This window comes from Ruegeria sp. C8 (assembly GCF_056537565.1).
In genome coordinates this window covers 57,672-115,342 of the sequence record NZ_JBQFRV010000006.1, presented here as the reverse complement: position 1 = coordinate 115,342, position 57,671 = coordinate 57,672, and the positions used below count along the sequence as shown (strand labels likewise).

52 protein-coding genes and 1 tRNA gene (2 of these 53 cut by a window edge) are annotated in these 57,671 nt (G+C 53.7%); 22 read left to right on the top strand and 31 right to left on the bottom strand.

Translation table 11 applies throughout. From position 1 onward, the window contains the following. On the top strand, positions 1-232 hold the 3' portion of the coding sequence (locus ACR0KL_RS10055) for a DUF2794 domain-containing protein (RefSeq protein ID WP_170380289.1). Its footprint begins 119 nt before the window's first position; 232 of the gene's 351 nt are visible here — the last part of the coding sequence; the start codon falls outside the window, past its left edge; it ends in the stop codon at positions 230-232. Positions 233-235: 3 nt separating this feature from the next. Here the strand turns inward: ACR0KL_RS10055 and ACR0KL_RS10050 are convergent, their stop codons facing one another. The 3 genes from ACR0KL_RS10050 to ACR0KL_RS10040 all read right to left on the bottom strand — a co-directional run bounded on the left by ACR0KL_RS10050 (position 236) and on the right by ACR0KL_RS10040 (position 2,950). Continuing rightward, positions 236-1,117 (bottom strand): C40 family peptidase, encoded by an 882-nt coding sequence (locus tag ACR0KL_RS10050; RefSeq protein ID WP_170680777.1) that lies wholly within the window; start codon positions 1,115-1,117, stop codon positions 236-238. Beyond that, on the bottom strand, positions 1,114-2,496 hold the full coding sequence (locus ACR0KL_RS10045) for a M17 family metallopeptidase (RefSeq protein WP_170680780.1): 1,383 nt from the start codon (positions 2,494-2,496) through the stop codon (positions 1,114-1,116). The genes ACR0KL_RS10050 and ACR0KL_RS10045 overlap by 4 nt, the downstream gene beginning before the upstream one ends. Positions 2,497-2,560: 64 nt before the next feature. After that, on the bottom strand, positions 2,561-2,950 hold the full coding sequence (locus tag ACR0KL_RS10040) for a hypothetical protein (RefSeq protein WP_170680847.1): 390 nt from the start codon (positions 2,948-2,950) through the stop codon (positions 2,561-2,563). A gap of 144 nt (positions 2,951-3,094) precedes the next feature. On the opposite strand from ACR0KL_RS10040, the gene ACR0KL_RS10035 reads away from it, so the two are divergent. After that, positions 3,095-3,745, top strand: a complete 651-nt coding sequence (locus ACR0KL_RS10035; RefSeq protein ID WP_170380271.1) for a carbonic anhydrase — start codon at positions 3,095-3,097, stop codon at positions 3,743-3,745. Positions 3,746-3,898: 153 nt separating this feature from the next. Further along, complete coding sequence (locus tag ACR0KL_RS10030; protein ID WP_480555375.1) at positions 3,899-4,366, top strand: SRPBCC family protein; 468 nt, start codon at positions 3,899-3,901, stop codon at positions 4,364-4,366. A gap of 21 nt (positions 4,367-4,387) precedes the next feature. Here ACR0KL_RS10030 and ACR0KL_RS10025 read toward each other — a convergent pair whose 3' ends face one another. The 4 genes from ACR0KL_RS10025 to ACR0KL_RS10010 form a co-directional block, all read right to left on the bottom strand. Beyond that, positions 4,388-6,220 (bottom strand): amidohydrolase, encoded by a 1,833-nt coding sequence (locus tag ACR0KL_RS10025; RefSeq protein ID WP_480776972.1) that lies wholly within the window; start codon positions 6,218-6,220, stop codon positions 4,388-4,390. A 160-nt stretch (positions 6,221-6,380) separates the two neighbouring features. Then, positions 6,381-7,403 (bottom strand): aspartate-semialdehyde dehydrogenase, encoded by a 1,023-nt coding sequence (locus ACR0KL_RS10020; protein ID WP_170380274.1) that lies wholly within the window; start codon positions 7,401-7,403, stop codon positions 6,381-6,383. Positions 7,404-7,506: 103 nt separating this feature from the next. Then, the gene (locus tag ACR0KL_RS10015) at positions 7,507-8,538 is read right to left on the bottom strand and encodes a glycosyltransferase family 4 protein (RefSeq protein ID WP_480542723.1); all 1,032 of its coding nucleotides are present in this window, start codon (positions 8,536-8,538) and stop codon (positions 7,507-7,509) included. A 21-nt stretch (positions 8,539-8,559) separates the two neighbouring features. Then, positions 8,560-9,732 carry an MFS transporter gene (locus ACR0KL_RS10010; RefSeq protein WP_480777007.1) on the bottom strand — a complete coding sequence of 391 codons (1,173 nt, stop codon included), beginning with the start codon at positions 9,730-9,732 and terminating at the stop codon, positions 8,560-8,562. Positions 9,733-9,873: 141 nt separating this feature from the next. Here ACR0KL_RS10010 and ACR0KL_RS10005 point away from each other — a divergent pair, with 141 nt between their 5' ends. The 3 genes from ACR0KL_RS10005 to ACR0KL_RS09995 all read left to right on the top strand — a co-directional run bounded on the left by ACR0KL_RS10005 (position 9,874) and on the right by ACR0KL_RS09995 (position 12,777). Further along, positions 9,874-11,016, top strand: coding sequence for a DUF3095 domain-containing protein (locus ACR0KL_RS10005; protein ID WP_480776971.1), 1,143 nt, complete (start codon positions 9,874-9,876; stop codon positions 11,014-11,016). A 99-nt stretch (positions 11,017-11,115) separates the two neighbouring features. Further along, a complete protein-coding gene (gene hpaR / locus ACR0KL_RS10000; protein WP_170380277.1) occupies positions 11,116-11,550 on the top strand; it encodes a homoprotocatechuate degradation operon regulator HpaR in 435 nt (144 codons plus the stop codon). Between the two features lie 531 nt (positions 11,551-12,081). Then, on the top strand, positions 12,082-12,777 hold the full coding sequence (locus ACR0KL_RS09995) for a fumarylacetoacetate hydrolase family protein (RefSeq protein ID WP_170680794.1): 696 nt from the start codon (positions 12,082-12,084) through the stop codon (positions 12,775-12,777). A gap of 3 nt (positions 12,778-12,780) precedes the next feature. On the opposite strand, the gene ACR0KL_RS09990 is transcribed toward ACR0KL_RS09995, so the two are convergent. Both ACR0KL_RS09990 and ACR0KL_RS09985 read right to left on the bottom strand, forming a co-directional pair. Beyond that, positions 12,781-13,995 (bottom strand): winged helix-turn-helix domain-containing protein, encoded by a 1,215-nt coding sequence (locus tag ACR0KL_RS09990; protein ID WP_480776970.1) that lies wholly within the window; start codon positions 13,993-13,995, stop codon positions 12,781-12,783. A gap of 4 nt (positions 13,996-13,999) precedes the next feature. Continuing rightward, positions 14,000-15,025, bottom strand: coding sequence for a LacI family DNA-binding transcriptional regulator (locus ACR0KL_RS09985; protein ID WP_170680800.1), 1,026 nt, complete (start codon positions 15,023-15,025; stop codon positions 14,000-14,002). A 137-nt stretch (positions 15,026-15,162) separates the two neighbouring features. Here ACR0KL_RS09985 and ACR0KL_RS09980 point away from each other — a divergent pair. The 5 genes from ACR0KL_RS09980 to nadC all read left to right on the top strand — a co-directional run bounded on the left by ACR0KL_RS09980 (position 15,163) and on the right by nadC (position 19,734). After that, positions 15,163-15,239: transfer RNA gene (locus ACR0KL_RS09980), tRNA-Arg, on the top strand. A 123-nt stretch (positions 15,240-15,362) separates the two neighbouring features. Next, on the top strand, positions 15,363-16,277 hold the full coding sequence (locus tag ACR0KL_RS09975) for an NUDIX hydrolase (protein ID WP_480555378.1): 915 nt from the start codon (positions 15,363-15,365) through the stop codon (positions 16,275-16,277). 77 nt (positions 16,278-16,354) lie between these two features. After that, positions 16,355-17,326 carry a quinolinate synthase NadA gene (gene nadA, locus ACR0KL_RS09970; protein WP_170680803.1) on the top strand — a complete coding sequence of 324 codons (972 nt, stop codon included), beginning with the start codon at positions 16,355-16,357 and terminating at the stop codon, positions 17,324-17,326. Next, positions 17,323-18,861 (top strand): L-aspartate oxidase, encoded by a 1,539-nt coding sequence (locus tag ACR0KL_RS09965; RefSeq protein WP_170680806.1) that lies wholly within the window; start codon positions 17,323-17,325, stop codon positions 18,859-18,861. The genes nadA and ACR0KL_RS09965 overlap by 4 nt, the downstream gene beginning before the upstream one ends. Before the next feature lie 3 nt (positions 18,862-18,864). Next, entirely contained in the window at positions 18,865-19,734 is an 870-nt protein-coding gene (gene nadC, locus ACR0KL_RS09960) for a carboxylating nicotinate-nucleotide diphosphorylase (RefSeq protein ID WP_480555380.1), read from the top strand. Here the strand turns inward: nadC and ACR0KL_RS09955 are convergent. Further along, a complete protein-coding gene (locus ACR0KL_RS09955) occupies positions 19,725-20,123 on the bottom strand; it encodes a DUF6538 domain-containing protein (protein WP_480555382.1) in 399 nt (132 codons plus the stop codon). The two genes, nadC and ACR0KL_RS09955, sit on opposite strands and share 10 nt — an antisense overlap. Before the next feature lie 611 nt (positions 20,124-20,734). Beyond that, positions 20,735-21,577, bottom strand: coding sequence for a GIY-YIG nuclease family protein (locus tag ACR0KL_RS09950; RefSeq protein WP_480776969.1), 843 nt, complete (start codon positions 21,575-21,577; stop codon positions 20,735-20,737). A gap of 319 nt (positions 21,578-21,896) precedes the next feature. On the opposite strand from ACR0KL_RS09950, the gene ACR0KL_RS09945 reads away from it, so the two are divergent. Then, the gene (locus ACR0KL_RS09945) at positions 21,897-22,418 is read left to right on the top strand and encodes a hypothetical protein (protein ID WP_480776968.1); all 522 of its coding nucleotides are present in this window, start codon (positions 21,897-21,899) and stop codon (positions 22,416-22,418) included. A 287-nt stretch (positions 22,419-22,705) separates the two neighbouring features. Then, complete coding sequence (locus tag ACR0KL_RS09940; RefSeq protein WP_480776967.1) at positions 22,706-24,277, top strand: hypothetical protein; 1,572 nt, start codon at positions 22,706-22,708, stop codon at positions 24,275-24,277. A 246-nt stretch (positions 24,278-24,523) separates the two neighbouring features. Here ACR0KL_RS09940 and ACR0KL_RS09935 read toward each other — a convergent pair whose 3' ends face one another. The 9 genes from ACR0KL_RS09935 to ACR0KL_RS09895 all read right to left on the bottom strand — a co-directional run bounded on the left by ACR0KL_RS09935 (position 24,524) and on the right by ACR0KL_RS09895 (position 36,491). Beyond that, positions 24,524-25,525 (bottom strand): helix-turn-helix domain-containing protein, encoded by a 1,002-nt coding sequence (locus tag ACR0KL_RS09935; RefSeq protein WP_480776966.1) that lies wholly within the window; start codon positions 25,523-25,525, stop codon positions 24,524-24,526. A gap of 364 nt (positions 25,526-25,889) precedes the next feature. Beyond that, positions 25,890-26,822, bottom strand: coding sequence for a hypothetical protein (locus ACR0KL_RS09930; RefSeq protein WP_480776965.1), 933 nt, complete (start codon positions 26,820-26,822; stop codon positions 25,890-25,892). Positions 26,823-27,134: 312 nt separating this feature from the next. Then, complete coding sequence (locus tag ACR0KL_RS09925; protein WP_480776964.1) at positions 27,135-27,395, bottom strand: hypothetical protein; 261 nt, start codon at positions 27,393-27,395, stop codon at positions 27,135-27,137. A gap of 136 nt (positions 27,396-27,531) precedes the next feature. Continuing rightward, positions 27,532-32,643 carry a RecQ family ATP-dependent DNA helicase gene (locus ACR0KL_RS09920; RefSeq protein ID WP_480776963.1) on the bottom strand — a complete coding sequence of 1,704 codons (5,112 nt, stop codon included), beginning with the start codon at positions 32,641-32,643 and terminating at the stop codon, positions 27,532-27,534. 119 nt (positions 32,644-32,762) lie between these two features. Then, on the bottom strand, positions 32,763-33,203 hold the full coding sequence (gene ssb, locus ACR0KL_RS09915; protein ID WP_480776962.1) for a single-stranded DNA-binding protein: 441 nt from the start codon (positions 33,201-33,203) through the stop codon (positions 32,763-32,765). Continuing rightward, a complete protein-coding gene (locus ACR0KL_RS09910; RefSeq protein WP_480776961.1) occupies positions 33,190-34,020 on the bottom strand; it encodes a hypothetical protein in 831 nt (276 codons plus the stop codon). Before ACR0KL_RS09910 ends, ssb (ACR0KL_RS09915) begins: the two co-directional genes overlap by 14 nt. 363 nt (positions 34,021-34,383) lie before the next feature. Further along, positions 34,384-35,142 carry a hypothetical protein gene (locus ACR0KL_RS09905; RefSeq protein ID WP_170568204.1) on the bottom strand — a complete coding sequence of 253 codons (759 nt, stop codon included), beginning with the start codon at positions 35,140-35,142 and terminating at the stop codon, positions 34,384-34,386. After that, positions 35,108-35,740, bottom strand: a complete 633-nt coding sequence (locus ACR0KL_RS09900; RefSeq protein WP_170568205.1) for a hypothetical protein — start codon at positions 35,738-35,740, stop codon at positions 35,108-35,110. The genes ACR0KL_RS09905 and ACR0KL_RS09900 overlap by 35 nt, the downstream gene beginning before the upstream one ends. After that, positions 35,733-36,491 carry a hypothetical protein gene (locus ACR0KL_RS09895; RefSeq protein WP_170568206.1) on the bottom strand — a complete coding sequence of 253 codons (759 nt, stop codon included), beginning with the start codon at positions 36,489-36,491 and terminating at the stop codon, positions 35,733-35,735. The genes ACR0KL_RS09900 and ACR0KL_RS09895 overlap by 8 nt, the downstream gene beginning before the upstream one ends. Positions 36,492-36,725: 234 nt before the next feature. On the opposite strand from ACR0KL_RS09895, the gene ACR0KL_RS09890 reads away from it, so the two are divergent. Together ACR0KL_RS09890 and ACR0KL_RS09885 are read left to right on the top strand one after the other, a co-directional pair. Continuing rightward, entirely contained in the window at positions 36,726-37,331 is a 606-nt protein-coding gene (locus tag ACR0KL_RS09890) for an RNA polymerase sigma factor (protein WP_480776960.1), read from the top strand. A gap of 126 nt (positions 37,332-37,457) precedes the next feature. After that, on the top strand, positions 37,458-38,378 hold the full coding sequence (locus ACR0KL_RS09885) for a hypothetical protein (protein WP_170568208.1): 921 nt from the start codon (positions 37,458-37,460) through the stop codon (positions 38,376-38,378). Positions 38,379-38,428: 50 nt separating this feature from the next. Here the strand turns inward: ACR0KL_RS09885 and ACR0KL_RS09880 are convergent, their stop codons facing one another. The 4 genes from ACR0KL_RS09880 to ACR0KL_RS09865 form a co-directional block, all read right to left on the bottom strand. Next, positions 38,429-41,455: a CHAT domain-containing tetratricopeptide repeat protein gene (locus ACR0KL_RS09880; protein WP_480776959.1), complete on the bottom strand. Its 3,027-nt coding sequence runs from the start codon at positions 41,453-41,455 to the stop codon at positions 38,429-38,431. 98 nt (positions 41,456-41,553) lie between these two features. Further along, positions 41,554-41,946: a thermonuclease family protein gene (locus tag ACR0KL_RS09875; protein ID WP_170568217.1), complete on the bottom strand. Its 393-nt coding sequence runs from the start codon at positions 41,944-41,946 to the stop codon at positions 41,554-41,556. A gap of 23 nt (positions 41,947-41,969) precedes the next feature. Continuing rightward, the gene (locus ACR0KL_RS09870; protein ID WP_480776958.1) at positions 41,970-42,749 is read right to left on the bottom strand and encodes a COG3904 family protein; all 780 of its coding nucleotides are present in this window, start codon (positions 42,747-42,749) and stop codon (positions 41,970-41,972) included. Continuing rightward, a complete protein-coding gene (locus ACR0KL_RS09865) occupies positions 42,749-44,029 on the bottom strand; it encodes a hypothetical protein (protein WP_152457318.1) in 1,281 nt (426 codons plus the stop codon). Before ACR0KL_RS09865 ends, ACR0KL_RS09870 begins: the two co-directional genes overlap by 1 nt. 391 nt (positions 44,030-44,420) lie before the next feature. Here ACR0KL_RS09865 and ACR0KL_RS09860 point away from each other — a divergent pair, with 391 nt between their 5' ends. The 4 genes from ACR0KL_RS09860 (at position 44,421) to ACR0KL_RS09845 (ending at position 47,226) form a co-directional block, all read left to right on the top strand. Beyond that, entirely contained in the window at positions 44,421-45,041 is a 621-nt protein-coding gene (locus tag ACR0KL_RS09860) for a thermonuclease family protein (protein WP_480776957.1), read from the top strand. A 253-nt stretch (positions 45,042-45,294) separates the two neighbouring features. Then, positions 45,295-46,173, top strand: a complete 879-nt coding sequence (locus tag ACR0KL_RS09855; RefSeq protein WP_093963830.1) for a helix-turn-helix domain-containing protein — start codon at positions 45,295-45,297, stop codon at positions 46,171-46,173. 358 nt (positions 46,174-46,531) lie between these two features. Further along, positions 46,532-47,026, top strand: a complete 495-nt coding sequence (gene ssb, locus ACR0KL_RS09850; RefSeq protein ID WP_480776956.1) for a single-stranded DNA-binding protein — start codon at positions 46,532-46,534, stop codon at positions 47,024-47,026. Between the two features lie 20 nt (positions 47,027-47,046). Further along, a complete protein-coding gene (locus ACR0KL_RS09845; RefSeq protein ID WP_141138502.1) occupies positions 47,047-47,226 on the top strand; it encodes a hypothetical protein in 180 nt (59 codons plus the stop codon). A 3-nt stretch (positions 47,227-47,229) separates the two neighbouring features. On the opposite strand, the gene ACR0KL_RS09840 is transcribed toward ACR0KL_RS09845, so the two are convergent. From ACR0KL_RS09840 to ACR0KL_RS09830, 3 genes are all read right to left on the bottom strand, one after another. Next, the gene (locus ACR0KL_RS09840) at positions 47,230-48,702 is read right to left on the bottom strand and encodes a DUF2779 domain-containing protein (RefSeq protein ID WP_480776955.1); all 1,473 of its coding nucleotides are present in this window, start codon (positions 48,700-48,702) and stop codon (positions 47,230-47,232) included. Between the two features lie 217 nt (positions 48,703-48,919). Continuing rightward, complete coding sequence (locus ACR0KL_RS09835) at positions 48,920-49,174, bottom strand: hypothetical protein (RefSeq protein WP_171123521.1); 255 nt, start codon at positions 49,172-49,174, stop codon at positions 48,920-48,922. Between the two features lie 39 nt (positions 49,175-49,213). Further along, the gene (locus tag ACR0KL_RS09830) at positions 49,214-51,013 is read right to left on the bottom strand and encodes an inositol monophosphatase family protein (protein WP_480776954.1); all 1,800 of its coding nucleotides are present in this window, start codon (positions 51,011-51,013) and stop codon (positions 49,214-49,216) included. Positions 51,014-51,121: 108 nt separating this feature from the next. Between ACR0KL_RS09830 and ACR0KL_RS09825 the strand changes: the two genes are divergently transcribed. Further along, complete coding sequence (locus tag ACR0KL_RS09825) at positions 51,122-51,742, top strand: hypothetical protein (protein WP_480776953.1); 621 nt, start codon at positions 51,122-51,124, stop codon at positions 51,740-51,742. A gap of 29 nt (positions 51,743-51,771) precedes the next feature. On the opposite strand, the gene ACR0KL_RS09820 is transcribed toward ACR0KL_RS09825, so the two are convergent. Continuing rightward, positions 51,772-55,074: a hypothetical protein gene (locus ACR0KL_RS09820; RefSeq protein ID WP_480776952.1), complete on the bottom strand. Its 3,303-nt coding sequence runs from the start codon at positions 55,072-55,074 to the stop codon at positions 51,772-51,774. 418 nt (positions 55,075-55,492) lie between these two features. On the opposite strand from ACR0KL_RS09820, the gene ACR0KL_RS09815 reads away from it, so the two are divergent. Together ACR0KL_RS09815 and ACR0KL_RS09810 are read left to right on the top strand one after the other, a co-directional pair. Beyond that, the gene (locus tag ACR0KL_RS09815; protein ID WP_321251725.1) at positions 55,493-56,176 is read left to right on the top strand and encodes a ParA family protein; all 684 of its coding nucleotides are present in this window, start codon (positions 55,493-55,495) and stop codon (positions 56,174-56,176) included. Between the two features lie 10 nt (positions 56,177-56,186). Beyond that, on the top strand, positions 56,187-56,480 hold the full coding sequence (locus ACR0KL_RS09810; RefSeq protein WP_480776951.1) for a hypothetical protein: 294 nt from the start codon (positions 56,187-56,189) through the stop codon (positions 56,478-56,480). Positions 56,481-56,942: 462 nt separating this feature from the next. Here the strand turns inward: ACR0KL_RS09810 and ACR0KL_RS09805 are convergent, their stop codons facing one another. From ACR0KL_RS09805 to ACR0KL_RS09795, 3 genes are all read right to left on the bottom strand, one after another. Continuing rightward, positions 56,943-57,215, bottom strand: coding sequence for a hypothetical protein (locus tag ACR0KL_RS09805; protein WP_480776950.1), 273 nt, complete (start codon positions 57,213-57,215; stop codon positions 56,943-56,945). Between the two features lie 28 nt (positions 57,216-57,243). Then, complete coding sequence (locus tag ACR0KL_RS09800) at positions 57,244-57,594, bottom strand: hypothetical protein (protein ID WP_480776949.1); 351 nt, start codon at positions 57,592-57,594, stop codon at positions 57,244-57,246. Between the two features lie 68 nt (positions 57,595-57,662). After that, on the bottom strand, positions 57,663-57,671 hold the 3' portion of the coding sequence (locus ACR0KL_RS09795) for a hypothetical protein (protein ID WP_480776948.1). Its footprint extends 273 nt past the window's final position; only the last 9 of its 282 coding nucleotides appear in the window; its start codon lies off the right edge, out of view; it ends in the stop codon at positions 57,663-57,665.

The following is a 57,671-nucleotide window of genomic DNA, read 5'->3' as shown; positions in this document are numbered from 1 at the left end:
ATGGCGCGACTACGGAATTTCCAACCTGCGCGACATGGCGATTTTTTCGATCTTCCGACGTACCGCCGAGCATCCCATCTACCGGATCGAGAAACACCCCCGCCTGCGCCAAAAGCAGGGGATGTATTCCGTTGTTGGGATGGACGGGCGTATCCTGAAACGCGGCCACGATCTGCGCACGGTTCTAAGGGTGCTCGAGCGCAAGCTGATCCGCTCAGTTTCTCCGGATTAGAGCCTAAAGCTCCGGATGCCGCCCGTAGCCAGTTACGGCGCCGAATTCCTTTTGACCGATACGCGCGATGGCCTCCTCCAGAGGCTCTTTCGCGACGGCCATGTGATATGCGTTTGAGTGCAAAAGCGTATCTTTATCCAGCATCATGCCCACATGACCTTTCCAAAACACCAGATCGCCTCGGCGCAAGCCAGGTTTTGAAATCGGCCTGAAAAACCTAGATTGCATGTCACTATCGCGCGGGCAGGCCATTCCGCAGGACTGATACGCAATCTGAACCAGGCCCGAACAATCAATGCCAAGCCCTGTGTCACCACCGTAGAGGTAAGGGGTGGCAAGAAACTGTTCCGCGACGGTCACAGGATCGGACGCCACCCAGTCCAATTCGGCCAGCTGAGTTTCGCGAATATACCGAGCCGTCGGGACATAACCCTCCTCCTTCACGCAAACCCAGCCGGTTGATCGAATGGCGTTTTCACGGTCCGGGTCACGACGCGGCCAGTATTCAACGAGTGTTCCGAAAGGTAGAATTCTTTCATTCGCGTTTTTGGTCACATCAGGGTGTTCCAACGAGACCGCTCTGGGCACGCAAACTCGATGCGTCGGCTCAATCGGGCGCTTTTGAATTCCGGGTCTGATCCATCCGACATAACCGTCTTTTTTGCGGTATCCGAACAGGGAATTGTCCGTTTTGTCGAGAATGATAAAGACTTCTCCGGACACCATTTGGCACTGACGAGTGCCATTGGGTTCGTCCAGAATGTCCTCTACGAACCTTTGAATCCGAAAGGGTTCGCCGTCTGTAAAAACCTCAGCCTCGACCTGACCTTTCAGGGAAGAATGCGCGAACCGTCCGTTGAAGGGTAAGAGCCTGCGATCTGTCATAGGCCCAAAATCTCGGGCAGTGCGGTCAGCAGGGCGCGTGGGCCTTGCCCCAATCCACCCTTACTGCGACCCGGTTGTTTGCTGGGCTGCCAGGAATAGATGTCGAAATGCATGTAATTGCTGTTTTCGACAAAGCGGCGCAGGAACAGGGCTGCGGTGATCGACCCCGCGAACCCGCCCGAGGGCGCGTTGTCCAGATCGGCAATGCCAGGTTCGATCATCGTCTCATAGGGTGTGTGGAAGGGCATGCGCCAGACTGGATCAGCGGCTTGGGCGGCAGCTTTGCTCAGCGCCCCGGCGGCGCGATCGTCATCTGTGTAGAACGGTGCCAGATCGGGCCCCACGGCCACGCGCGCCGCGCCGGTCAGGGTCGCCATCGAGATCACGAGGTCCGGTTTCCCCTCATCCGCCAGCTCCAGCGCGTCGGCCAGAACCAGCCGCCCCTCTGCATCGGTGTTGTTGATCTCGACCGTCAAACCCTTACGAGAGGTCAGGATATCTCCGGGACGGAAGGCGTTGCTCGCGACCGCATTCTCGACCGCCGGGATCAGCACCCGCAGTTGTAGCGGCAGGTTCAGCGCCATGATCATCCGGGCAAGGCCCAGAACATTGGCGGCACCCCCCATGTCCTTTTTCATCAGACCCATCGACGCGCCCGGTTTCAGGTTCAGCCCGCCGGTATCGAAACACACACCCTTGCCGACGAGCGTCAGCGTCGGCCCGCGCGCGCCCCAATTCATCTCGATCAGTCGCGGGGCCTGATCTGCGGCGCGCCCAACCGTATGAATCATAGGGAAATTCTGCTCCAGTAGCGCGTCTCCGGTGATCGTTTTGCACGTGGCTCCGAATTCGTCCGCCAACGCCTCGGCTGCCGCTTGCAGTTGATCCGGCCCCATATCGGAGGCTGGCGTGTTGACCAGATCGCGGGTCAGCGCCTCGGCATTTGCCAGTACCTCTAACCGCGCGGCATCAACGCCTTCAGGGGCAACCAGTCTCGCCTTGGCGGCGGATTGAGGCGCATAGCGATCAAAGGCGTAGCCGGTCAGCAACCAGCCCAGACACTCCATCTCCAGATGTTCCGCCGGGACGCCGGCCGCGATGTGGTAGCTGCCTTCGGGCAGCGCATCCGCGGCAGCGGCCAGAGGGAACCGCTTGCGGGCGCGCTTGCCCTCGGTCCCGTATCCGGCCAGCGCGAACCCCGCACCGCCTTCCGTGCTTGGAACCGTCAGGACCTGACCCAAAGCGCCCTTGAACCCGTTTGCCGTTACCCAATTTCGGATGTGATCGGACTGACCGGCCAGCCAATCGTCCAGATCAGGTTGCGCCACCACATGCAGCGGCACAGAGGTGTCAGAGGGTTGGGCAAAGCTGAGGGTCATAGTCGTCTCGGGCTGAATGAATTTGCGACCAGACTATCCGCCTGCGGCCTGCCCGCAACCCCCGTCACACCGAAAGGTCCTGCTGATCCCAGATCGCGGTCAGAGAGCGCTCTCCAACCCGGATCAACCGCCCCAGCGTTGCACCTGCTGCAACGGCATCGCCCGCATCTACGGCGCCGGTGACATCGCTCGCAACCCGCGCCAGCGCCGTCATTCCAATCTGATCGGCGATTGCCACCAGCGACTTGGCGCATTTGCGCAAGGCCTCCCAATCGCGCTGCCGCCAGTGCCGTTCGCAATTCGATAAGCGCACGGCCAGTTCCTCGACCGTGCGGCACAGCACGTCCAGCGCGTTCTTGTCGCCCAATTGCCGGTACAGCCCGCTGAGGCGATCCGGATCCAGTCGCACGGTTTCCTTGTGTTCAAGCCTGATTATGTTTTCCACCACATTCACCCTAGTTTCATCGCCCCCACGGCGTGGCATTGATCCTTGCTGTCAATTCCTTTGCAAAACCTTGCGATGAATTTGGATAATGGCTCGAATTTTTCTTGAATTCGGTTTACAGCAGCCTACGCAACGAAAGACGGGAATGCCGAAATGGATTTAGCCAAACCTTTGCCGACCTATCTGGTGAAACGGTATCACGGCTGGAAAGCGACGACCTATTCCGAAAATCAGGTCTGGTATCGGCGTTTGGCGGATGAGGGGCAGCGCCCCCGTGCGATGGTGATTTGCTGTTGCGACAGCCGCGTTCATGTGACCGCGATCTTCGGTGCCGATCAGGGCGAGTTCTTCATTCACCGCAACATTGCCAACCTGGTGCCCCCTTACGCTCCGGATGGGGATCACCACGGGACCAGTGCAGCCATCGAATATGCGGTGACCGCGTTGAAAGTGGCGCATCTGATCGTGCTTGGTCATTCGCAATGCGGTGGGGTGCAGGGCTGTATCGACATGTGCAAGGGTGAAGCTCCGCAGCTGGAAGCAAAAGAAAGCTTTGTTGGCCGTTGGATGGATATCCTCAAGCCCAAGTATGAACAGGTTGCGGATATCGAAGATGGCGTCGAGCAGGCCCGCCAGTTTGAACGTCAGGCCGTCGTTGCGTCGTTGGAAAACCTGATGACGTTCCCTTTTGTTTCCGACGCGGTCAAGAACGACACGCTCAGCCTGCACGGGCTTTGGACAGATATCGGCGCGGGCGGGTTGGAGTGTTTCGACCCCTATCAGAAAAAGTTCGTTCCGGTCTGACGCCCTAGCATCGCGTTAAACGGCAGTTCCATCCAATTTTCTATGATATGCTCCGGACAAAGGAATTACCCTTTGGAGCATATTATGAAATTGATTAAACGCGTTTTTCTTGGCCTGATCGTTCTTGTACTAGCACTGGTCGGCGTCGCGTAGTTGCTGCCCTCAAAAGCTGATGTATCCCGCAGTATCACCATCAACGCCGCGCCTGAGGTGATCTTTCCCTATCTGAACTCGATGCAGCAGACCGAGCATTGGTCACCCTGGTTGCACCGGGACCCAGAGACCAAGCTGACCTATTCCGGGCCAGAGTCGGGGGTTGGGAATATTTTGAACTGGAGCTCTGACGATCCGCAGGTCGGCACCGGATCGCAAGAGATTGTCGCGAGCGTCGAAAACCAAAGCATCCAGACCGCGCTTGATTTCGGCCCGATGGGGACCGCCACAGCCGCATTCCTGCTGCAGCCCGATGAAGATCAGACGCAGGTGACATGGGGCTTCGAGTCTGAGTTGGGCATGAATCCGATGTCTCGTTGGATGGGGGTAATGATGGACCGCTGGCTTGGCCCGAACTATGAGCGCGGTCTGATGAACCTCAAGGTTTTGGTGGAAGGGCAGGGATAGCCCTTCCCTCGGAAACGCCCTTTAATTGCGTTTTGGTTCCGTCGCCAGCCAAGGCTGTTCGACTTTCATCCCCTGATAAATCGCGTGCAGGAAGGTATGTGCAACAACCGGATCGTTAGAAAAGGGTGAGACGTCCAGCTTTCCTTCTCGGATGCCTTCTTTAGCTTCGTAGACAACTGTATTGTTCTTCACGGTCACCAGAACCTGTAGCTCGGCCAGGGTTTCGGGGTCCACCGCCGTCGGATCGTCCGAAAGGATTACGAAGTCAGCTACCTTCCCAACCTCGATCGAGCCCTTCTGATCCTCTTCGAAATGCTGCCATGCGGGCCAAATTGTCATGGCCTTGAGCGCGGTCATGACATCGACACGTTGATGAGGGCCAAGGATGTCGCCTGACCGGGTACGTCGCGTCACTGTCGCGGCCAGAACACGCATGCTGTCGGGCAAAGCGACCGGCGCGTCGTGATGCGTCCCGAACATCATTTCACGCTCTCGTATCCATCCGGTCGGCGAGATATTCTCACCGTTGATCGGGCCGACGGTATGGTCGCGATGCCAGTCTCCCCAATAAAAGGTGTGCATTGGAAAGACAGATGGGAAAACGCCCAAGCGCTTGAAACTGACGACCTGATCCTCGCGCAGAAACTGGCCATGGATCAAAACCGGACGATTTCCGGGGTCGCCGTATTTCATTTGGGCTTCTTCCAGAGCGGCGATCAGCATGTCCGATGCGCCTTCGCCATTGGAATGCACCAGGATCTGAATGCCGTTCTCATAGCACCAGTTCACCGCGTCCTGAAGCTGCTCCATCGTGATCGCGGAATAGCCCGCGTAGCCTGCGGGGTAAGAGCCAACCGGATCGTAGTAGGGACGGTCGCGCAGCGCCGTGAACCCCTGGGGTGAGCCATCAATGGTCAGCTTGCAGCCGCCCACGCGGACCCTATCCGTGTAATCCTCTGAGACATTGCCGCCAATGTAGTCCTGCGCCTCCAGAACGTCAGGAAAGGCAACCACGTCAATGGGCAGTTCGCCAGCGGCTCCAACCTTTTTCAGCACCTCAACGATCTCGCCGGATGACCGGCCCTCTTGCCCGGTGGTGTATCCGAACCGCGCCCAAAGGGCGCTGCCAGCACGGGCAAATTCAGCCAGACCGTCTTCGCCCAGATCGCCAAGAAGAGGCACTAACAAGGCGAAAAACGCGTATTCTTCTAGTACACCGTTGGGTTCTCCGTTTTCATCCCGCTGGATAACGCCGCCCGGCGGTGCCTCGGATTCGGCAGTGATGCCCGCCAGCTCCAGTGCCTTTGAGTTGCCAACACCCAAATGTCCGGATTGGTGGATGATCACGACGGGTATGGTGGTGGAAACGGCGTCCAGATCCTGACGCGTGGGATGCCGCAGCTCGGCGAGTTGCGCATTGTCATACCCAAAGCCAATGATCATGTTCGCGTTTTCTACGGCTTCGGAATTTGCCTCGGCCCAAGCTGTCAGAGTGGCCTGAAGGCTGGCGATATCTGTCACCTCTCCGTCCGGAGGTGCTAGCATGTTGGCCGACAAGGCTTGCAGCCCGCCCATCACAACGTGCCCGTGGCTGTCGACAAATCCAGGCAACATTGCGCGCCCTGCCAGATCAAACGCTGTGGTCCCATCGCCTTGATGCGCGGCCATATCGGCAAGCGATCCAACCGCCAGAATGCGGCCATCCCGGACCGCCACGGCCTCGGCCGAGGGCTGCTCATCATTGATCGTCAGAATGGGACCGCCGGAATAGATCGTATCGGCTATCTCTTGTGATGTCGCGGACAGCGGAGAAAGAGCGGCGAGTATTATGAAAGGAACAGAAAAAATGCGCATCGTGAAACCCTTTGGATGGTTTTCTTAAGGCTATGAATGCAACTTAGCACGGATTGTTGTGTCTGTCCTTTGTATTGAACTGGATCATGGCTGAGCAAACGCAAAGAAAAAGGGCCGCTTCTGACGAAACGGCCCCTTGCGAAGAATATTAACTCAGGCGTCAGCCCTTTTTCAGAACCTCACGACCCAGAAGCTCGGCAATCTGGACTGCGTTCAGGGCGGCACCCTTGCGCAGGTTGTCCGAGACGCACCACAGGTTGATGCCGTTTTCAACGGTCGAGTCCTGACGGATGCGGCTGATGAAGGTTGCGAAATCGCCTACGCATTCGGTAGGCGAGACGTAGCCGCCGGCCTCACGCTTGTCGATCACCATGATGCCCGGCGCTTCGCGCAAGATATCGCGGGCTTCGTCTTCGTCGAGGAATTCTTCGAACTCGATGTTCACGGCCTCGGAGTGGCCAACGAACACGGGCACGCGAACGCAGGTGGCTGTGACCTTGATCGACGGATCGACGATCTTCTTTGTCTCGACAACCATCTTCCATTCTTCCTTGGTCGAGCCGTCTTCCATGAAGACGTCGATCTGAGGGATGACGTTGAAGGCGATCTGCTTCTGGAACTTCTTCGGCTCAACCTCGTTGATCGGGTTGTAGACGGCTTTGGTCTGTTCCCACAGCTCGTCCATGCCCTCTTTGCCCGCACCGGACACCGACTGATAGGTCGAGACAACAACGCGTTTGATCTTGGCGCGGTCATGCAGCGGCTTCAGCGCGACGACCATCTGCGCGGTCGAGCAGTTGGGGTTGGCGATAATGTTCTTGTTCTTGTAGTCGTGGATCGCTTGCGGGTTGCATTCCGGCACGATCAGAGGGATTTCGGGGTCGTAGCGATAGAGCGACGAGTTGTCGATCACCACGCAGCCCGCCGCAGCGGCTTTGGGTGCATAGTCCTTGGTCGCGGCAGAGCCTACAGCGAACAGGGCCATATCCCAGCCGGTGAAATCAAAGGTGTCCAGGTCTTTGGTCGTGAGTGTCTTGTCGCCAAATGTCACCTCAGTACCCAGCGAACGACGGCTTGCCAGCACGGCAATTTCGTCCACGGGGAACTGGCGTTCCGCCAGGATGTTCAGCATTTCGCGGCCCACATTACCAGTGGCGCCGACGACGACGACGCGATAGCCCATTTCATGTCTCCAAAGTTAAGGACGCGCGTTCATAGCCGCGTTGCCGTCGGGACAAAAGGGCTTTTGCGCCGTATTTCGACGAATGACGCCGATTTGAGGCGCTTCACTCGCTCAGCAGGCGCTTGTAGAGGGTCACAAGGGTCTGTGCTTCGCCTTGGATATCGAAATTCTGCTCCACATGGGCGCGGGCGGCCTGTCCGGCCTGAGACAGGGAATCACGGTTTTCCAGCATTTCTGCCGCCGCATTGGCCAGTGCCGGGATATCACCCGGGGTCACCACGCGGCCCAGAGACGGGTCGGTCACAATCTCGGAAAACGCGCCGACATCTGTTGCCACGACCGGAACACCGCAGGCCATCGCCTCAAGCGGGGTGAGGCCGAAACCCTCCCACCGTTGGGGGGCAATGAATAGGTCCAGAACCTGATACCATTCGGCAATCTGGTCGACCGTCACCTCGGGCATAAAGAGGATACGGTCCGACAGGCCCGCCTTGGCGACCTTGTCTTTCTGCTCTGCTAGAAAAACCGTGTGTTTTTCCGTCGCGCGGCCCATGACGATGCCCGAGACGTCCTTGAATCGCGCGCACAGATCAATCATGGCGTCGACGAACGCGTCCGTGCCTTTTTGATGGCGGATACGGCCGTAGCAGCCAAGCAGCAGGCCCTCCGGCAGGCCCAGCCGCGCGCGAAGGGCGGCTTTGTCCTCAGGCGGAGTAAAGTCGTCTAGGTTGATGCCATGCATGATCACCTGCGCGTCCCGTTCCAGATAGCCTGCGGTCTTGCGCGAGGTCGCGACAATCGCGTCCATCTTGTCGATCAGCCATTTGGTGTAGCCTGTGTGCGCCCGTTGCGAAGCGCTAGTAAAGAGCAGCTTCAACTTCAACCGGAACACATTGCGCAGGATCAGGCCCAGAAGCATCTCGGTATTGCGGCGCGCGTGCCAGACCCGCAGCGTGCGACGGGACAGGAAAGGCAGGTGGCCCAGTGGGATATGCGGGATGTCAGCGGGTAGGCCCGGCCCGGTAGCGGCGATGTCGATCTGTTGCACCTGCAAAGGGACCAACCGCGCAATCGTTGCCGTCACGCCCGAAAGCCTGCGTTTGAGATTGGGGGCAATGACGACGGGGTCTTTCACCGGGCTCTCCTGATCGTTGCGTCAGTCGACGCTATCCCGGCTGAATAGATAGATCACGCATCCAATGGCAAGGGTCACGGCGAAAAAGCCGAATATCGCCGTGTAGGGGGCCGTAGGGCTGACGTCGGAAAAGGCGGCGTGAATCTGCCCTGTGGCAAATTGCGCAAGCCCCACCCCGCCGATGCCAAATAGGTTCAGCAAGGTCACGCCGCGCCCGGTCAGATGCGGCGGGATGAAGGCTCGGCCATGGGCCATGATGACAGGAAAGCTCGCGCCCAGAAACCCGATCAGCGACAACATCACGACCGACACCCAGACGGCGTTGTCGACCCACAGGCACAAAAGCCCAAGCGCGACCGCACAGAGGACATTGCCGCCAACAATCACCCATTTGCGGGTGCCCAGAAGACGATCTAGCGGGCCATAAACAAATGTCCCCGCGATCATCGCGGTTCCCATCACCAACGTGGCCGTTCCGATTTGCGTGGTGGTCAGGCTGAACACATCGTTCAGGTATGGCCCCGCCCAAAGCCCGCGCAGTGCAGCCGCCGGAGCGTAAGCGACCAGCATCAAGGGCAGGATGAGCCACAAGGCAGGCTCTTTCAGCAGATCCAGCAAAGATCCTTTGTGGTCGGTCTCGACCTTTTTCGGATCGCGCACGCTGAACCAGATGCCCAAGCCGATTGCGGCGGACAGAACCGCCAACCCAACCATCGTGGCGCGCCAGCCCATCAGCTCGACAGCTAGCGCCGTTGGATAGGACGCAACAAGATTGCCAACCGACCCCACGCCCAGCATCAGCGCCGCCAGCGTAGCAAACCGAGCCGGAGGATACTCGCGTGCAAAGATGAAGTACGAGGCCATCAGAACCGGTGAACAGCCAACACCGATCAGGGCCATCGCGATGCTGACATGCAGAGGGCTGCTGGCGGCGGCAAAAACAAGCGCCCCTCCGGCCCCGCCGATCATCAACAGGACGGATGCGCTGAGCCGTGGTCCAATACGGTCCAGCGCCCAGCCCACCGGCAGCTGCATCGCGGCAAAGACCAGGAACCAAAGTCCCGAAGCAAAGGCCAAATCCTCGGGCGAAGCCCCGATATCACGCGCCAGATCAAGGCTGAGAACGGCAAGGAACGCGCGAAAAAACTGGCTCAGGACATAAGCCAGACATAGTACAACCAAACCTGCCTGCATGAACGGCCCTTTCCTGCGCATTTCCACCGCCCTGATTGGCACGCCGTGGCAAAACGCACAAGCACGTGTACTATGTTGCAAGGGGAGGACAGCGATCACATTCGGGCTAGCTTAACCTCCAATTGGAACAAAGGGGGGACGATGAAAGACCTCCATTCAGATTTTTACGAGTCCCTGCCGCTTTGGCGCGATTTTACCCTTCTGTCGGACCCGGCGCAGTTTGCCTCGGTTCCGGACGATTGGGTTGTGGGTGTTGCCGACATCGTGGATTCGACCGCGCAGATCGCCCAGGGACGGTACAAAACCGTCAACATGGTCGGTGCTGCGGTGATCTCGGCCATGATCAACGCTCTGGAAAACAAGCCTTTCCCATATGTCTTTGGTGGCGATGGGGCAGGCTTCGCCGTGCCACCCAGTGCGGCGGATATCGCGGCTGGAGCGTTGGCAACCCTGCGGCGCTGGGCCGAAGAGGAGTTTGAGATGCCGTTGCGCGCGGCCCTGGTCCCGGTGGCGGAACTGCGCAAAGCCGGGAAAGACCTGAGGGTGGCGCGCTATGCCCCGTCTACCGGTGTGGACTATGCCATGTTCGCGGGAGGAGGTCTGGCTTGGGCCGAGGCGCAGATGAAATCCGGGCACTATTCGGTCGACCCCGCCGCGCCCAACGCGCAGCCAAATCTGGACGGCCTGTCCTGCCGCTGGTCTAACAGCCCTGCGCAGCATGGCCAGATCGTCTCGGTCGTGGTGCAGCCGACGGCTCAGGCGACCGAGCGGGATTTTGCGGATCTGGCGCAATCTGTTGTCACCATGGCCGCCGAACTGGATCGTTCTGGGCATCCGGTTCCGGAAAACGGACCTCCGATGACATGGCCGCCGCCGGACGTAGGTTTGGATGCCCATGTCTCGCGCGCGGGGGGCAATCTGTTTGCGCAAAAACTGAAGCTGCTCGGGCAGAACCTGTTGATCGCCCTTTTGTTTATGACGGGCAAGCGGCTTGGGCAGTTCGAACCCGGTCACTATCGGCGTATGGTCAGCCAAAACGCGGATTACCGCAAATTCGACGATGGCTTGAAAATGACGCTGGACTGTGACCCTGCCACGTTGGACCGCCTCCAGCGGATGCTGGATGAAGCCCGCGGTCGCGGCAAAATCCGCTACGGCCTGCACGCACAGGATGAGGCGATGATGACCTGCTTTGTCCCTTCAGCCATGCGGGACGATCATGTGCATTTCGTGGATGGGGCTTCGGGTGGATATGCAAAAGCCGCCGAGGCGATGCGGCGGTAGCTTACCGGATTCGGCTTTAAACTTTTACTTATTAGTAGCTTACAAACCTTCCCTCTCGGGGCGACTTGAGACTTCCCGCTTTTTCGGCGATGATTCAGCATGTCCGATCAACTCCCCTTGGTGTCGCGATCCCTTCCCATCGCGTTGTTGCGCGCCCGTGAACGGGTGATGGGTCCTATTCGCAAATTGCTGATTGATGCCGGGGTAACCGAGCAGCAATGGCGCGTGCTGCGCTTGTTGAAAGAAGAAGGTGCAAGCGAACCGACTGATATCTCGGAACGGGCATGCCTGTTGTTGCCCAGCCTGACGCGCATCCTGCAAAAACTGGAAGACAAGGGCCTGATCAAGCGCCGCTGTCACCCCAAGGATCGACGACGTCAGATTGTCGAGATCACCGCGAAGGGGGAACAGATCATTCAGGACAACCTAACGGGCATTGTTCAACAGGCCGATCGCATGCGCGCGCATCTTGGTCCCGAAAAGCACGAAACGCTTCTGGATATCCTCAACGAGCTGAAAAACTTCAAAGAGTGAGCCGCTGAGCTAAAACCCCGCCGGAGAAGGTAGGGGGAATTCTCCGGCGGGGTGGCCAGACCCGGGTTGGATTCTGTGCCTGGTCCAAGGCCGTTGCGTGTCGTCTTACCCGACGGCCCGGCCCACGTGTCGGAAGGCGCGTCAGCCCTGAAACAGGGTCTAACACGGGCAAAACTCCTAGGGGGATGGGTGTCTTCGCCTGCCGTCTCCGATACGTTCACGTCCCAATGCCGACATGTTGAGGCGTCCGCAAGAGGTATCTTCAGGTCATTTCAGTCGTATTGATCTTTCCGGCAGAACTTCTGTGCCGGGCAGGTGGTGGGGGTGCCATCAATTCTCAAATCTACTAGGCGATCTAGCGCGATTTTACCTGTTTCCAAGGGATTCATACGCCCAGATGCGCCGCTGCAGGAATTGGGCGGCTTTGCGCCAGATCACGCCGCAGATGTCGGCGTGAACCGGCGCAAAGCTACGGCTTGCCAGTTGCGTGCCAGACGATAAGCTGCGCGGCGCAACACTCAGGGGATCGCCATGCCGTACCTGTTTTCTCTACCCGCACCAATCTCGATCCCCGTGATCGGCGAGCAGGCGACCTATCCCATTGGTCGGATTTTCTGCGTTGGGCGCAACTATGCGGCGCATGCCGCTGAAATGGGTCACGAGGTAGACCGCGAGGCGCCGTTCTATTTCACCAAGTCGTCCGCAAACGCCGTTCTGACCGGAGCGACCGTGCCATACCCGCCAGGCACTGAAAATTACCATCATGAAATGGAGCTGGCCGTCGCCATCGGTCGCCCCGTGTTCCGCGCCACCCCTGCAGAGGCGTGGGAAGCGGTATATGGCTATGGATGCGCACTGGATATGACCCGCCGCGATCTTCAGATTCGCGAGCGCAACAAACAGCGCCCGTGGGATCTTGGCAAGGATGTTGAGAACGGCGCTGTCTTTGCACCTTTGACCCGTGCCGCCGAGTGGTCGCCGGAGGACCGCAAGCGCATTCATCTGAGCGTCAACGCCAAGGTTCGGCAGGACGCGACTTTGAATGAGTTGATCTGGAAAATTGATGAGATCATCTGCCACCTGTCCGGTTTCTATCACTTGCGTCCCGGCGATGTGATCCTGACAGGCACCCCCGCCGGGGTAGGGCCGGTTACAGCAGGGGATGAAATTGAAGGTGGGATAGATGGGTTGGAGCCCATTCACCTGACCCTGACGGACGCAGAATAGAGTCTATTTAGGCTCTTTCAGCCAGTCATTGGCAAATTCGACCGTATCAAGACCGGCAAACCGGCGCAGTCTGTCCAATTCGGAATCCAGTCGTCGCTTGCGCGCATCCGACCAGCGTATCGCGCGCTCCGGCCATAGGGCTTTGACGCGCAGAACGCCGTCGTCCCGATGGGCTTTCATGTCGATCCGGCCAATCAGCTTGTCGCCTTCCAGAAGCGGGAAAACATAGTAGCCATAGGTCCGCTTGGGTTCGGGCACGAAGACCTCGATCCGGTAGTGAAAATCAAACAGCCGCTCGGCTCGGTTCCGGTCACGCAGCATCGGGTCAAACGGGCTGAGAACCCGGATGCGGCCTGTTGGTGCGGGCAGATCGCTCAGACCATCGGTCAGATCGGGGCGGGCAAACAGTTTGCGCAGGCGCCCGTTGACGCAAGCAACCTCGACTTCTTCCAGTGCACCTGATTGCAACCCTTGGGCGCACCATGCCTTGGCCTCAGCCGCGCTGACGGTATCCCAGAACGCGGCCAGCTCACCCGAAGTGGCAAAGCCAAGCCTGTCCAGCGCCGCATTGCACAGCCAATCAACCGTCGCGTCGGCGTCACAGATTAGCTGACCGGGGCAGAGATGCGTTTCGATCACCCGCTCGGTCAGATCATAGCGTTTCTGAAACCCCTCACGCCCGACAACGGTCAGCGTGCCAGAACGCCACAGATATTCGAGCGCGGTCTTGGAAGGGTGCCAATCCCACCACCCGCCAGAGCCCTTCTTTTCGTCCTTCCCCACATCGGACGAAGACACAGGTCCATGATCGCGGATATGACTCAGAACCGTTTCGAACTGCTGTTCGAACCCATCCCGACGCCAGTTCTTCCACCGCGATTTCAGCAGATCCGCATCGCGCTGGAACCGCAGATGCCAATGCGCGTAATACTCCATCGGAATGACGGCTGCATCGTGTGTCCAGTGTTCGAATAGCGCGCGGTCCCGCTCATACAAGCGTTTGAGGTTACCGCTGCGATAGCTGGGCCTGCGCGAGAACAGGATCATGTCATGCGCGCGCGCCACCGTATTGATGCTGTCGAGTTGAACGAAGCCCAGCCTCTGGATCAGATCCAGCAGATCACTGCCCTTGGACCCGCCCGAAGGTGCCTCGGCCAGCGCGTGGCGATCCATGAAGATCGCCCGCGCCGTGCGGTTGTCCAGCCGTTTCAGCGCCACGATATCAGCGCCGTTTCAGCGTATCCCCAAAGTTGACCTTGGGGGTCAGAGTCACGCGGGTCTCGATCTCGGCATTCGGATCGTCAAGCTGCGTGGCGATGATCTTGGCCGCTTGCTGTCCGATCTCAAGCCGGCAGGCATCCATTGTCGCCAGTTTGCGGGGCAGGCCCTGCAGCAGTTCGACGTTGTTGAAACCTGCCAAGCCGATCTGGCCGGGAACGTCGATGCCTTGCTCTAGCAGATACAACAGACCACCCGCGCCGATCATATCGTTGGAATAATACAGGAAATCCAAATCGGGCGAGCGTTCCAGCATAGCTTGCGTCATCTCACGCCCCTTGGCCAGAGCCGAGCCGCCGGAATAGAACTCCCGATCCTCGATCTCGATCCCGTGCTTGCCCATAACCTCGGTGAAACCTTCGAACCGTTTCCGCGCCCGGTGGTCCAACGGCATCTTGGTGCCCATGAAGCCGATATGCTCATAGCCCGCTTTCAGGATTGCCTGCGCCATTTCGCGCCCGGCGCGACGATGAGAGATCCCGACCATCGCATCAACCGGCTTGCCATCGGTATCCATGATCTCAACCACAGGAATTCCGGCCGAATCCAGCATCGCCCGCGCCGCGTCGGTATGCTCCAGCCCGGCAATGATCACCCCCGAGGGCCGCCAAGAGAGCATCTCATACAGCACTTTTTCCTCTTTCTCAGGCAGGTAATCGGTCACGCCGACCACAGGCTGAAGATCGGTGTCCTCAAGCACCTGATTGATGCCGGTCAGAACCTCGGGAAAGACCATGTTGGACAGGGATGGAATGATAACCGCCACCAGATTGACCCGGCTTGAGGCCAGCGCGCCCGCGATCTTGTTGGGCACATAGCCCAGTTCTTTCGCGGCGGCCAAAACGCGGGTGCGCGTCGCATCCGATACATCGCCCCGATTGCGCAGGACCCGGCTGACCGTCATCTCGGATACCCCAGAAGCCTCAGAGACATCGCGAAGGGTAAGCGGGCGTTTTGTTTCTGTGTTCACGGAGGGCACCTGCGTTGTTGTTTTATCTGATGCTAGCGTAAACACCGTGCAGTTTACAACTGTTCAGCACGCCTACAGCAAACCCACAGTAAACCCCATGACAAGCCGAAAAAACAAAGGTAGAGAGGGCTTTGCACGGCCCCGTGGCTCAACTGGATAGAGCAGCCCCCTCCTAAGGGGCAGGTTGCAGGTTCGAATCCTGCCGGGGTCGCCACTGCAGATTCCGGAAATGCCTTCATTCAACGGTGAAAACCTGATCTTAAGGTCGGTGTTCGCGCGATGGCATTTTCCTCAAGCAAAGGTTTGAAATCTGGGTTAGAAATCAAACACGATGTCAATGACTGGCATTGCGCAATACACAGGTACCTTCTTGCCCAGCGGACTAGCCCCTGCCGAACTGATCGCAATCCTTGTCGCCGTGACCGACAACCAGCCGCGTGTCATGACCTTGCGGGGGGGTGAGGCGCTGCCATCGGGGCCGTTCGAATCTTCTCATCGCAGCCTGCAGAGCAGCCTACGTGCCTGGATTGAAGCGCAGACCGGTCATCCCGTGGGGTATCTTGAACAGCTCTATACATTTGCGGACAGGGATCGCGATCCTCGGTCTGGGGATGTAGAAACCTCGCAGCGGATCTCGATCAGCTATCTAGGGCTGGTGCGCGAACAGGATGCAGCCGGGGCAGGGCGCCCGTCCTGGCGCAGTTGGTACCGGTACTTCCCGTGGGAAGACCATCGCGACAGCATCCCCGAAGAAGTGCCGCGCATCGCCGATCGCCTGACGGCTTGGGCAGGGTCAGATCCGCTCAAGGCACAGCGTGTCGACTATCTGTTCGGTCTGAACGGAAAGACGTGGAACGAGGAACTGGTTCTGCAGCGCTATGAGCTGATGTATGAGGCCGGTCTGGTCGACGTGCCCGAGTTTGGCCTGCCCATGGCTGGCGACAATCGCCGTATCCTTGCCACTGGCATTTCGCGGCTGCGGGCCAAGATCAAATATTCTCCGGTCGTGTTCGAGCTGATGCCCGAAAGCTTTACCCTGCTTCAATTGCAGCGCACGGTCGAGGCGCTGTCGGGTCTGCACTTACACAAACCCAACTTCCGTCGCCAGATCGACCAGCAGGAACTTGTTGAAGAAACAGGTGAAATCTCGAGCGGCACCGGCGGCCGCCCGGCGCGTCTGTTCCGGTACCGGCCCGCCATTCTTGAGGCCCGCATGCTGTCGGGCGCAAGGCTGCCTCTGTCCAAATCCTGAGTTGTGCTTGACATAATCTCGAATCGAGAATAATCACAGCTCAAATGTACTCGAATCGAGTATAATTGGAGGAGCCAATGAAAGATTTCCGCCTGCCAGAGTTGTACGATCGGGTTAAGCAAGTCATTCCGCCAGCCGAATGGATGCAGTACGAAGAGGATCTGGAAGCCATCCTCGACCTGAAGCGGCAGAAGAATGCCGTCATCCTTGCGCACAATTACCAAACGCCCGAGATCTTTCACGGTGTGGCCGATATCGTAGGTGACAGCCTGGCCCTGGCGCGCGAAGCCGTTGAGGTCGACGCCGATGTTATCGTGCTGGCTGGCGTGCACTTCATGGCCGAAACCGCCAAGCTGCTGAACCCTGAAAAAACCGTGCTGATCCCGGATATGGGGGCGGGATGTTCGCTGGCGGATTCCATAACGCCCGAAGATATCGTGCTGCTGCGCGAAGCCCATCCGGGTGTACCGGTAGTCACCTACGTTAACACGTCGGCTGCGGTGAAGGCTGCCTCAGATATCTGCTGCACCTCGGGCAACGCAGTGAAAGTGGTGGAATCCCTCGGGGTGCCGCGCGTGTTGATGATACCGGATGAGTACCTTGCCAAGAACGTCGCCAAGGAAACCGATGTCGAACTGATCGCCTGGCACGGGCATTGCGAGGTGCATGAGCTGTTCACCCCAGACGACATTCGGGCGATGCGCGAGGCATGGCCGGGTGTCACGGTGCTGGCCCACCCGGAATGTCCACCCGAGGTCTTGGCCGAGGCTGATTTCTCAGGCTCTACCGCCGTGATGTCGGACTTCGTCGGCGACAAGAAACCGGCAAGGGTTTGCCTTCTGACCGAATGCTCCATGAGCGACAATGTGGCGTTGAAACACCCAGACGTGGAATTCGTGCGCCCGTGCAATTTGTGCCCGCATATGAAGCGCATCAGTTTGGGCAATATTCGCAAAGCGCTGGAATTGGGTCGCCACGAAGTCACCGTCGATCCGGCCATCGCCGACGACGCGCGCCGTTCGGTCGAGCGGATGCTGGCCGTGAAATGATCCGGCTTGAGGGGCTCCATGACCGGATCGCCATCATCGGTGGCGGTATCGCAGGGCTGGTGGCCGCACTGGAACTTGCGCCGCTGCCTGTGGTGCTGATCACCCGGGCCGGGCTGGGGCAGGAATGCTCAAGTGCCTGGGCGCAAGGCGGGGTTGCCGCGGCGCTGGGTGCTGATGACGATCCTGCCCGGCATCTTGCTGATACGCTGCGGGCCGGAGATGGGCTATGTGATGCAACTGTCGCCTCGGGCATTCTTGCAGAGGCCGCAGAGGCGATCGCTGTGCTTGAGCGATACGGCATTCACTTCGACAGGGCGCAGGATGGCACTTTCGCCTTGGCGCGCGAGGCCGCGCATTCCCGTCGACGCATTCTGCACGTAGGCGGTGACCGGACTGGGGCCGAAATCATGTCCGCTGTGACCCGCGCGGTGCAGCATTGCCCCTCAATCACCTGCCTCACGGGCGTCGAAGCCCGGCGTCTTGTGACCGTCGACGGGTGCGTTGCCGGAGTTCATCTGCAAGCGATGGGTCAAGCGGCCGTATTGCGGACAGCTCGGGTCATCATGGCGACAGGTGGCTGCGGGGGTCTTTTCGACGCCAGCACCAACCCGTCCGGCAATTTCGGTCAAGGTTCGGCGATGGCCGCACGTGCAGGCGCAGCTCTGCGCGATATGGAATTCGTGCAATTTCACCCGACCGCACTGGCGACTGACCAAGCACCTTTGGACCTGATCAGCGAGGCGGTGCGGGGCGAGGGGGCAACTCTGATCGACCAGAATGGCAAGCGGTTCATGGCACATATCGCGGATGCCGAACTGGCCCCACGGGACGTGGTGGCCCGCGCTGTGCATCAGGTCATCGCAGGCGGAGGGCGCACGTTTCTTGACGCCCGCGCGGCGCTGGGCGCAGGCTTTGCCAAACGATTTCCGAGCATTCAGGCCCTGTGCGCAGCCCAAGGTATCGACCCCGCGCGCGACCCGATTCCGATACGCCCTGCTGCGCACTACCACATGGGTGGCATTGCCGTTAACCAGACCGGCCAGAGCACGCTGCCCGGGTTGTGGGCCATCGGTGAATGTGCAGCGACCGGCTTGCACGGGGCCAATCGCCTTGCCAGCAATTCTCTGCTCGAGGCTGTTGTAATGGCTCGTCGCGCCGCCAGCGATGTTGCGGCCAGCAAGATGCGAGACCGGGCTTTTGTCCCCAACCCCGCTGCGTTGCCTGATCCCGATCCCGGCGCTGTCCGGCCGATGATGTCGGGGCATCTGGGTGTGATCCGGCATGGGGCCGGGCTGCGGAACGCGATCTCGAACCTGTTGCCGCATGTTCGGTCATGCGAGCCTGCCTCGGACCCGGCCCTCGTGGCGCTAGCAATCGCGGTTTTTGCCGAAAAGCGCCGAGGCTCCTGCGGCGGGCACTATCGTAGCGACTTCCCTGAGCCAGAGACTAATCTGCGATCAACCCTGATGAACCTGACCGAAATCCTGTCGCATGCGGGTTCGGTCGACCAAGAACCCCAGCTGAGGACAGCCTGATCCATGACTGCCATGCCCCTTACCCCGTTGCCGCGCACGATGCTTGAGCCGATGATCCGCCGCGCTCTGGATGAAGATCTCGGTCTGGCGGGCGATGTCACCTCTGCCGCCGTCATTCCACCAGATCACCGATCCGAGGTTGTGGCGCGCGCCCGCCAACCCGGTTGCATCGCCGGTCTGGACTGTGCGGAACTTGCCTTCGCCTTGGTTGATCCGGCCATCACGGTGACCCGCCATGTGAACGACGGAGACTCGGTTTCGAGCGGCGCGCCGATTGCAACATTCCAAGGGCCGTCCCGCAGCCTGTTGATCGCTGAACGAACCGCGCTCAATTTCATGGGCCATCTCTCGGGAATTGCCAGCGCGACCGCTGATCTGGTGCGCCGTGTCGAAGGCACGCGCGCCTCAATCGCCTGCACCCGCAAGACAACCCCGGGTCTGCGCGCGCTGGAAAAATACGCCGTGCGCGCGGGTGGAGGCATGAACCACCGCTATTCCCTAAGCGATGCGGTGCTCATCAAAGACAACCATGTCGCCATCGCCGGAGGCGTCGGCCCAGCCCTGACAAGCGCGAAACAAACGGTCGGACATATGGTCAAGATAGAGATCGAGGTCGATACACTCGCGCAGTTGGAGCAGGTTTTGGAGATCGGTGCCGATGCCGTGCTGCTCGACAACATGACCCCGACCACATTGCGCGAGGCAGTGGGTATGATTGATGGGAGAGCTATCGCCGAAGCCTCGGGCGGGATCACACCTGACAGCGTGCGCGCTGTCGCTGAAACCGGGGTTGATCTGATTTCCATGGGCTGGATCACCCACAGCGCACCCTGCCTTGATATCGGTCTGGATTTCGTCGCAAGTCACCCCTGAAAACACTGACCGCAGAATACTGGACACTGCGGCCTTCGCCGGCCCAGAGGGTAAGCTTCCCCGATATTTGGAATACAACAAGTCATAGAGTCGAGGGTTTCATGGATCCGATTGGACCTGGTCTCTTCTCGTCCAGAGAGGGCGGTCATCCTCAGAAGATGCTTACCCGGTAGGTCTACGTCTTGGATACGTAGGCGATACCAGTGATCATCCAATTGCTGAGAAGTTCTTTGCGCTCGGGACTTTGCGGACGCCGCTGATCTTGTCCGCAGCGAGAACGATATTTTTCTGGTGGTATAGTGGTGATCGAGGTCCTTCGGGACCCGCCGTGTGAAGTACAAGCCCCCTGCTTTCACAAATGAGAAGGCAACGGTTTTGTTCTCCAGCATGTACTACGCCCTTGGTCGGTTCCAGTTAAAGCTGAAGGGAAACAGTAGCTTACCTGTTGGGAATGGTGCCCGGGGGCGGAATCGAACCACCGACACGAGGATTTTCAAATCGATGTGGTAAATTTCGCAGTTTCGAATATCACCCCATCAATACTTGCCGATAGAATGATAATATCATGTTTTAAAGAGATATTTTAACAAGTTTTGACGAAATTTAACGCCGTTGCCGTTTGAGTTTTCAACTGTGATCTGGTTTTTTCACATTTTTTGCGATGGTACGAAAGTGGTACAGTCGTGGACTGATACCCCTTTTATACCCCCGAATCCGATTGCTTCAGTTTTCAAGTACTTAGCTCAACAGTTCGATTCCGCCTCTTGGAATCCAACTGACCCGTCCGGAATAGTAACGTTACAGCAAAATGGGTCAAATCAAACCAAACCCAAAACTGCGACCAATTCGGATTACAACCATCCCCAAGCGAAACAGTCGTTTCGAGCGATTTCTTCTTTTTTGGTTCTGAGGTTGTAAAGACCGAATGGAACATGCAATCCGAAGTCCAGCTCACTCAGCGTGTAATCCCGCTAGCCCTCCAATGTCATTTCTTTCAGCTCTAGTTCGCATTCAGCCCGTGTGCGCGACTTCCAAGTTTCACTTTCCAAGCGTTTTCTCGGTTAATAATTTCCGAAGCAGACATGTCTGGTGAAGCAATTTCAAGGATTGAGACGGCATAGTTAGTTCGCCTTCTTTTCAATAGCAGCTTATTCCCTCCGTGGCCGTTGGCGGCGTATGACGCCCACCTTCCAAAGAAGCCACCCTCTCCATATGCTGAACCCACATACTGTTCGCCCGTTTCCGGGCAAACGAGAAGGTACACCCCGTTCACCGAAGCCAATGCCCCTTGCCAACTCGCTGGAAGTGTCAATACCTCTTGGATTGTCGACGCGAACTCTCCAAAACCGGGGAATGCTTCATCTTCAGCCGTCGCTCGAAGCTCGACTATGGGCTTCGGTTTTCGTTCAGCCCATTGTGACCAGCTTCTGGTGGCTGCACCCCAATCAATGATCAGGCGGCCAACCATATCTTCAAGAGCGTTGACGCGCACCAAATCATAACGCCTGTGGTTCAAATCCTGACCATAGTCTTCCTCAAGAGGCGTCCATAGGGACGGATTTCTTTCCGGGTTTTCGATAGCCGCCCAGCTTTCGACGATATAGTGGGCACCTACGAAGAGCGCACCAGTCGATCCCTGGGGAACAAATTGAACCGCTAATTCCGCTCCATTGTAAGGCGAAACGCTATCGTCCCGTTGGTAACTGACGAAATGATCAAAATTGCCCACACCGCGACGCCAAGCCGCCAAGGCGCGATGGTCGTGTCGGACGTACCTTGTACGCTCCAGGTCAAACCCCCGCTTTATTAGAAGTTCGTTTGTTGTAAAATCATAGGTTGTCATTCCCGTTCACTTTTCTTGATACAGTTTTTCCGTTGCCAGGAAGATTGGGGCGGCAGTTATCTGGAACTACAAAAGGCACAATCGCAATACTAGGTTAGCCCTCTTTTCAAAGCAGATGTGTATCCCGAGAAATTGCCTCGGCTCGGGCTCATTTTCGGTGCCGATTGGATAAGCCGAGATGTGAACGTCAAACAATGGCTTGAAATCAAAAGTTTTTGGCACCGTCAGTAAAGCTGAGATGACCTCATGAAACCATGTCGGTGGTGTCAGAGAAAGATGCTCTGTCGAAGCGGAATTGAAAGAGTTGGAGGATTAAACAATGAAAAATTTGGCAATCGCAGTAATTGCAATCTCCGCCCTCCTTTGGGGGACCGACTATGCAAAGGCCGACTGGCTTCAGCATGAGTACAAGTATTGGAAAGTCTGGCTGCACGAACCGAACGACCGCGGTCTTATGTCTTGTAGTGCGCAAAACTACAGCCCAAGCAAAGGTATGGGTTTCGGCGTGTATACATTTGGTGAAGGCGAGAACGGCGGGGTCACGCTACATTTTCAAGATAACAATTGGAATTTTGATGAAGCAAACAGGAGCTTGTCATTCCAGATCGACAACCGCGGCACTTGGACAGGCGATGCCACATTCGACGGCAGAAACATCTTCGTATGGAACGTTAATTCTGATGTTTTGCGTGAAATCGGCCAAGGCAACAAAATCCACATGATTAAGCGCAATGGTCAGCGCGGTCATTGGTTCAGTCTGGCGGGCTCTCAAGCGGCGCTCTACGCCTTGTATGATTGCTTTCAGAAATTACCCCCTGTTGGCAGCAAACACTATTATTGAGGCCGATAGGACGGAAGACGTATTAGCACCGGCACAAAAGTGTAATTGAAGTCGCCTCTACACTGAAATTGCAGCGGCGACTTCGAAGTTTACCGGCCAGAAACCCGAAAGGTGTCTAATGCACAGGCCAGTTCAAAGTCTTTGCTTTAGTTGGCCGACCCACGGCCCCACTGCATATTACGTCCCAATTCTCGCTTGAAACTCAAAAAACGAGGCTTTTACGAGATTTAAACGATCTAAATTGAGCACTCTGAAATACTCCTCATACATTTTTTTGAGGAAGAACCATGCCGACAGAAGCATGCGAAATTGATCGACGCATCGTAAACAAAGCCGAGAGATTGGCCGAAGCAGGCTACGACGGGATCCTTACATTCAAGGACTACGGAAAGTCTGGATTGCATCTCCGCGTGCGCGGAAACCGAGCTGTCTGGCTGGTCAAATTCAGGCAGTCGACAAAGACAATCGGACAGTTGTTTCCGCAACCGGCAGAGCGTCCGATCACGAGCGTCGGAAAAGCCAGAACGATTGCAGCCGAGGTGCGCTCAATCCTGAAGTCGCAGCCTGAAAACTTCGAGGCATATATGAAGTTCAGGGATCGCTTCAACGACCACAAAAAAGCCGTCGAGCAACTCGTTCAACCTCCTGAAGGGTGGAGTCTACGCAAGTGCTTTGAGGTCACCAAATCAGAAAAGCGATCCGAGAATGCAAGAAAGCATATCCGAGCTTCAACCGAGAGAGACATCGACTACATCATGTCATTGCCCGCCTGGGGTTCGATCCTGCAACGCGAGGTGACTCAGCTGAAGCAAGGTGACATCGAAACCGTCCGCAATGCAGCTCGCGCAAGAAACGGTGTGTCTACCGCCCAAAAACTGGTTTCATATACCCGCAGCTCGCTCACATGGTGCGCAAAACACCACTCCGGTGCCAGCGGTTTGACGAACATTTTACCCTGGTGGTTGATGCTCTCGACACCAGAAATCGTGCAGCCCAAAAAAAGAAAGCCACAGATCGCGGAAATTGTTGCCTCCCTTATTCTTGCCGAAAGCTACATCGACCGACAGCTTCCGCAACGCAGCAGCAACAAATACGGCGTCCATCCTTACACCTTGGGCGCCTTATGGTGGGCTGTATTAACCCTCCAGCGCACTGGGGCGGCATTTCAACTTACAAAGTCGGACCTTGTTCCATTTTGTCCAGAAGGGTCTGATAAGGCGTGGGTCATGGCGTCGTGGCACGAGGATCTTGTTAAAAGCAAACAACGGTTTGATCTGCCTATTCCTCAAAGGGCCATTGATCACGTTGAAGGGTTCTTGCATCGGAAGCCGACGTACAATGAAGCTCAGCTATTGCTGCCGTCTGCACAGTGTCTGAGCAAGCCCGTCACAGGATCAGGTGCCTTTCAAATCCTCTCTCGCCTAGCAGGTAAGAGACGCGATAGGACAACCGCAAAAAGGAAGAGACCGCATTCCGAAAAGCACGACACATGGCCGGATCTTTTAAAAGAAGACGGCATCACCTGGTGGTCGCCACATGACGTGAGACGGACACTGGCAGATTTCCTGAGCGTGCAAGGTTACCCCGGCGGTGCTTCAGCACTTTTGTCACATGCCATCAAGGATCCTATGATTGCGGGCTTCACGCAAAGTGACCAGGCCTTGTTTGACCGAATGAAGCAGAGTCCGGCGCGTGTTACAGCACGATCCTATGGTGCGCATTCGCCGTACTTGCAGCTTAAACTCGACGCGATGGATCTGTGGGTGACTGCTGTGCTTGATGAGTACGACCTTCAGAAAACGATGACCACGAAAGAGCGGCGTAACCATCTGAAAAAAGTTAAAGCTAAGGCTAAGTGAACCGGTCGTTTCGCCGCTGAGGCTCTTGCTGGTACGCTTCGAGGGGCTACAACTTATTGGTGAAGTACGATTTTGTAACGAACCGCGAACATCGCTGAACAGGTTTTATGTAAAATGCCTTAGGTTGATTGGACAATTATACAAACACTGCAACCGAAGGCGGGTTCCCTCGACAACTATTGTATCGGCTTATCGTCCTGGAAAACTCTACCCTGCGCGGTTGGCTATAAGATCCAGATCGTTTTGCTAATGATTTATAGAATACTCGCGAGGCGCTACGCCTGTCCAACGCTTGAAGGCGGTGGAAAATGCGGCCTGGTCACCGTAACCGAGTGCATAAGCGATCTCGGATATCGCCATATCGTCCTTCATAAAGGTTTTAGCTAGGTCAAACCGAAGATCATCGACAATCGACCTAAACGTCAGCTGATCCTCCTTCAGTCGCCGCGCAAATGTCCGCGGACTCATGCCAAGGCTCGCCGCGACTTCATCCGCAGACAGAATACGTGTCGGAAGTGCGGTCGTCAGCAGGCCTTCTATGCGCGCCCGAAGTGTGAGCTTTCCGCCTGCCTGCTCTGACAACAGTCGCTCGCCGTAGTCGGTGAGGTGTTCTCTCAACCTCAATTCATAGGTGGGTATCGGCAAGTTAAGGGCTGCAAGTGGCAGAATGATCTCAAGACTTTCTGCGCCAAACACCACAGGAAAACCTGCAAGTTTTTGGAACTTTTCGCCTGAATTCCTGACCTCGTGGTCAAACCTAATTTCCAACGGAAAGAAATTTGTCTGAGTGATTGCCCGCATTCTGGACAAAACTCCGAACATGAGAAACTCGGTATGCCTGTGAAACCTGGCATAACTCGGATCTTTCCAGGTCACTTCAAAGGACGCAGAGTTTCCCGACACCCTGAGACTGTATTGGACTGCCGGGTCAATCAGTTCGTGAAACCGCGCCGTGTTTTCGACGGCAGCCCTTAAATCCTTCGAATACTTACTGATGTAGCCGGTTAAACTGTTCGACTCTCGCCACGTAGATCCTGCCCGGGCTCCAAAGGTCACGTCGCTTAATGCGTCGCAGGCTTCCCTAACGAATAGAGCTTCTTTGTCATAGTCAAAATACTTGGCATCTGGTGCGACGTCTTTTGAGGACAAACCGCACTTCGTGAGCACGCGCTGAGGTATGTTTTTGTCACTAGAGGACTTTCTTAACTCAGACATCAAGTGCTGAAGTCTGCTCGCTTCTACCTTCATCGTGCCCTCAATGTTTTCCAGACGATTTTAATACATGGCACAAAATAAAAAATTACCTTCGCAAAAAATCAACATGCCGGAAGCGGTTTCTATGCTCCAACCACCAAGGTGCGTCTTTTATGCATGCCCCTCCCATCAAGAGGTTTCGATGTGCACCACCAAATCAGCTTACAAAAACACTTCTGGCAGAAAAAATAATGTTTTTCGGACCTCCAGCTGGCTCAGGAAACACGTATGACAACCCAACCTCGAGTCATAGTTCGCGCTATTGCATGCGCATGAAGGACGCCAATGAACAGACCAAGTTTGACCTAAATCGCAGCAGTAAGTTGGTTTGGGCGCGTACGCCAAAACCAAACTCGGATCAGTAATCTGCCGTCTCTTCAACAGAGGTTCGAGGCAGTAGTCCAAACGCTTTCAACACATGCGGCATTACCTTTGGAACGCTTTCTTGAGCCTCTAAAGCAAACAAACGATCCGAGTGTTCAGTCACGTATTTTTCCAGTGTGATCCGGCTTACTTCAGGCCAGTCCTTCCCATTGTCCGGAACTGGAAAGGGTCGTTTTCCTTCGAGCACCACGGGCGTTCTGCTTTGCTCTATTTGACGAAACAATCCTGCGGCCAGGTGACCAAAGCGCGACAAGTCCGCGTAATCCTCTGACGCCACCAACTCCTCAAGCCACGTCAGGTAGAAGCCCAGAACGGCATCAGAAAGAAACCCCGAGTACCGCCCCGTCATCTGCTCAAGTTCTTCGATACTTAAGGTATCACGTATATCAGTGATCAATTCGCATACTCTCTGATCACCCAACAGGAGCAGGCCGCCAAACATCGCCCCCCGGTTCGCTGGGAAGCCCTTAGGCCCGTAGTCAGGTCGCAACATCGCAACCACATCCCGCGGGCGTGTCATCGGATCGGCATTCAAAAGCGTTCCACTGCTACAGTAGTCCAACACGGATCGGGACGTTATGATCGGATCGGGATCCAAGAGCATGAAAGGCGTGTAAGCGCCTACGGTATGCCCCCCCAATTCCGGGACTATGCGGGCAAGATGGTCGTAGATCTCTAACCGTGTTTTGGTTGATGCTTTCAGGAAATACTCTGTATAGAGCTGCGCCAGACTTCTTTGATCGTCAGGATTGTTGGTAATGCCGTACCGCAGTGCCTCGCAAACAACCAGGTCATCCAGAGTGTGAAGCTGATTGACCCTGGCTTCAACATCATCGGTCAGAACAATTGACATGAATTGGTCAGGTTGACTCAGCAGCAGTTCGTTCGCGGGACATGGGTTGGTCATTTTTCTTCCTCAACAACGGTGCTAACTCAAAACCGTGAAATATGCACAGTTGGATCTGGTTGCATCTGTCTCCGTGCCAGTTGTTTTTGAGTTTTTGCCATAGTCTGTCGATTTGGCGGAAATCCTATTGCGCGTCATGGACGGCCGGAGATCTGAAACCACTTTGAGCTCAGAGATTTTTCTGTCTGTGTAAGCGAGAGCACCCTCGCCTCTGACCAGAGAACGAGAGTACTATCAGCTCTTCATTTGCTTTGGACTGCTGCACTACGACAAGGGCTCAAACATGAACAAATGCCCGCCCAATCAGTGGTCTTAAAACGCGAGTTCTTCATCCTCGCTTTCGGCTTCATTGATACCAGGCTCAGATTGTTCAATAGGCTCTAAATGGGTCAAAGCATCTCGGAGACCTTGTGCGACTTTCTGCCAAACGTAAATCTGTTTCTGAATTCGCTCACCCCGGCTCGGCATCGTCAGCAACTCTTGTTGCTTTTGAGAAGCGAGCGCGTGCAACCGAAGTAATTCATTGAATTCAGCCTGTTCTACTTTTACTGCTTCTGTCCGTTTCACAATCATGTCTGGTTCCTACGTTATTATCACTGCTCTGAAAGTGGTATCAACGTTAGGGAGCAACTTGTGAAAGTCGGTCAATTTTTTGTCTAGAAGTGTCAACTGGAAAGATACAAATGACCGACTAAGATTGTTTTGCCGCTCAAGCAACTTGGGGTTCTGTCGGGCGAAAAACGAACTTTGGAACGACCACTGGCCACTCATCTCTGACAGGAGCCCGATGGCCTTGGGTATTCGAGGGGTCTTTTGTTCTGGACACCATCCAACCGATTTCTGCTCTTTCACAAATATACCCCTTCGGCGGCGAGAATGCCCGCGCCATAGAACCAACGACGTCTCCATTTTGATTTCTCAGCTGCCAATTAGCCCAGCCATTGCCTTCATCTAAGGTTAGACGAAGGCCGTCGCCCGTTTGAGCTCGGGATAGAGCACGGTAACCAGCGGAATTGCCGGCTATCCTTCCACCGAACCCAATATTCACCTCGCGCATTGATGCAGTCCGGTAGAGCCGTTGAGTCGCTACGCGATTATAGGAAGGCACCTTTCCAGGTCGCCGCAAGAAAGCCCCTGCCTCTTCCTCCGGCACGAAAGCTTGCCGATCTGCGCCTTCTAAGAGACACAAGGAGTTACGAGCACGCGTCATCGCAACATAAAAGAGTCGCCTCTGTTCGTCAGGGTCCTCGTTTGCTTTTGACTGCCAGGCGTCATCCAGTACCACCACATTGTCAAACTCCAATCCCTTGGCGGAATGCGCGGTTACTAGTGTCAGACCCTTTCCGGCAATACCGTATTCACGGCCCCATTCCCCAATCCATGACAACGCATCCTTGGCTGAAATCTCACCAACGCCGAGATCCTCCCTCATTTGTTCAGTAAGGTTGCTCAAGGTTTTCCACACAGAGCTTGTTCCCTGCGATGCGATCCATTCTTGCATTTCTGGGACAGCTACCATTGGTGTTTCTCGTGCTGTCAGCCAGTTTGCCAATCTTTGATATTCCATAAGTTGCCAAAGAGTCGGGCGGTCTCTGACTTCGCGGCGATCCACAACAGGAATACCCAGACTCTCACAATAGCTTCGCACTGGGTCTAGTGCATTCCAGGTGCGGGATATGACAGCCGCGTTGCTCCAGGACCAAGTGCCTGTAATTGTGGACAGCCGATTAAGTTCTGACACAGCTGCAACAGCCTGGTCCGTCTGATTGGTCAGACCAGTTAAAACCTGGACACGGCCCCGTCCGACAGGGTCTCGGTCGGACAGTAGTCCTCCCTCCGGGTGGTTTTGTCGTGATGCGTCAATTCTAATCGGATGATCCGTCTTCATTCTTTCTCTTGCGGGACCGATCACTGAGTTGGAAGCTTCAATAATGTTCCTGGTCGATCTGTAGTTTTGCGTCAGATAGCTTGGTCGAGCACGAAAATCCTCTGAAAACTTTCTGATAAACTCCACTGACGCACCATTGAACCCGTAGATCGCCTGGTCGTCGTCACCTACCGCAAACAGTGTTCTGCGATTGTCCGGGTCGCTTCTGGCAAGACCCGCTATTGCCGAAATTAAGGCATACTCATCTGGTCCGATATCCTGGTACTCATCGACCAGTATCCATCGGTAACCCTCCAGCAAGCTTTCTTTTGCTTGGGCATCGCTTTGCATGATCCGAACCGCCTCGCGCAGAATTGCGCGAAAATCCTCACCTTTTGGTCTTTCTCCGACGAGACTTCGTCCTGTCAGCCAAAGCGCGAGACCATGACAGGTTCGGACGGTGACCCGCCGCGCGCTGTCTCCCACCAGGTTTCTCAGCCGTGATCGAATTTCCTGAGCTGCATGCTGGTTGTATGCAAGGGCGATGATTCCGGCCGGGTCTTCCCGTCGAACAGAGAGCAGGTACGCGATGCGATGGACCAACACACGGGTTTTTCCGGATCCGGGCCCTGCGAGCACAAGTGCATTTGCCTCTTGTCGGTCGTCAGCCACAATGCGCATCTGGTCGGGTGCGCGAAGATCGTCAACAATCTTCGCATAGAGCTCCGGCTGAACTGGTCGTTCCGTTTCGGGTTGCTTCATATTTGGGAGCCAGCGCGCAACAAATGGGGCCGTTTCCATATCAAAATAGTCCCGCACCAAGCTTTGCGCCTGATCGCTGTCCTGGATAGCCAGTTCCCCATAGCGAGACATGATATGAACCTGCCTCGTAAGTTCGGTATAGTGGTCTTCTAGCGGCTTGAAATCAGCTTCTGTGAATGTGCGCGGCTCAGGCGTGAGCTTAATGGTAATTGCTGGTGCAAAGAGAAAGAGACCAGAGCCGACAAACAGAACGTCCATTGCATGCATCCACAGCAACGTACGGTCCACAACGCGCGTTCCTAATTCCGCAATCAAGAAACGCATTTCTATATCGTTTTGAATAAGATCGTAGAGTTCTGTCAAAGGGACTGAGACAGGCAGCGATCCGCCTTGGGCACCCTTTTCTAACTTACTCTCCAGTTTCGCCGCGATCATGCTGGCCACTGAATGGCGTCTATCCGCGACGTTGCGAAGCTCATCGAAAGTTCCGTTTAAGACGAGATGAACTCTTTCACGATCAATTGGTCGCATGCCAATCGGAGGTATCTCTTCAAGGTCTCGTCGACCATCGGTTGCTAATGTCCGCAGAAGTCGCAACAATTGATCCGGTCTGTGCCCGTTTTGACCTCGGTCTCGTAGGTCCTGGGCTAAGCGTCTTAGGTTGATCACAACTCCTTCCGGTGGCGCCGTTGCAAGATCGGCCTGCAACGCATCAAGCATCGCCCGCTCCAAAGACGCCACGCGAGCCAGCTTATCACGAGACGGATTCTGCACCCCATGTGCAATGTAGACCACCACGTTCGTGTCTCTCGCAATTAAGCCAATGCGATCAAGATCGCGCAGGATTTCGCGCACTTGCCAACCTGATCGCGAAACGATGTCAGCAATGTCATCTATCGTAAAGCTTTCTGTCGGAGCGGCTTCGAGTAGAACCGTCAAAATTGAAAGCGCAGCTTTGACTCTCGCAGCTGCTACACCGTTTGCTCTCAACTCGCTTTCGGCTTCTGCGACGGTGCGGACCCGCAGGCAGGATGGCTCAACTGTAACGCGATTTGCACCTCGCGTGAGCAAACCAGCTTCCTCAAGCCACGCAATGGCAGTTATGGCTCGCGTTCGTCCAGATCCGTTATGCCCCGCTGGTATGCCGGCTCGTCGCAAAAGATCATCTACCTGAACGACAAGTTCGTCGTCTTTTGCGAAACGTTGCGCCATATCTCGAAGCGTTTTAAGGACACGCCCGACCTCTCGCCGAGATAGTCTGTTTTGAGCCTGACGCTGAAAATGCGCTTCGACTTGAGCGGGATCATAAAGAAGGTTGCATCTTGCGTATTCCCCGTCACGACCTGCTCTCCCCGCTTCCTGGAGATAATTTTCCAAAGATCCAGGGACATCCGCGTGAACAACCAAACGAATATTCGCCTTGTCAACTCCCATGCCAAAGGCATTTGTAGCCGCAATTGAGGCCAATTTTTCGCCCAGATAATCTTCCAGCACATGTTGCCTGACCTCGCGACCTAATCCCGCATGGTAGGCTGCCGCGTTGACCGGGATCGCCTTTAAAACATCTGCTACTCGTTCAGTTTCTGACCGGGTCGCGCAATAGACTAAGCTCGCCCCATCCCCGACTTGCTCTTGTACTGTTTCGCTCACAACCCCAAGCTTGGTTAACTTGGTAATTGGCGCGGCACTGAACTCCAGGTTTGTTCTCGAGGCACCACCATTTATCAGGCACACATCTCTTTCGGTGACCGACTTGATCTGATCACATATATCTTGGACAACGCTCTTTTTGGCTGTGGCCGTCACGCACAAAACTTGCGGCGGAGGATCGTCCCCACCAATCTCCGCGAGGCATCGAACTGAGTATCTATAATCGGGCCTGAAATCATGACCCCATTTACTGATGCAGTGTGCTTCATCGAAAACCCATAACCCGATTTTTCGGCTGTCTATCGATTGCCGAATGGTCACGTTGCGGAGCTGCTCGGGCGCGATCAGCAACATGCTCGCATCACCGTAGGTGACCTGGTCCAGCGCTTCTTGTCGATGCAACGGAGAAAGAGAACCATTTATCACGACACAGGTGTCAACACCGTGATTTCTTAACAACCCTTCGCGCTGATCCGCCATCAAAGCAACAAGAGGCGAAATGACAACAGTTAGCTGGTCTAGTGCATCATGTCGCTCAAGAGCAGGCAGTTGGTAGCAGATCGACTTTCCCGTTCCAGTTGGGAGAATGCCCAGGACATCTCTTCGCTCCAATACGGCATCGATAATCGCCTTTTGCATCGGCAAGCCGTCTTTTGTCTTCGGAGACGCTCGAAAGTCTTCGTAGCCAAACCATCGTCTCAGCGCACCCTTGCTGTTCCTCCGTGTTGCGCACCATTTGCAGTCTGCGCTTTCACAGACACTATCTCTCAGCAATTCCAAGGCTGATTGAACACTTGGAAACCGACGCCTTACCCAAGGCGAAAAGCCCGCTCCAGGCCGTGTCGATGCTATTCGGTTCAGCAGGTACGGGATGGACGGATCCCCCTCACGAACCAATTCCAGCAATACATCAATTTGAGCTTCGCAAATTCGACCAGCAGACAGTCGCCTCACAGCCCCATCGCGCTGCTCTCTGGATGGGGGGCTTTGATCCAGCAACTCAGAAAATAGCTTGCCCTTCGCGAAAGCGGCATGATCGAGCGTTGCCCCGTGAAGCGCAGTTGCAAGATCTGGAGAGGATGCCAAACGGTCTCTCAGCGCCGATTTAGCGTCGCGATAAAGTCGCAAAGCAGCTTTTGCATCCGAGACTGGGTCGTTTGGCTCCGCCGCTCCAAGCGCGCCGTCGCGATTTATTTTTTTGAGCCTTAGTGACCTTGGTTCAGGCCATGCGAGCGCTGCAAGCCACAGAGTATCGACGTGTAGAATTTGGTCGAAATGATGGCTCGGCTGATTGACCAACAGGTGCGCCAGATCAAAAGATTCAAGATTGTGTCCAACTACGAATTCCGCACCCTGAATATACTTGATTAAGCTATTGGCACCTTTACTCGCGTCTGAGCCTCGCCAATGGAATGTCTCTTCGCTGTCTGAGCGAATAGAACCAATAGCAATTATTCTCGAGGTTTCCGGACAAACCTCGAGATCAATCGCAGCAATCTGCTGCACGCAATCAGCGTCGGCTATTGGTACGTTTCTGTCCATCTGCCTGTCATAAGGTCAATTTAATTCAAAGAAGTACGCTGAGTGCCACAGAATAAAGTCAATAATTTGAATACGATCAGATCGCGTGTATCTCGCGCAACACTGGCAGCTCGACGCTTCTAAAAAGGCGGATCAGTGAGATCCCAATCATCTACGTTGGATTTTGGTGATCCAGCATTTATCGACTCTGCGGGACGCTCTTGTTCGTTGGTTTGTTCCCGTTCAAGTTTGAAGAGTTTGCAAGCGAAACCATCCAGCACCACCTCGGTCCTGTAGCGTTTTTCCCCTGCTTTCTCCGACCAGCTTCTTGTCAGGATCTTGCCTTCAACGTAGACCTTTGCCCCTTTTGGGAGTTGTTCAGCTACCTTGACTAGGTCTTCACGATACACCGCGATTGAATGCCACAGAGTACGCGATCTCGGCTCTCCGGAAGCGCGATCCTTCCAGCGTTCGCTGGTTGCAAGACTTAGATTGCAAACCTTCTTCCCACTGGAGATTTCATTGATCTGAGGATCTCTTCCGAGATTCCCCACCAAGATAACTTTATTAATACCCGCCAACGTGAGCACCCTCTCTTAACTTGTTATAACGCTGCCATCCCAGGTAGTTTTCAGTGCTGTTTTTGCCTTTGCTGGCGCCTTGGGAGTACTTTAAGTACCGCTCTGCATCCTCAAGACCAGAGCCGCTTCGTTCGAACAGATCCATGAATGCAGCCGCACGCTCCGTTGCCAAAATGCTTCTTTGCATATCTGTCAGGTCGTGCCGAATTCGTGTTCCAACCAAACAATCTGATGCTTCTAGAGCAGCACGCGTATCAGAAGACCAGCGTCGGTAATACGCGAGATGGATCAGCAAATCGGCGGGCATGTGGTCTTCGACCTGGCTTGCCCAATGCTCGACAATGCTTCGCCCAATTTTGATCGAAGCGGGCCAATGCTCCGAAAAGTTCTCTAATTTTTTTACGGCTGAGTAGAACTTATGTCTTGTCTCGCGATCAGTCCGCGAAAACTGCGTTGTCCACGCCCATCTGACCAAGCGAAGGTCATCCAGGTTTTGAATAGAAACAACTGGGAGACCATTGCCTGTAAGTTTGTTGATGATGTCTCGACGTTCGTCGGCCGGAGTCTTCGTTGTTCGGATCAGATTGTGTAAATCATGATCCCTTGGAACAATCAAAATCCAATTCGAAAGAGCCTGTCGAAGGAGTTTCCTGACAGCTCCGTTGGCGTCAGAAACTTCGAATCCTGCGTTGTCCACGCCTCGTACAACATATTCGTCTTCGTTGTCCGGATTGTACAAAAGAATGCCATCTGCTGGACAATCATCGTTGGTTGTCCAAACATGGAAAAACTCATGTAATTCAAATTCATCGTCCATACTGAACTCCGCACGCGTATCCTAATTCTACCTTGGGATCCGGCCTGCCAATAACTTGCGAAAAGCTGCCAAAAGCTTGCTAGCAAACGCCAAAACTTATAGTTTTGCCAGTATTTTCAGCTCAGGCAGAACTTGAACCGCACCACTTCCGACTTGCTATCTCAAGGGCCCGAAAACACTTAGACCAGACGATTGGTTTCTCTCACCCCTCCAACGCTTCGACTGCTCAGTAGCAGAAAGCACATTGCAACTGTGACTTGACGGTAGTCTTTTCGTACTGACGATATCGGCCATCGCTGTATCGCATACAGGGAACGGGCATAGGTGTGTCGGAATGCTGGCTCGGAGGTATTCCAAAGCCGCTCAATTCATCAGCGTAACATGCAGGTTGATCACCATACCGCCTTTAACCTTAGCGAACCCCATCCGACCCGCGAGATTTTGCCAAGTACATGATCTCGTGTTAAACGCCCAAACGTCGTCGGGAACTCTAAACGAAGTTCGACGATCACCGAGCCAGTATAGCTTGCGTTCTAGGTCCTCATTGCCCTTGGATAGCACAATTGGAGATGTCAATTGGTCGACGAGGTTGAATGCCAGAACCAGAGGTTGCCCTTCGTTTGTTTTCGCTGCGCCAGTTAGCCCTATTCCTCGCTCAGACAGTTGCTGAAACACGATTTCTTTTTCACGAAGAGGAATAGTGTCAAATGCCCTTTCCAAGGGCTCCCAAAGATACCGGCAGTCCCCTAGGTCAAGTCCATTCGGGTGGCGTTCTGCGAACCCATCTACGAATTCAGTAATTTTGTCCTCACCCCAAGCATCGTCTTCGCCGTATTCAATTTTTTTGGTCTTGAGTAAGCGTGCAGCCGTGAATTTGGATTGTTTCGAAACACCTACGAAAAGAGGCCAAAAAACCATGAAGCACGCAATGCGCAGAAGCACGAGCAGAACCGATGCAGGCACATTTTGGTGTCTGCGAAAGCCTGCGCCAAGCATCTTGCGCAGTCTTTCTTTGTTGTCCACTTTAACAAGGGAAAAAACTAGAAGCAGGAAATATACGGCAAGCATCAGGTGCCAAATCGAGAATTCAAGCATCTTCGCACCGCTCCCTTTTGTTTTCATAGTGTTGATCCAACAACCCAAAAAAGTCGCGACGTAGTGCTCGATAGACTTCCCGCCAGAGCTTCTGGTGCGCGCGCATTTGCGCGGGCATTAAGTGCAGGAGATCCAGTCGATGTGCTGCATGTTCAGCCTGATTAGCACACACGGCATGGGCGATTTCGTGGCTGAGCAGCGCTCCCATGGCGTACCGTTTTGTTCGATTGTCAAAAGGGCCATCTCCAATTTCAGGATCGTGGCGGATGCTATGATACTCCAGGCGAAAGAAGTCCTTTCCAACACAGTCCATCGCATCTAGGTAACGCCTATAATCACGCTCATATTTGGGGCGCTTGAACTTAATCGCAGACTGCAAGGAAGACTCGATTTCGCTTCGTGTCAAAAAGCTCCTTGGCGGATTTGCGATGGACACCTTAACCCGTCCACCTCGTGTCTTGCCGCCTTTTGAGGCTTTTTGCCCATGGTAGCCAATGGTTACCGAAGCATTTTCGAACCAACCCTTTTGACAAATTTCAAGCCTGACTGCGCGCTTTGCAATGAGCCTCATATCAGCTTCGATTAGTTTTCTGCTCGGCACTGGTATTTTGTCGCGTTCAAGCATTTTCTGCTTCCTTCTTGCTGATATTTCGATGAGTACTGGGCGTGACACAACACGGCGTCCGGCATGCGCTCCACTGGCGACCAATTCTTGCCGCATAAAAAATTGTTTGTTTCTGAGCATCGCTAGGTTGCTCCTGAAACAAAGTCGGGAAACTGGGAGAATGCCGAGCATCGAAGAGAGAGCCGGCCAACCGATTGTAGGCGTCGCTAAATGCCATTTTGTTGGGCTCTAATGACCAGCTTAGGACGGTCGAAACGACTGGGTAAAGATGCCCGTTTTGGCTCAATAACCATTCTCCTACGATCAAGTAACCGCCTCGCATGGGAAGCGCGAACTTGTCGCCTTCATGCGCTCCCGACCAGTTCCCCATCTGAAGCCAGGCCAACGGTAAGGCTTCACTTAACGCAGCAAGGGTTTTGTGCGGTGTTCGCTGAATAATTCTTGCCAGAGCGTGCCGTCGAATACCGACAATTGTTTGAAATTCGGTTTCCCCTGAAACCGACCAGCTCAATCTTTGTATTGTCAGACCAACTTCACCGAACTTGTCTTTCCCAGGTGCCCATTGGCAAAACGAAAAAGCGCTGCGGGTTGCCCGGAAGGGTCCACATGCAAGCGAGGCGTAATGCCGCTTGATCTTGACCAGTGCCCTCTTGAATCCAATTTCGTTATGAAAACTAGACCGGATCTTTAAGGGTCGCCTCGCTGTAAGGGCTTCTTTTCTTTGAATATCAGCGACAAGTAAATCTGCCATTGCTCTACTGCTCGATACGTCACTCATTTTTTGTCAAAGACCAATTGTCTCTGCCTCCATATTGCTCAAAGGACTGACCTCTTTCGTCCTTTCATTTGAGTGGAGGAGTGACGTGTGAAGTTCTTACACTTCAGAGAACATTTTTTTTGAAATACTCTGCAAGTTGGCTAAAATATTGAAAACTTTTTGCCATCCGACGGTGTGGTGCAGGCAACGAAGTGAACTGAGAAGATTTTGGTTTTTAATCGTCACGATGTGTTTGAACCAGAAAAGAACCTCGTTGCGAGAATGCAACGAGGCGAGCGTGAAGCTATTGGTGATTTCTTCGATAGGTTTGAAAGACTCTTCTACGCAGCGTTACGCCGAAACAGAATGGTGGCGCCACAGGACGTTGACGATCTCTACAACGACTTTTTCCTTCATCTTGCGGACCAAAATTTCAGACGCGTAGCCTTGTGGAATGGTGAGGCCGCACTCAGTACATACCTCGTGACGCTTCTAGGGAATTTCGTGAGGGACTACTATCGCAGCAAACGCATAAGACCTTCCGGTCTTGAAGAACTCAACCTGGATGAAGAATATGAAGAATACTCTGAACAGGTTCCTGTAGAACAAGAACTGGGCGCGAAGCAGCTTCGAGAACAACTTAAGTCCACTAAGCTGACCCTTGAAGAACGTGACCGTCGATTGATTTGTCTAAGACTTTTTAAAGACTTGGATCCACAAACATGTGCTAAGGAACTCGGTATATCGCCTGGTGCCTTTTACACAGCCTACCACCGTGCGGAACAAAGACTTACGCAGGCTTTTCGACGATTGAACCCGCTGTTGTTCTCATAAGAGGTGTAAGATTGTAACCCAGATGTTCGTCTCATTCAAAAATAGCGTATGTTCACGTCCAAATGAAGCTTGCCCCAAAAACCAATTATCGGCAGTCCGACCAATCCATGAAGATAAGATTCAGATATGACCACCGCTGATAAAGCCAATTCCCGGTTTCTACGCATCATTGCGAGATCAGATGAATACGCGCCAGATTTGGGTGAAGGTGACTCAGCCTCTCCTAATCCAAGTGTGGAAGACCTGCGCGCCTTTGTGCACGAGGCACTGCCGGAATCCCGAATGGAAAAAATTGAGGAATCAATAGTTAGCTCTGACAAGCTGTTTCAAACTTATTTGGGGCTACGCATTGAAGAAGCTGCTTATGATCAGACCGGTGCACCGGACCATATCAGGCGAGGTGCTAGGAGAGCGTTTCTTGATGCTGCGCCGCCAATGCCACCTATTCAACCCAGCCTCGCAGAAAGACTTCGCTCAAGATTCGATAGCCTCTTCGGTCGGCGTCAGTTCGCGCCTATTGCAGGTGCTGTTGCTACAATCGCAATTTTTGCGTTTTTGTTTTTAGCACAGGATAGGGGGCACCAAGCTGTGGAGATAGCGGAGCTCTACGTTGCGTCTGAGTCTAAAGGTGAAAACCAGATCATTATTCGCGGGGGTGGAGAGAAAAATAATGACAGTGCAAGCAACCCGGACACTTATTCGATACCTTCGCAACCAGATCTCGAGAAAGTGGCTACGTCCGAAAAACTCATTTTAGCGACTCAGGACTTGTCTGATCTACTAACTTCCGGCCTATCCGATACTGGTACTTTGAAAAAGAAAGCACTTGTCGCCGCAATCAATGCAGGGATCGCAGATGGCTCCGAAGAACTGAGTCCTATGGAATTTTCGGTAGTGGTCCTATCTGAACAACTTGCGTTCGAATTGAAACAAAGAGTTGATCTTTCAAGAACTGAGCTGAACATCCTTCTGCTTGACTCAGCTGTGCCTGAGGTCTCGACGGAAGCAAGCCCGCCACAAGACATCCTTTTCATTTCAAAAAATTGAGAAAGCTGCCCGAATATTTCGAAACCATAGGACGTGTACTCCTGGATCCCCTAGCCACGTCCGATCAGACTAAACGGGGCCCAGAATGCGGGGTGCGCATAGTATGGGTTCTTTTCGCTATTTCGGATCATCTTCAACATCGATTTCTGAAGTGCTTCTGCATAAGTTGTAGTCGAACCAAACTCTACATGATTAATCAAATTGACTGTCAATTCGGCTGCTGCACCAGAATCTACCGCCCAATGGGAAACAAGAACAGCTTCAGTGCCGGCAAACAAGAAAGCCTGCGTCAAGCCGGACAAACCAGGGGCTCCTAAAGAGCCGTTTGGACTAGCGGTATTGCATGCAGAAAGTACAACTAGATCCGTGTTCAGCCGCAAGCCCGCAACCTCACTTGCAGAAAGAAATCCGTCGTCCCCGACACTGGGAATGGTCGGGGTCGAGAGCAACAATCCAGGTTCGTTCAACCCATCTAACTCCCCAGCAATGAGCGCATGCGTGGCAAATGCAAGGATACGGTACTTAGTCAAATCAGCAGATTTGACATTTGTTTCTGATGCACGCTCTTGCAGATACACAGCATTTGTTTCAGCGCCGAGCGCTTCGGCAATAGAAGAGAGCTCTTCGGATGTTGCGGGTAAGGCTGGAAATTCAAACAACTTCGTTGTGTCAACAACTTGGCCGCGCATGACGAGCGAGGAAGCCTGAAGCTGCTCGTCCACTGACCTTAAGGAGTCAAACAACGGATCTCCGAAACCTATGAATGGTGCTTTCGCGACAAATTCTTGCCTACCACTATCGGCCCATCTCAGACTGGAAACACCAGGCAAAGTGCTAGTGGGATATTTGTAAACCAGCCAATTTACGTCAGAATATCGTTGTCCTTCCGCTTCCTCGGTCACCAAAAGACTAAAAGGCAGGCTGCGCAGACTATCGTCTGAAACAATAAGAATTTTTTCGGCACCGCGAATACCATCTTCCAAGGGCTGCCATAGTGCCTGATACAGAAGGTGCGCTAGCTCCAAATCAAAAGGCGGCACATCAATTGGCCGATCAACATTGGTAAGGTCAATTCCCTGACGCAGTCGCACTATCATTTCGTTCAACGCTGAACGACTGAGATCAATAACGATCAAATTGGCTTTATCAGGTTGAATGGTCCAAGCAAAGACAGCTTCATCCAAAACAGTGAATTTAACGAGGGCTTCGCCCGGAGACAGTGCCGATTTGGCGTCTGCTAAAGCGAGAGGTACAGCTTGAGACAGCGCCCAGTATTTTGGGAATTGAGTTTCGACTTGTGTAAAGTTATTCCACTGCCGCGATTGCGTCGTACGAATCTCGTCGACTATTGAAGCAGTATCCGAACTGGAGACAGAATCTCCAAATGACATCGATATCAATGATGTGGCCCAACTTCTATTCAAGCGCCACAACTTCTGGTTTCCGACTTCCAGTTCCTGAAGCAATTCCCGCAATTTTTCGTCAGCAAAAATTCTTCTTGATTCTGCCTTCAAAAATGACTTGGAAACTGTGTCTGCGTTGAGACGCTGAGCTACTTCGAAACTTCGTTGAACAAACTCATCGTAATCAATCAGACCATACTCAAACGCTTTTTGCGACAAGACCAAGTACGTTTCATAAATTTCCCTGATGGCTTTCCTGTCGCGAGAAAACGCCGTTTCCCAATCAAAAGACTTGTTCAAGAACTGGACAGCAGCTCCACTTACAGCACCATTGGAAAGCCTCCAAGCTTCTGGAATGTCGCCCAGTTCCAGGGCGATTTTCGTAGCTTCATTTATCAACTGTGCAGACCAAAGGTCTCCGCCGGAGATTGGTCCTGCTTCCAGGGCTCGCGTCAAAAGCGCAGCCGCAGCCCGACTGTTCCCAGTTTTGTGGGACAGGGTTGCAAGTGACAATATTGCTCGAGACACAAGCGGGTGCGCATCTGTGTGGAGCTTTTCAGCGAAGTTTATGGAAAGCTCCGAGAAACCCCTGGCTTCCTCAAAATCCCCCTTTTTGAGGTAGAGCTGCGCGATAGCTTGATAGATCGATGCAAGCTCGTCTGGATCTTGAGGAACTCGATCTTCCGCATATTGCAATGCGGTAGTTAAAGTTGCCTCCGCCTCATCAAAATTGTGCGACAAAACCAAGACTTCAGACAAGTTTGAGTGGATCGATATGACTGTCGGGTGACCTTCTGGCAAGGTCTTTTCGGCAATTCCAAGCGCTGTTTGCAACAGACCTTCAGCCAAATCCAAGTTACCACGATGTAATTCTACTGTGCCAATCTCATTCAGAGTTGTGGCGATAAAGGGATGCGACGCGCCAAGTAAACCTTTCTGTATTTCCAGCACTTCTCTGAGGAGCGATTGCGCCTTTGAATAACGTCCTTGGAAGGTGCGAATACGTGCGATCCCCAGCAGACTGTCGGCCACTACTAGCGATTTGGGTCCGTTTGCGTCACTAGCCAGATGAAAGGCATCGTCAAAGTACTTAAGGGCTTCTTGGTATTGCCCGGTTTTTTCTTTCAACAAACCAATATTGAGCATAACCACGGCCGTTGCCGGACCATTTTCTCCACTGGTAGCTTTTTGGATTTCGAGTGATTTGCTGAAACTTTCTGAAGCCTTGTCCAGGCGCGACGTCCCAAGGTAAACCAATCCCAAATTATTGTAGGCCGCTGCGAGCCCTGCGTCATTAAAGCCGTATAGACCTTCGAACTTCCGCGCCGCATTGACCAGAGTCGTCTCCGCCTCAGCAAAAATTGCCAAGTCTTTTAAACATATTCCGCGCCCAAGCATCGCTGTGGGATAAATCCAATCTTCAGCCGTGCCGGAAACTTCGAGATGGGATAACAATTTCTTGTAGGCGTCACACGCAGCTGCATATTGTCCAGCTTGCAAGAGGCCGGTTGCCGCACTTAGTTCCTCTGCGGGAGAATGCGTGTTGAGTGTTCTTGCGTGCTCAACCTCTGTTCCAACGCCTTGCGAGACGCCTAGGCTCGGGTGCAATATCCAGACCGAAAAAGCTGCAAAACCAATAGTTCGAAGAAACGAATGAATTCTCTGACAAGCCATGGCTCTAAAGTACTATCCTGCTCTACGTTTTTATCATTCAAGCGAAGTAGCGCTTTGATCTATTGGTGCCGTTCACTTTCTGTGGCGTACTGGGCTGGTCAGCAGTAAGGAGCTCTTGCCAATCGTGACTTTGCAGCAGGTGTCTCGTATTTGCGGTAGCGGCCACCACTATATCGCGCGCAGTCCAAAGCGTAACCCGCAGCTATGACGGCCGCACCGATATCCTGTCCCTCGGCGTAGCAGACGCCCACGTAACGGTCGTATGTTCGTTCGCCGGTAAGCTTGCATTCGACCGCTTTGCCGCGAAGGTAATTGACCATCCACCTCCGCGCTTCGCGCCCTGCGGCGGTGCCCAACTCAGGAGCATCAACTCCTTGCAACCGCACAGGCGTGCCATCGACAACAATTGTGTCTGCATCACGCACTTGGAGACCACCCGCAGTGGCAGTCGTGGCGAACAGCGCCGCAGCAATGGTTAGCGTCTTTAACAAGGCAAAGTCCTCGGTGTCCGGTGTTAGTCGATTATTTGGGTTGCTATGCGGGTGTCTACGAGTTCATCCTCGACTAGCGCATAGATCTCCTCTGGAGGAGTATTCAGCGAGTATAGCATGAGCGCAGGATCTACGCCCATGTCGATGAGATGCTGCATGGTTTCTCCTTGCCCTTTTTGGATACTCTCGACGGCGAAAACGACTGGTATCAGGCGGGGCTGCTCGTAGTAGTGTTGGTGCATACCCACAAAGCCGCGCAGCGAGACAATGCGATCTTCTCCACCTGCTAGGATGTAAGGGCATGAGGACACGCACATAGCGCCAGCCAGAACGGCAGAAGCCAGCTCAGCCTCTCTAACTTTCTTACCGATGGACAATGCCTCTGAAACCACTCCTCCCGGGCTGTGAAGAGCTACCAGGTCAGGCTTCTCCTGCATGTCCGACAAGTACGAAGCGAAGCGAGACGAGTCATCCACCTCTATCTGACCGCTGAGTAGAAGTACCCTCCCCAGTCCTTCGACTTCCTGAACCGTGAAGTCCAATCGGCTTGGAAATGCTTCAGGTACGGGGACGTCTAGTGGCCCGTCTTGAGGCACAAGCGATGGATCACTGCGGTCAGTGCGATACTCTCGACGTTGATCGCCGGGGGTTATCGGACCAGTCGGGAGTTGAACACGCTTCTTGAACGGGCTTGGTATTACACCAAGAACGTCCGACGCTATCAGAACGCCTGCAATAGCAAGCTGTAGGATGAGAACGTAGCGCAGCCCTGAACGAGGATCGAGACGACTTAACAGGCTCATCACGTTTCATCTTTTTGTGGAGTGGCGCGGTTGAGGATAGCTGCGTCTGCCACGCCCATAGTCGCCTCTACGTCCTTCATGGCGTTCATTGCCGCTCTAAGGTCAGAAAGCGTCAGAGTATCCTCAATGCTCATGCCGTCCTTACCACTGCGGATTGCGGCTTGAGTGATAGCCAGCACAAACACCAACACGGCGGGCAACAAGTCGATGGCTATGGCTCCAGCCCAAGAAGGTACGAAGTTGTGCGCGTACTTGATTACTGCATCGGCGCTGGAAATCGGGTTATATGCCGTCTCGATGGGCGGCTCCATGTCCAATACCTCGTCAGCGGCGTTCTTGAGTGTCTTGCTGCGCTGGTCCAGCGCATTCAAAACGGAGTTGATTGTGGACGATTGCGCGTCTCGCACGTCGGAACTGCGCCCATCAAGCTCTGGAAGTACGACCGAGGATGGCAGGTCCTCAGCAGCACGAGCAACAAGTGGTGCTACGCTGTACTGGTTGAGGCGCGAGATAACACCCGCCAGCTTCACGCTTTCCTCGGAAAACTGAACCGAACGGCGATCCACTGGACCGGGGGCTACAGTAAGCTCGCGCATCTTTGCGAGGATTTCGTTGCCTTGTTGGAAGGCTTCCTCGATAGGTTCTTGCTGCGCCGCGATCTGCTCTTCAAGGTTCCGCAACTCCTCAGCTTTTTGTGTCAGAACACGAAACACGGCACCCCGACCGGCGGTGCCTGAGAGGTCTCCGGACTGCTCGAGTTCCGCCAGTTCTTCAAAACTCTGGCGGGCGCGTTCCACTTCGCGACCCAACGCTTGACCGCTGAGGGCTATGTCGTGGGCTTGCTCGAGAGCAGCTTGGTAGTCACGAACAGTATTCTCCAAGTGTTGTTCGACTGCCGCCGAGCCTGCGAGTGCGGCTGCGTTCAGCCAGCTAGACATGGCGATAATTGCGACAGAGCCAACAATCGTGGAGATCGTCAAACCAATGAAGCCACTAGCCGTACGCATTGAAGGCAGCAGACGGAGCATGTAGCTCCAAAACACGAAGATGCCCACAGAGACAGCGATTGAGTACGCGACCGCAGCGAAGAAAGAAACCGCACCGTTGTCTTCGAGCAATGAGGACACGCCGAGATAGGTGTAGATACCAGATGCGATGGCTAGGACACCCAAGGCTGCGGGGGTAAACGTGTCCAACCACGCAAGATGACCTTCTAGTTCTTTTGCGGTCCTAAGTCCCTTAGCTTCCTCAGCCGTCAAGCGATCCTTGTTCTCCGTCATACTACAACAGGCTCCACACTCATCACGCGATAGTTCGTCACTTAATCATTTATTAAGACTTTTCACCCTGGGTTGCACATCTGGACGATACTAATTGATTGCTTTTGCGAAGCTGCCACTCTTCTGCGATTTTCTGCCAAACTGCGCCGCCAGCTCTAGAAGACGAGAAAAACATCAACCAATTGAAATTCCGATAGCCATTCTGGGAGTGGCAATGAGCATGGATCATATGCCTCGTTGTCACACGCGTGAATTCGCTCAGCGGGGTAAATCCGTCACATCTCCCTGCGTGAATATGATGTGTCCCTAGCGTATCAACCCGAACGTGTGCTTGGTTCGATCCTGATCCAGAGCAAAAATTTGATTGACCTAACTCTTGGAGACCTAGCTCATGGAAATCTTGATAGTTTTGGGTTTGGTTTTGGCTGTTGCAGTGTATTTGGCAATTCGCAGTAACAGGCCAGGCGATACAACTACTTCGTCGAGTCAGTCAGGTGTGAATGAGAAACCTAGATTGACCACGAACCAACGGCAGCGCACAACGCCGCCACAGAGTTTTGATCCAGACCATACGGTCCCGAGACCCGACGTCACGATACTGGCGGGTTCAGCGTACGTTGTAGATGGCGATACATTGGTCATTAAGAAAACACAGGTCCGTCTGTTTGGTGTCGATGCTCCCGAGATGAACCACCCCTATGGCAAGAAGGCAAAATCGGCGCTCGTTTCGCTCTGCAAGGGTCAAAAAATTAGGGCGGAAGTGACCGAGCAAGATACCCACGGACGGACTGTTGCAAAGTGCTACCTCGAGGATGGCCGTGATCTATCCGCAGAAATGGTCAAACTCGGCCTAGCGATAGATTGGCCAAAATTCTCAGGCGGAAAGTATCGATCAATGGAAATGCCTGATGCCCGAAAGAAGCTGTGGTTGGCAAATGCACGGCAAAATGGACACATGGGTCTGTGGAAGCAATATGAAGCAAAGCAAATGGCTCGGAAGATGAACGATTGAAACTATCTGCCAGCAAACCTTAACGCACAGCGATCACGGCACAGAATCACCGGATGCAAGCTTTTCATTGGTTCTCTACTTAACAAAGCTGGCAGCATCGCGCGATCTAAATTTGCCCTATTTTGCGTCCTATTTTTCCCGAATTAATGCAAATTTCATAGCTTAGACGGCAAAATAGGGCAAAATAGTGCCATCTTGATACACCAGGATATGCCCTTCATTATATGTCCAATAGGTAAGCAAAGGACAATGTATGGCACTCGATCACAAGCTGCTGAAAGAGACACTAAAGAGCAGAAAACTCACGCAGTCTCTAATTGAAGACTGGACTGGGAAAAATATCCGAACTGTCAGGAGGTGGTTGTCTGGGCAGAACCAACCTGGAGAGGAAGACATCAGGACAATTGCGTCCAAACTAAATATCGAACCCGAAAAACTCGACCCTCGGCTGGAAGAGCAAAGTGCTGGTAAGATTCAAGTGAGCGCCAGGCTGTCTGTGGCTTCCCACAATGCTTATCAAATATTGAAGAACCGTTACGGCGTAAGCCAGACGGAAGTAATCGAGTTGGCACCCATAATGTTCGCGGCAATCGCAAAGTTTTCTGACACGCTTGCAAGGCAAGAGGCCAGCGAACTCGAGAAGGTGAGCCAACGCTACCCGATTGATCCAAGTTCTGTACAACATGTCGCGCTTGAACTGGCGTTTGCAGAAAGCGGACTGATATTTGGAACGGACAGTGAAACCGGCGACCACTTAGACTGCATTGGAGTTGGTAACCCGTTCGCGAATTGCATTGACTATTTGGCAGGTGGTTCGTCTAGAACTCGGGTTACTCCTCTGGGTGAATGTCCTGGAAGCAAGGACTTTGTTGTCGACGAAACCGCTCTCCTTGAATTGACCAGCGGAGACAAAGAGCTCGCGACTGCAATAGCAGACGGTAAGATTAGGCTCGATTTGATGCACAAAGATTTGTGGAACGAGAACCGCACCGATGAACGGTTAAAGTGGCTGAAGGACAACTTGCCGCCCAAGGCCGACATGAAGAAATTCATTGAGCGTTTTAAAGACAGGGACCCAAAAGCAGCGGCAACATTCGAGAATTTGCTGTTTGAGGAAGGGGATGAAGGATGAACCACTCACGCTCAAATCCAATTGCCCTCACAAAACACGCAAAACAACGTGCTGCTCAACGCAGTATAACAAGCAAAGCGCTTTTGTTGCTGCTCAACTTCGGGGACGAATCTGACACACGTGACGGCTGTTATAGCTACAGGATGAGCAGAAAAGTGGCGAGAGAATTGGTTGCGGAAATGGCCGACCAAGCTGTCCTTGATGAAGCATGCAAGCTGCGAGTGATCGTGTCACCATCCGGGGACGTAGTCACTTGCTACTATTGTTCTGAGCGCACGCTGCGCGCGCACAAGCGTCGTAGCAGGGTGGCCAAGCGCAAGCGAAACTTGCGCTAAGCCCAAAACCTACAACGAATTCAATGAAATACTTCAAGGGCGGCGCTCTGCGTGGTCAGGGGACAGGTATGTTCCGGGAGGAAAAAATGTCATCAAGTAACAAAGCAATTCTTATCGGAAATCTGGGTGCAAAGCCTGAGGTCAAGATCTTCGAAAATGGCGAATCCATTTGTCGGTTTTCGCTCGCCACGAATTCAAGCTGGAAAGACAAGAAAACCAACACGTGGCGAGAGCTGACGCAGTGGCATCAAATCGTTCTACGAGACGAATACCTGGTGGACCTAGCCAAACGGCGGCTAACCAAAGGTACGAAAGTGTATGTCGAGGGAGCGATTGAGACGCGTACCTGGGAAAATCTTGAAGGTCAGACCGTGCACACCGTCGAGATAGTTCTCCGAAAATTTCGAGGCGAGATGAAAGTGCTGAGCGGAGGTATTCATCAATCGGACCTAGTGAGCGGCTGGCCTAAGCCCGCTGACTCACCAATGCGTAACCTGGATGACGACATCCCTTTCTAAGTTCTAACAGGTGGAGAACAATGGCTAAACTGACCCAAACGGAAAAACAGGCTATTGCAGAATACGAAGCAAGCCATGAGGTGAAAAAACTACCAGACGGAGAAGCGGACTGCGCCAAAGCATTGAGAAAATGGAGAGTTTGGCCGCTTGGTGGAGGATGCGTACCATCTTACAGAGAGGAAATAAACGATTGTCACTAAACCTCACATCGCCAGCAATTCCCGATGAATTGCGACCATTGCCCAGGTGTCGCGCGTGCAATAGGCCACAAGATCAGAATAGACCTTCTCGCGCGCTGGATCGTCCGGTTGGGTCAGTGTCACTCCCTTCCAAAGACGAGACGCGCTTGCCCCCTCTTTGATATCCAGATCATCGTATGAAAGTTCTGGCAAAAACGCAGGAAGAACGGCCTTGATAGAGGCGCTTCCCTTGAGCGCGGGATCGTTGATCACTTCATCCGCAAACGGCTTCATCAAATCTACAACACGAGCATTTAGGCCTTCCAGAAACTCAGCGTGCTCTGGATAAGTTTCCGCCATTTCCGTATTGCGCGATTTTTCGAACGGCGCATACCAAACCACAACGGAGCCAACGTCACCCATGTCCTCACGAAGTCTTTTAAGCAAGGCTGGCATCGGATTACTGGAGGCGCGGTGGAGATATTCCCTGTGCTCGATTTCTCCGCCAGGCTCATGCTGGATATGCAAGGAATACTGGAAAGCCACTTGCTGATAGGGACGCGTTCCGTCCCAGGGTGGCAGCAAACTCTGAGAAGTCTCGTAGTCAAAATAATAAACCGGATAGACAATCTCGCTCAGAAACCTGCTTAACTCCTGATGATCGATAGTGCGTGCACCGTTCGCCACTGCTCTCAAGTAGCGTTGCGTCGACTTGCCCAACACAGATGGATCACTGATCTCGTCAATCTTTGTGATCCCGTCTGCGATGAGTTCGGAGGCTTTTTCCGCGTTCATGAACGGAAGGCGGTGGATGCTGTCCGGCGCGATTGGAGGGTCTAGCTTCTCGCGGATCTCCAGCCATTCACTATAGGATTTAAGGCGCGCACGTTCGGGGGACGGATCAGGCATCGTACCGCTGGCAACGACGCTCAATGCCTGATCGATACGCGTGCGTGTTTTTTCGAGCTGCTCAGTCACAGCATCCGTGATGTCAGTGATGCCAACAAGCTCTTGCGGATTGATTTCGCCGTTTCTGACGTAATCACGGTTCACATGTGCCACTTCGCAGCGCGCAATGGGGAACCCGGCCGCCTCAAGCACCACACGCTGGAATGCGAGATCAAACGCATGTTCGGGCTTTGCAGAAGTCCCGCTCTTGATCTCTGTCAGAACGTACCCATCGTCACTGCGGCTCACGATGTCGGAGATGCAAGTTATGGTTCCATCTTCAAAGCGTCCCTGCGCCACGGCGTTCGCACCATCTCTCCAAGCATCCAGAGTACGCGCGGGCAGAGCCTGGTATTCTGAAAAATCTGAAAAACCGAGGCGAACGAGATCACCAAATAGCTCCTCTGCATAAGGCTCAAACGCGTGCCCCTCGTCAAAGCGTGCTTGCAATGAGGGGTCAATTGGCGGCAACAGATGCCTGGCGTGTTTTTTGATCCATAGCCAGGCGGGGTGCCTGAGAAACATCATGTAATCTGATTTGGATAGCATCGTATTATTTGCATTCCAGAGTGGGCCCTACAGGTAAACGAACACCATAACCCTCATTTGTCTACGCCTGGTTTTTCGGAGCGATACCGCGACCACGTTCGTTCCTGAAGGAAATAGCACTCAATCACACCAACGACCGACCGAAGTTCCTCCTAACTTTCGAGACGGCTACGCATTACAGCGGAAAACAGTGATTTCTTTAGACTGCAAAAAGCCGTCAGTGGGTTGCGACGCGCGCGTGGTGTTCGGGAAAGGCACTCTTAAATGCAGCATCCATTAGGAGGCGCGCCTTGTCTTTCTCAATAGACTGCGCCGCCATCTCCCTGATCAAACCCTGTGTGGTGAGAAACACTGCTTCGCTCAAACCAATGTTGTTTGTTTTTGCGGCCAAAATGGCCGCTTCGATATATCCATCAATTTTGATTTTCAGCAGAGTCTGGCGCTGCTTGTTCAAGTTTTTGAAGTCGTTCATCGATCAATCCTCCAACTTTTGCTCAATTTCGATTTGCAATCAAATTGCATCTTGGTTGGCCGCCGCGCCTGCAACTAACAGCGCCTCAGCAAGGTCTAGTGCATCGTCCGGCCAATAGGTTTTGGCTCGTGGGTGATGGATGTCATCCGCTATAACTGGTCGACAGGTCAAAACGGCATTTCGCCATTGCAACGGTACGGCATCGCGTCCCTGCAACGCTCCGACAAGAGCACCGCAAATTGCAGCATTTGTATCGGTGTCTCCGCCACAAGCGACAGTTCCAACCACCGCATCCCGAAGCGATTGCTCGGCCATCAAGCAATAGAATGCGTTCTGAAACGCCGTGAGTACCCAACCCATTTGATGCTGGAACTCGGTGGGACGTTTCGTTCGTGCTGCCAGAAGCCGGCCGCGTACAATAGCCGCGCCTTCATCCTGACCCGCATTGGCATAAGCGGACGACCACATGTCTTCCTTGCTCCCTCCAGCCACTCCCGTAGATACCGCCGCAGCAAAGGCAGCATTGGCAGCAACGGTCACCTCATTCGGATGGGTGAGAGAAGCGTCTTGGCGTGCGATCTCTGCGGCCAGCGCAGGCGTTCCGCTTGCAAAGACCCCTATAGGGCTCACACGCATCAATGCCCCGTTTGCTTGGCTATCTGAGGCGACGGGGTCACCTTGTGCCAGCGCAGATATTGCACTGCTGGTTGTCATTCCAATGTCGAAGGGTCGGGACGTCCGCCATTCGACATAAGCATTCGCCACGTGATCTCTGTCGAAACGATCCATTGCGCACAGGCTCCGGGCCAGTGCCAAAGCCATTTCACTGTCATCTGTGGGTTGGCCAGCAATCAGGTTCCAAGTGCCGCCATCCTGAAGACTGTCGACACCACCCGGATGCCTGCGGGCAATCGTTTCTGCCTCCTGAAATTCCACGAATGACCCCAACGCATCGCCTGCCAATTGTCCCAACAAGACACCATGTGCACGCGAGAGGCTAACGGGCAGATTTGTGCGTTTGCAGGGAACGGCAGGGCAGCGGGCGGATTTCGGGTGCGCGGTCATTTGGGCACCGGACAATCCGCGTACCAAAGCTTCCGCGCCTGCGACAACACCATCGAAGGAGGTTTGACTGTAGTCGATAGGACTTCCGTTCCTCTGTGCGATGACCTTGCCAGCACCAATTATCAGGGCGTGTCCACCAGCAATATCCCAAGAAGACAACCCACCTACCAAACTCATGGCAGCGTCGAGCTCCCCTACAGCGGCGAGCGCCAATCTGTAGGCGGGGCTAGGCAGTGTGCGCACACGGAGCCCTTTGAGGCTAACGTGGTTGGCCAGGGCAAAATCTGCTGCGTCTGCATTTAGTCCAACAATTGGCTTATCTTGGGAACCGGTCGGATTGATAACCTTTCCATTGCGTTTCAGGTTGCCTCCTTTTGCCCACGTGATCAGATCGCCCGCATCGTCCGGAGCTGTGGGTGCATACACCACGCCCAGTATGGGCGTATTGTTTTCAAGCAGCGCCACGGACACAGCGGACCCGCGCAAGCCCTTCATAAAGTCCGCCGTCCCGTCATGAGGATCAATCACCCATGTCAGAGACCCGTCGATCAACGAGCTTTCAGTCTCTTCTCCAAGCCAGCTTGCCGGCTGAAGGCGCATCAGATTTGTTTTCAAAAAGGCTTCTACTTCGGCGTCGACGATGGCCTTGTGAAGGGTTCCGCGCGGCCCCTCTGGTCGATGAAACTCGGCTCGGATCATTGCACCGGCCGTTTTTACCAATTGGATGATTGCTGGCAGTTTTTTAGAAATCGGGTTTTTGGTCTTATTGATCATTGAAGGTTCTCCGTGGATTCTTTCGATTGACGCCAACTTAACCAACCGTCAGACCTGAATTTGGATCCCTCGGGATTTTGCGGAATTCGAACTAAGGGAGTGTAACGCTTGGAAAACGCTGTAGGTTTCTATTGGACACTACCTGTTACTTGGGCGCATTTTGTAGAACTACCGAAAGATATGGAAGCTGCGGCCACTGTCAGCAAAACTATTCGCTATCAGATGGAACTGATCAGACGATACGCGAAAAACCATGACTACAATCTCATACATGAAGAGATTTTTCTCGAAATCGAACCTGACAGGGGCAGCGTACATATCCAATCAGCTCTGGACTTCATTGAGCGCATGTGTCGAACCAGTAGTGCAACCATTCTAGTCGTCGATTTTTCAGTTGTGCAGAACTGGCGTCGGAATGGGTACATGGACGAATGGTTTGAAAACACTGACATGCCATTTATTCGCATCCCACCTGATCCGCTCCTGTCTGCTGAATGGACTTTCGATCCCGGCCAGCATTTTGGCGATTGGCGCAAGCGGCACTCGGACTGGATGAACTCCAAGCGTGAACGAGAAGCGTTTGCATTGCGTCGAAGTTTAAAGCTTCAGGAAACCGGTCTGAGCGTGAACGCAATAGCCGAACAATTGAACATGGAAAAAACTCCCTCACCAACAGGGAAACCATGGCGTGAGAGCAATCTCAGAGCCTTCATGAAAAAGCACAAATGAGGTTGCTCCCGTTCTTCCTTGAGTCGGAGTTAAGCGCCATAAAACTTTTGAAATGATGTCAGGGGTCCTGTGACCGCTTCCAATTTTGCTCGTGCCTTTCTGTCGTCGCCGAAAACCAGGGCTGACTTTTCCCGCGATGTACGCCCAGCATTGTTTTTTAATCGAAACGTGACTTGGATCGCGCACTTACCGTCAAAGCCCCCACCATAGATAAATCTATATGGGTCTTTTGACATTTCTTTCGCGGTGGGGAGGTCTTGCGCAGCGAGCTGTTTGGAAGCCCAGATATCCGGCATGAACCTGGCACAGTCAGTCGGTGAAAGAAATATCACATCATGGGATTGAACGGCACGTTGGATCCGTGTGCCGCCCTTTTTGAAACTCCGCCATTGTTCAATGCGGTCAACAGTGGCATCCACAACCACGGGTGAAAGCAGATACACGTTTTTGGGGCATTCATTGTGGATCAACCGGATGCGATCCATCGCCTGTAATATCTCCATTTCCCGGATTTGCCTGAGAATCCTATCCCCCCAAGCATCGGGATGTGCAACGACCTCTAAGGGCGAAACCCCTCCTTTCAGCCGGATACCTCTAGATACTTTAGTGTACTCCCCACTTTGGAAGGCATCACCTGTAGCGGCAGCATAGGCTCGCGCGATGCGCTCTATGTCCTGACAAGCCGGTTGCTCACGGCCAATTACAAGTGCTGAAGGGCAACCCTCCCATCTGTTCTGCCCCCTTAGAGCACCAAAGTGCCCTGCTCGTTCGGTGTTGATAATGTCGAGTGACTGGAGAACACTTTTGTTTGCAAACACCGCGGCGTTAGGCTGGCGTGCAATGACTTGTTCAACCCAGGCTTTGAGTCTTTGGTTTTCTTCTAGGATCTTTGAGCTTAATCCTTGCCGAACTTGGCTCACCTCACACAGTCGACGCTTGGAAAAATTGCATCCCACAACCTGAGTAATTTTGGCGTTTCGCTCCACCGGATGGTGATGGCATTCAAGATCCGACCCAAAAGCTACACGAGACAAATCTTGATCTGCCGTTCCATCAAGGTACAGAAAGGGGACGTCGTCTCCATGCTTAAGCGACTTAACCCTAACAGCTGTCAAACTCGGCTCGAGTTTTGGGTCGCGCCAATCAGGGCCTTGTTTGAAAACGCCCACGGCTTCTTCAAGACCATTATCGATTTCGGAGCGAAGGCACTCGAGCAAAAACTGAAGCGACTGAGCTTCTTCGGTGGGCAGTCTTTGCAGCCTATTGCGCAAGCGCGCAATGTCCCGCGTGTTCCATGTTTGAGTGCCATAGCCCAGAGCCTTTCGAAGAATCACTGACACCGATTTCGAGTTAAAGGCTTCGAGTGCCGCGATAGCTTGTTCGAGGAGTATGGACGTTATGCCAGAGGCTCTGAGTGCATTCAGAGACACACTGAAAGACTGCCCAAGCGAACTTAAAAGGGCTCGTTGAACACGGGTAACGGGATGCTCATCGACAACGGGAGCAACTCCTTTCGTAGCGCCGCGTTCTTCCGAAAATGACCGGGCCTCAGGAAGAATGAAGTCACCGAGTTCTTCCAATGTGACATCTACACATTCAACGGCGAAATCTCTCGGGCGCTCATCAAAGATGACAAGGTCAGGTTTCGCTTCACCAGGCAGCGGCAAATAGCCAAATTCGTGTGGGGCAAAGATAATTAGACCGGTCTTGTCCCTCAAAGCCCGTTTGATCTCGGCCTCTTGGCGAAGATATCCGCAAGTGTCTTGATGTGGACATCGTTTGCACAGTGATGAACGAACCGACCAACCTCGAGCCGACACGTGCCGGGCTGTCTCAAATACCCGGCACATTTTTACCCCGTTTTCCATTGGGTCAGGCTGACCCCGCCCACGTAGGCCTATCACGAGGGGAGCACCAGCCGGCGCATTGACGATATAGTCGTCGAGCGCTTCTTGAACTTTTGCATGATCCGGCAAGAGCATCAGTGAAACCAGGCCATGTGTTTTGTGAAGAAAGCCTGGCGCTCCCTCTCTGCCAACGAGGAACGCTGTCTTCCCAACGCCTTGCGCCCCGGACAGAAGAACACGCGGCGCTGTTACAGGTTGAGGGCCATCTGTGAATTGCCAAGACTTGGCATGGTAAGCCAAGGCTTGTCTTCCCCAGTCTTCCAAAACCTGGGCATGCTTTGCGATGGCCTCTTCACGATGGAGGGTCGGCGCTGGATAGAAAGGTACTGTCGCGACTTTAATGTCGCTTTGGCTGAGCGGCCGCTCCAAGCCAGTTTTGAGACCGTTCTCAACTACTTCGTCCGCACGTTTGTATCCAACAGATCGCGCAGCTTCGACAAGGCTTTCTCGAGCTTCGTCGAAGGAAATGTGTCCACCTGCTACGTAGCCGCCAACGAGTTGAACTTCGTCGAAGATCCGAGGATTGGATGCCCCCTTCAGTACAATTCGTTTGCAGGCCTTGGACAACTGCTGTCGTCCAAAATTGGATGTCGACGTACATCCTTTTGAAGACTTGGTAAGAGAACCCTTGTCGTTTCTTCTATTGGACTGCCTTGGATTGGCATGCCTTTTCTTGGCTTCGATTGGAAAAGCAATGAGCGAGGCATCGACGGCATCTTTGTACCCTCTAAACACTCCTGACCTGGGGCACCCTGCGAGTGGATCAGATACGCCCTGAAAGATCGGGAAGGCCGTATAATTGGGTTGAGCAATGCCCGCGAGAGACTTGTCGCTTCCGGCATGTTCGAACAAAAATCGACGCTCGTGTGCAAACAGAGGACGGTTTGCCAGACACCAGAAGTGAAACTTGGCCAAGTCATCTTTCCCGGGGGCTGCCGCGCTAGAAGACGCTTGCCAAACTACGGATACACCTTGCAACACAGGTATTTTGCGACAAAGTGCGCTCCAGGCCCATTGCGCTAAGGCCGCCGGATCTTCCCATCCCAAATGGCCGGGACGTACGAGATCATCCACATCGAAATGTAAAAGGTAGGAGCCTCTGTCTTCCAGCGTCGCAGGCGCCCCGTCACGTGGATTGGCCAATCTTCGTATTTTCTGTTGATTGCGGTATGCCTCGGTGACTGAGCCCATCACGACCACTTTGGATGGCTCGTAAGCCAGCTCTGCGAGCAAAGCTGTCAGACCATCAAACCCTGAGATTTCGGCTTCATGAGGTTTGAAGTGTTTTGCTCGACTGCTGCGCTCCACCCCGCCTGGATGAAACACCTTCGTTTGAGGTTTATTGGTGCTGGCTTCTAAGACAGTTACTTTGAATACATTAGTTTTCGCGGCGACCTTAGTTGTTCGCTCGGCATCAATTGCCATGGGTGTTTCTCCTGGAGCACATAGCCAGGCGCGTTCAGTTTACGTAATGCGAAAATTCTCAAATTGACTGACACTGCTCGGGTCCTGCCATTGGGCTCTCATCCATTGGCCAGCGAAATTGCTGACATGCGGAGTGTCCCGACCTTTGGTTTAGCGGTGGTTTCTAAAGCCGAGAGTCAAGGCTGGCGTTCAGGTTTTGTTAACTTCACACAACACCAGGGCTTACCCGAGGATGGGAAGGGCTTGGAAAGGCAAACCTAAAACTGCCAAGTCTTGGCATGGCAATCCTCGCAAACCCAAGACAAAGAAAGCCAATCTAAGACTTGGCCTCCAAATTCTTGGTTTTCCAAAGCATCCTTAAATTTTCCGAAAGGTCGATCTGCCAATATGGAACCAGGCAAGAAAAAGGAGTCAATAAGTGCCTGTTATTTCGTTTCTTTCTCCAAAGGGTGGTTGCGGAAAGTCAACCGTCTGTGCGTTGATTTCACAAGAACTCTCTAGGCTGGACCTATCCTCAATCATCCTGGACACTGATCCAAAACGCTGGATTTCCAGTTGGGCGAACCTGAAACAGCTGAACAGCAATATCGATGTGCGCCCCATTGACCAAGAGAACCTTACGGATGCCGTCTTCAAATCCGCAGTAGAGGCGGATTTTGTACTGGTGGATGTTGAGGGTTCAAATGATGCTAGCCTGATTGACGCAGTCTTGGTTTCTGACTTTGTAGTTGTACCATGCCGGGCAAGCAGGATGGATGCGCTAGGAGCCGTACAGGTTCTCAAGCAAGTAGCTCAGAAAAGCCAGGTTCTGGGTCGGAAAATTCCGGCTGGTGTACTGCTCAACCAGACTGAACCCGGGGCAGTAGAGTTCCGGATCACAGGCGCAATTAAAGCCATTCTCGAAGAAGCCGGTGCACCGATTTTCAAAACGCAATTGGCGGCTCGACCCGTTTTTCAGGCGATGATGAGTCTGGGTGGAGACTACGTCGATCTACCGCGTGCGTTTCAAGGATCTTCGCCAAAATCAGCTTACGAAAATGCGAGGGCACTGGCTCGCGAGGTTCTACTTCGTGCCACAACACCTGGCTACGAACATGTATAAGGAAAGCCGGATGAGCACACACACAAAAGTACCGAGTATTGGCAGCATTCAGGAACACACACCAGACGACATGAGTTTCGAGCGCAAGGCACCAGTATCGCTGTCACAGCTGAAGCTGGCAGAAATGAGCCCGAGTCGACGAAGAGCAGCGCTTCGGACAAAGACGTTTACTTCGGATGTGAACCCAGCGCTTTATGCGGCATGGGACGAACTTCGCGAGGCTAAGGAGCTAACAGTTGTCCGAGCTCTAGAACTGTCGCTAATTTCTTTCCTGAACGCTAACGACAAGGAATTTGAGCTGTAGATATAATCTCAAGCGTATTCCGTTCCGAAGAAAACTGCAAAGGATCGTAACTATCCTTCCGAACCGTCGCGTTGTTTTTCCTTAGAATAAAGACATCCGTAAAGGGCGCCCGATAGGGGCGCCTTTTTACTTACATACGCACGTCTGCATTTGCATGTGTATTTGTTTGTTTGATCATTCAATCGTGTACGAGGCGCTGACCTTTTTGGCTTCCATTATAGCCAACTTATGCCCGCGACAAAGCCTGACATAGTCCGAAGATGTGCGTGTGCCCGCTTGCCACTGGACATGATGCGACCGGGGCTGATCACCTCTCGTCGCACCTGAGATCCGTCCGATCCACTCCAATCTGAAGCCCTTAAGGCCGGGTTGATACCATTGGCGCGAGTATCTGCTTCAGTTTCGCCTTTGATCATTTAACTAATTGTTTTCATGAAAACTTGGCTTTGCATTTTGTTAAATTTATGGCCGCCCGAGCACATCAAGCGCCTCGGTTGCAGTGATAAACCTGCCGTCCTCCAGCACATCCTCGAAGTTGTCGACCGCGACAAGGAAGGAACCACCACGGCGCATATCCATGGATATTCTATAAACCCAATTGACGTCCTCCTTGGTTACCACCGAAACCTCCGCTTTCAGATATTCCTCATCAAACTCATCGATGTCCCCACCAATTTTCACACAAAGATCACTGGTAAACTTGGACAGCATGTCAGCAGCTTTTTCCCTATTCATTTGGGTGTTGGCCTCCCACAAAAGCTTCTTACCTCCAATTTTTCAACGCCCCACCCAGTTGGTACATTCCGACCCCACTGCCCTTCGACTTCTTTGGATACTTCGCTGATGGCTTGTTTCGGTTCTTTCTATGAAACTTAGCCCAATCTGAGGCTTCCTTTGGGTTGAAACCAAGCCCTTTTATCTGATTTTTGCAGTTGTTTATGCTCGTTACGAGCTTTCTTGCTTCCAAAGCCTCTTTCGGAGTTAACTCTTTACCAGATTTCGCCTTTTTCAGGAGTTTCCCGAGCCGCGTTCGTCGCTCCTCATTCTTCAAAGCGATCTTCTTTGCTTCTGCGAGGTTGCTGGTAGCTTTGTTCAGCTTCGTTCGTCTGCCCATTTAAGTATCTGCCTAATTCTATCGACCATCAGCTACCCAATTTCCGTGTCCGTTCAATGCGATTGAAATCACGACGC

Bases quoted from the DNA above. Each gene is read 5' to 3' on its own strand.
- ACR0KL_RS09845 (WP_141138502.1), top strand. From the start codon at position 47,047: ATGGCTAAACTGACCCAAACGGAAAAACAGGCTATTGCAGAATACGAA.
- nadA (WP_170680803.1), top strand. From the start codon at position 16,355: ATGAAAGATTTCCGCCTGCCAGAGTTGTACGATCGGGTTAAGCAAGTC.
- ACR0KL_RS09860 (WP_480776957.1), top strand. From the start codon at position 44,421: ATGGAAATCTTGATAGTTTTGGGTTTGGTTTTGGCTGTTGCAGTGTAT.
- ACR0KL_RS09895 (WP_170568206.1), bottom strand. From the start codon at position 36,491: ATGGCAGATTTACTTGTCGCTGATATTCAAAGAAAAGAAGCCCTTACA.
- ACR0KL_RS09950 (WP_480776969.1), bottom strand. From the start codon at position 21,577: ATGACAACCTATGATTTTACAACAAACGAACTTCTAATAAAGCGGGGG.
- ACR0KL_RS09940 (WP_480776967.1), top strand. From the start codon at position 22,706: ATGCCGACAGAAGCATGCGAAATTGATCGACGCATCGTAAACAAAGCC.
- ACR0KL_RS09800 (WP_480776949.1), bottom strand. From the start codon at position 57,594: ATGGGCAGACGAACGAAGCTGAACAAAGCTACCAGCAACCTCGCAGAA.
- ACR0KL_RS09925 (WP_480776964.1), bottom strand. From the start codon at position 27,395: ATGATTGTGAAACGGACAGAAGCAGTAAAAGTAGAACAGGCTGAATTC.
- ACR0KL_RS09920 (WP_480776963.1), bottom strand. From the start codon at position 32,643: ATGGACAGAAACGTACCAATAGCCGACGCTGATTGCGTGCAGCAGATT.
- ACR0KL_RS09835 (WP_171123521.1), bottom strand. From the start codon at position 49,174: ATGAACGACTTCAAAAACTTGAACAAGCAGCGCCAGACTCTGCTGAAA.
- ACR0KL_RS09865 (WP_152457318.1), bottom strand. From the start codon at position 44,029: ATGACGGAGAACAAGGATCGCTTGACGGCTGAGGAAGCTAAGGGACTT.
- ACR0KL_RS09840 (WP_480776955.1), bottom strand. From the start codon at position 48,702: ATGCTATCCAAATCAGATTACATGATGTTTCTCAGGCACCCCGCCTGG.
- ACR0KL_RS10050 (WP_170680777.1), bottom strand. From the start codon at position 1,117: ATGACAGATCGCAGGCTCTTACCCTTCAACGGACGGTTCGCGCATTCT.
- ssb (WP_480776956.1), top strand. From the start codon at position 46,532: ATGAAATACTTCAAGGGCGGCGCTCTGCGTGGTCAGGGGACAGGTATG.
- ACR0KL_RS09905 (WP_170568204.1), bottom strand. From the start codon at position 35,142: ATGAAAACAAAAGGGAGCGGTGCGAAGATGCTTGAATTCTCGATTTGG.
- ACR0KL_RS10045 (WP_170680780.1), bottom strand. From the start codon at position 2,496: ATGACCCTCAGCTTTGCCCAACCCTCTGACACCTCTGTGCCGCTGCAT.
- ACR0KL_RS10005 (WP_480776971.1), top strand. From the start codon at position 9,874: ATGAAAGACCTCCATTCAGATTTTTACGAGTCCCTGCCGCTTTGGCGC.
- ACR0KL_RS09910 (WP_480776961.1), bottom strand. From the start codon at position 34,020: ATGGACGATGAATTTGAATTACATGAGTTTTTCCATGTTTGGACAACC.
- ACR0KL_RS09900 (WP_170568205.1), bottom strand. From the start codon at position 35,740: ATGCTTGAACGCGACAAAATACCAGTGCCGAGCAGAAAACTAATCGAA.
- ACR0KL_RS09930 (WP_480776965.1), bottom strand. From the start codon at position 26,822: ATGACCAACCCATGTCCCGCGAACGAACTGCTGCTGAGTCAACCTGAC.
- nadC (WP_480555380.1), top strand. From the start codon at position 18,865: ATGACTGCCATGCCCCTTACCCCGTTGCCGCGCACGATGCTTGAGCCG.
- ACR0KL_RS09955 (WP_480555382.1), bottom strand. From the start codon at position 20,123: ATGCTGGAGAACAAAACCGTTGCCTTCTCATTTGTGAAAGCAGGGGGC.
- ACR0KL_RS09945 (WP_480776968.1), top strand. From the start codon at position 21,897: ATGAAAAATTTGGCAATCGCAGTAATTGCAATCTCCGCCCTCCTTTGG.
- ACR0KL_RS10010 (WP_480777007.1), bottom strand. From the start codon at position 9,732: ATGCAGGCAGGTTTGGTTGTACTATGTCTGGCTTATGTCCTGAGCCAG.
- ACR0KL_RS09805 (WP_480776950.1), bottom strand. From the start codon at position 57,215: ATGAATAGGGAAAAAGCTGCTGACATGCTGTCCAAGTTTACCAGTGAT.
- ACR0KL_RS09820 (WP_480776952.1), bottom strand. From the start codon at position 55,074: ATGGCAATTGATGCCGAGCGAACAACTAAGGTCGCCGCGAAAACTAAT.
- ACR0KL_RS09975 (WP_480555378.1), top strand. From the start codon at position 15,363: ATGACTGGCATTGCGCAATACACAGGTACCTTCTTGCCCAGCGGACTA.
- ACR0KL_RS09935 (WP_480776966.1), bottom strand. From the start codon at position 25,525: ATGAAGGTAGAAGCGAGCAGACTTCAGCACTTGATGTCTGAGTTAAGA.
- hpaR (WP_170380277.1), top strand. From the start codon at position 11,116: ATGTCCGATCAACTCCCCTTGGTGTCGCGATCCCTTCCCATCGCGTTG.
- ACR0KL_RS09880 (WP_480776959.1), bottom strand. From the start codon at position 41,455: ATGGCTTGTCAGAGAATTCATTCGTTTCTTCGAACTATTGGTTTTGCA.
- ACR0KL_RS09995 (WP_170680794.1), top strand. From the start codon at position 12,082: ATGCCGTACCTGTTTTCTCTACCCGCACCAATCTCGATCCCCGTGATC.
- ACR0KL_RS09810 (WP_480776951.1), top strand. From the start codon at position 56,187: ATGAGCACACACACAAAAGTACCGAGTATTGGCAGCATTCAGGAACAC.
- ACR0KL_RS09855 (WP_093963830.1), top strand. From the start codon at position 45,295: ATGGCACTCGATCACAAGCTGCTGAAAGAGACACTAAAGAGCAGAAAA.
- ACR0KL_RS09965 (WP_170680806.1), top strand. From the start codon at position 17,323: ATGATCCGGCTTGAGGGGCTCCATGACCGGATCGCCATCATCGGTGGC.
- ACR0KL_RS09885 (WP_170568208.1), top strand. From the start codon at position 37,458: ATGACCACCGCTGATAAAGCCAATTCCCGGTTTCTACGCATCATTGCG.
- ACR0KL_RS10025 (WP_480776972.1), bottom strand. From the start codon at position 6,220: ATGCGCATTTTTTCTGTTCCTTTCATAATACTCGCCGCTCTTTCTCCG.
- ACR0KL_RS09870 (WP_480776958.1), bottom strand. From the start codon at position 42,749: ATGAGCCTGTTAAGTCGTCTCGATCCTCGTTCAGGGCTGCGCTACGTT.
- ACR0KL_RS09830 (WP_480776954.1), bottom strand. From the start codon at position 51,013: ATGATCAATAAGACCAAAAACCCGATTTCTAAAAAACTGCCAGCAATC.
- ACR0KL_RS10035 (WP_170380271.1), top strand. From the start codon at position 3,095: ATGGATTTAGCCAAACCTTTGCCGACCTATCTGGTGAAACGGTATCAC.
- ACR0KL_RS10020 (WP_170380274.1), bottom strand. From the start codon at position 7,403: ATGGGCTATCGCGTCGTCGTCGTCGGCGCCACTGGTAATGTGGGCCGC.